The 56841-nt window shown below is 72.6% G+C and carries 55 protein-coding genes (1 of these 55 only partly in view); 28 read left to right on the plus strand and 27 right to left on the minus strand.

Features of this window, described 5'->3' with window-relative positions; genetic code table 11:
• The 6 genes from J4709_RS16470 to J4709_RS16495 all read left to right on the plus strand — a co-directional run.
• Nucleotides 1-888, plus strand: an 888-nt coding sequence (locus J4709_RS16470; RefSeq protein ID WP_208241620.1) for a nucleotide sugar dehydrogenase, incomplete at its 5' end; no start/stop codon positions are given.
• A 50-nt stretch (nt 889-938) separates the two neighbouring features.
• Nucleotides 939-1565 (plus strand): GntR family transcriptional regulator, encoded by a 627-nt coding sequence (locus J4709_RS16475; protein WP_208241623.1) that lies wholly within the window; start codon nt 939-941, stop codon nt 1563-1565.
• A 46-nt stretch (nt 1566-1611) separates the two neighbouring features.
• The gene (locus J4709_RS16480; protein WP_208241625.1) at nt 1612-2082 is read left to right on the plus strand and encodes an OsmC family protein; all 471 of its coding nucleotides are present in this window, start codon (nt 1612-1614) and stop codon (nt 2080-2082) included.
• Nucleotides 2083-2110: 28 nt separating this feature from the next.
• Entirely contained in the window at nt 2111-3013 is a 903-nt protein-coding gene (locus tag J4709_RS16485) for a LysR family transcriptional regulator (protein WP_208241627.1), read from the plus strand.
• A gap of 109 nt (nt 3014-3122) precedes the next feature.
• Nucleotides 3123-4286, plus strand: a complete 1164-nt coding sequence (locus J4709_RS16490) for an alpha/beta hydrolase (protein ID WP_208241629.1) — start codon at nt 3123-3125, stop codon at nt 4284-4286.
• A gap of 128 nt (nt 4287-4414) precedes the next feature.
• Nucleotides 4415-5440 carry a hypothetical protein gene (locus J4709_RS16495; RefSeq protein WP_208241631.1) on the plus strand — a complete coding sequence of 342 codons (1026 nt, stop codon included), beginning with the start codon at nt 4415-4417 and terminating at the stop codon, nt 5438-5440.
• A 10-nt stretch (nt 5441-5450) separates the two neighbouring features.
• On the opposite strand, the gene J4709_RS16500 is transcribed toward J4709_RS16495, so the two are convergent.
• From J4709_RS16500 to J4709_RS53355, 3 genes are all read right to left on the minus strand, one after another.
• Nucleotides 5451-6032, minus strand: a complete 582-nt coding sequence (locus tag J4709_RS16500) for a TetR/AcrR family transcriptional regulator (protein WP_208241633.1) — start codon at nt 6030-6032, stop codon at nt 5451-5453.
• Nucleotides 6033-6122: 90 nt separating this feature from the next.
• Nucleotides 6123-6872: a pirin family protein gene (locus J4709_RS16505; RefSeq protein ID WP_232383612.1), complete on the minus strand. Its 750-nt coding sequence runs from the start codon at nt 6870-6872 to the stop codon at nt 6123-6125.
• Between the two features lie 48 nt (nt 6873-6920).
• Nucleotides 6921-7088, minus strand: coding sequence for a hypothetical protein (locus J4709_RS53355; protein ID WP_232383613.1), 168 nt, complete (start codon nt 7086-7088; stop codon nt 6921-6923).
• A 136-nt stretch (nt 7089-7224) separates the two neighbouring features.
• On the opposite strand from J4709_RS53355, the gene lplAB reads away from it, so the two are divergent.
• The 3 genes from lplAB (at nt 7225) to J4709_RS16520 (ending at nt 10674) form a co-directional block, all read left to right on the plus strand.
• Nucleotides 7225-8274: a lipoate-protein ligase LplAB gene (lplAB, locus tag J4709_RS16510; protein ID WP_208241635.1), complete on the plus strand. Its 1050-nt coding sequence runs from the start codon at nt 7225-7227 to the stop codon at nt 8272-8274.
• Between the two features lie 107 nt (nt 8275-8381).
• Nucleotides 8382-9905, plus strand: coding sequence for a TerD family protein (locus J4709_RS16515; RefSeq protein WP_208241637.1), 1524 nt, complete (start codon nt 8382-8384; stop codon nt 9903-9905).
• A 106-nt stretch (nt 9906-10011) separates the two neighbouring features.
• Nucleotides 10012-10674 carry a nitroreductase family protein gene (locus J4709_RS16520; RefSeq protein ID WP_208241639.1) on the plus strand — a complete coding sequence of 221 codons (663 nt, stop codon included), beginning with the start codon at nt 10012-10014 and terminating at the stop codon, nt 10672-10674.
• Between the two features lie 41 nt (nt 10675-10715).
• Here J4709_RS16520 and J4709_RS16525 read toward each other — a convergent pair whose 3' ends face one another.
• The 6 genes from J4709_RS16525 to J4709_RS16550 all read right to left on the minus strand — a co-directional run bounded on the left by J4709_RS16525 (nt 10716) and on the right by J4709_RS16550 (nt 15860).
• Complete coding sequence (locus tag J4709_RS16525) at nt 10716-11348, minus strand: HhH-GDP family DNA glycosylase (protein ID WP_208241641.1); 633 nt, start codon at nt 11346-11348, stop codon at nt 10716-10718.
• 72 nt (nt 11349-11420) lie between these two features.
• Nucleotides 11421-12179: a ribonuclease HII gene (rnhB, locus tag J4709_RS16530; protein ID WP_208242227.1), complete on the minus strand. Its 759-nt coding sequence runs from the start codon at nt 12177-12179 to the stop codon at nt 11421-11423.
• 44 nt (nt 12180-12223) lie between these two features.
• Nucleotides 12224-12829: a response regulator transcription factor gene (locus tag J4709_RS16535; protein ID WP_208241643.1), complete on the minus strand. Its 606-nt coding sequence runs from the start codon at nt 12827-12829 to the stop codon at nt 12224-12226.
• Between the two features lie 93 nt (nt 12830-12922).
• On the minus strand, nt 12923-14119 hold the full coding sequence (locus J4709_RS55595) for a sensor histidine kinase (RefSeq protein WP_208241645.1): 1197 nt from the start codon (nt 14117-14119) through the stop codon (nt 12923-12925).
• Between the two features lie 47 nt (nt 14120-14166).
• Nucleotides 14167-14895, minus strand: a complete 729-nt coding sequence (locus J4709_RS16545; RefSeq protein WP_208241647.1) for an ABC transporter permease — start codon at nt 14893-14895, stop codon at nt 14167-14169.
• Nucleotides 14892-15860 carry an ABC transporter ATP-binding protein gene (locus J4709_RS16550; RefSeq protein WP_208241649.1) on the minus strand — a complete coding sequence of 323 codons (969 nt, stop codon included), beginning with the start codon at nt 15858-15860 and terminating at the stop codon, nt 14892-14894. The genes J4709_RS16545 and J4709_RS16550 overlap by 4 nt, the downstream gene beginning before the upstream one ends.
• Before the next feature lie 185 nt (nt 15861-16045).
• On the opposite strand from J4709_RS16550, the gene J4709_RS16555 reads away from it, so the two are divergent.
• The 3 genes from J4709_RS16555 to J4709_RS16565 all read left to right on the plus strand — a co-directional run bounded on the left by J4709_RS16555 (nt 16046) and on the right by J4709_RS16565 (nt 20545).
• Entirely contained in the window at nt 16046-18640 is a 2595-nt protein-coding gene (locus J4709_RS16555) for an AAA family ATPase (protein WP_208241651.1), read from the plus strand.
• Nucleotides 18641-18686: 46 nt separating this feature from the next.
• Nucleotides 18687-19772 (plus strand): winged helix DNA-binding domain-containing protein, encoded by a 1086-nt coding sequence (locus tag J4709_RS16560; protein WP_208241653.1) that lies wholly within the window; start codon nt 18687-18689, stop codon nt 19770-19772.
• A gap of 77 nt (nt 19773-19849) precedes the next feature.
• Nucleotides 19850-20545: a histidine phosphatase family protein gene (locus J4709_RS16565; RefSeq protein ID WP_208241654.1), complete on the plus strand. Its 696-nt coding sequence runs from the start codon at nt 19850-19852 to the stop codon at nt 20543-20545.
• A 33-nt stretch (nt 20546-20578) separates the two neighbouring features.
• On the opposite strand, the gene J4709_RS16570 is transcribed toward J4709_RS16565, so the two are convergent.
• The 10 genes from J4709_RS16570 to J4709_RS16615 all read right to left on the minus strand — a co-directional run bounded on the left by J4709_RS16570 (nt 20579) and on the right by J4709_RS16615 (nt 30873).
• The gene (locus J4709_RS16570) at nt 20579-21427 is read right to left on the minus strand and encodes a 5-oxoprolinase subunit C family protein (protein WP_208241656.1); all 849 of its coding nucleotides are present in this window, start codon (nt 21425-21427) and stop codon (nt 20579-20581) included.
• Nucleotides 21424-22038 (minus strand): 5-oxoprolinase subunit PxpB, encoded by a 615-nt coding sequence (gene pxpB / locus J4709_RS16575; RefSeq protein WP_208241666.1) that lies wholly within the window; start codon nt 22036-22038, stop codon nt 21424-21426. The genes J4709_RS16570 and pxpB overlap by 4 nt, the downstream gene beginning before the upstream one ends.
• On the minus strand, nt 22035-22787 hold the full coding sequence (locus J4709_RS16580) for a LamB/YcsF family protein (RefSeq protein ID WP_208241668.1): 753 nt from the start codon (nt 22785-22787) through the stop codon (nt 22035-22037). The genes pxpB and J4709_RS16580 overlap by 4 nt, the downstream gene beginning before the upstream one ends.
• A gap of 65 nt (nt 22788-22852) precedes the next feature.
• Nucleotides 22853-23221 carry a UCP033725 family protein gene (locus J4709_RS16585; protein ID WP_208241670.1) on the minus strand — a complete coding sequence of 123 codons (369 nt, stop codon included), beginning with the start codon at nt 23219-23221 and terminating at the stop codon, nt 22853-22855.
• Nucleotides 23218-25434 carry an SseB family protein gene (locus J4709_RS16590; RefSeq protein ID WP_208241672.1) on the minus strand — a complete coding sequence of 739 codons (2217 nt, stop codon included), beginning with the start codon at nt 25432-25434 and terminating at the stop codon, nt 23218-23220. Before J4709_RS16590 ends, J4709_RS16585 begins: the two co-directional genes overlap by 4 nt.
• Before the next feature lie 61 nt (nt 25435-25495).
• Nucleotides 25496-27232, minus strand: a complete 1737-nt coding sequence (locus J4709_RS16595; protein WP_208241674.1) for a TY-Chap domain-containing protein — start codon at nt 27230-27232, stop codon at nt 25496-25498.
• A gap of 100 nt (nt 27233-27332) precedes the next feature.
• A complete protein-coding gene (locus J4709_RS16600; protein WP_208242228.1) occupies nt 27333-28883 on the minus strand; it encodes a hypothetical protein in 1551 nt (516 codons plus the stop codon).
• Nucleotides 28884-29036: 153 nt separating this feature from the next.
• Nucleotides 29037-29285 (minus strand): hypothetical protein, encoded by a 249-nt coding sequence (locus tag J4709_RS16605; RefSeq protein ID WP_208241675.1) that lies wholly within the window; start codon nt 29283-29285, stop codon nt 29037-29039.
• A 138-nt stretch (nt 29286-29423) separates the two neighbouring features.
• Nucleotides 29424-30170, minus strand: a complete 747-nt coding sequence (locus J4709_RS16610; protein ID WP_208241677.1) for a cytochrome b/b6 domain-containing protein — start codon at nt 30168-30170, stop codon at nt 29424-29426.
• A gap of 1 nt (nt 30171) precedes the next feature.
• Nucleotides 30172-30873, minus strand: coding sequence for a molybdopterin-dependent oxidoreductase (locus J4709_RS16615; RefSeq protein WP_208241679.1), 702 nt, complete (start codon nt 30871-30873; stop codon nt 30172-30174).
• A 152-nt stretch (nt 30874-31025) separates the two neighbouring features.
• On the opposite strand from J4709_RS16615, the gene J4709_RS16620 reads away from it, so the two are divergent.
• The 3 genes from J4709_RS16620 to J4709_RS16630 all read left to right on the plus strand — a co-directional run bounded on the left by J4709_RS16620 (nt 31026) and on the right by J4709_RS16630 (nt 36069).
• Entirely contained in the window at nt 31026-31607 is a 582-nt protein-coding gene (locus J4709_RS16620; RefSeq protein WP_173095511.1) for an HhH-GPD-type base excision DNA repair protein, read from the plus strand.
• A gap of 460 nt (nt 31608-32067) precedes the next feature.
• Nucleotides 32068-34143, plus strand: coding sequence for a SpoIIE family protein phosphatase (locus tag J4709_RS16625; protein WP_372442094.1), 2076 nt, complete (start codon nt 32068-32070; stop codon nt 34141-34143).
• 264 nt (nt 34144-34407) lie between these two features.
• A complete protein-coding gene (locus J4709_RS16630) occupies nt 34408-36069 on the plus strand; it encodes an RNA polymerase sigma factor (protein WP_208241683.1) in 1662 nt (553 codons plus the stop codon).
• Nucleotides 36070-36152: 83 nt separating this feature from the next.
• On the opposite strand, the gene J4709_RS16635 is transcribed toward J4709_RS16630, so the two are convergent.
• Entirely contained in the window at nt 36153-36893 is a 741-nt protein-coding gene (locus tag J4709_RS16635; protein ID WP_208241684.1) for a YaaA family protein, read from the minus strand.
• A gap of 61 nt (nt 36894-36954) precedes the next feature.
• On the opposite strand from J4709_RS16635, the gene J4709_RS16640 reads away from it, so the two are divergent.
• A complete protein-coding gene (locus tag J4709_RS16640) occupies nt 36955-37698 on the plus strand; it encodes a GNAT family N-acetyltransferase (RefSeq protein ID WP_208241685.1) in 744 nt (247 codons plus the stop codon).
• 190 nt (nt 37699-37888) lie between these two features.
• Here the strand turns inward: J4709_RS16640 and J4709_RS53365 are convergent, their stop codons facing one another.
• The 3 genes from J4709_RS53365 to J4709_RS16650 form a co-directional block, all read right to left on the minus strand.
• Nucleotides 37889-38119, minus strand: coding sequence for a DUF7455 domain-containing protein (locus J4709_RS53365; RefSeq protein WP_151540381.1), 231 nt, complete (start codon nt 38117-38119; stop codon nt 37889-37891).
• Between the two features lie 140 nt (nt 38120-38259).
• The gene (locus J4709_RS16645) at nt 38260-39333 is read right to left on the minus strand and encodes an ABC transporter permease (protein WP_208241686.1); all 1074 of its coding nucleotides are present in this window, start codon (nt 39331-39333) and stop codon (nt 38260-38262) included.
• The gene (locus tag J4709_RS16650) at nt 39330-40232 is read right to left on the minus strand and encodes an ABC transporter ATP-binding protein (RefSeq protein WP_173095506.1); all 903 of its coding nucleotides are present in this window, start codon (nt 40230-40232) and stop codon (nt 39330-39332) included. The genes J4709_RS16645 and J4709_RS16650 overlap by 4 nt, the downstream gene beginning before the upstream one ends.
• Nucleotides 40233-40458: 226 nt before the next feature.
• Here J4709_RS16650 and J4709_RS16655 point away from each other — a divergent pair, with 226 nt between their 5' ends.
• Entirely contained in the window at nt 40459-42549 is a 2091-nt protein-coding gene (locus tag J4709_RS16655) for a DNA gyrase/topoisomerase IV subunit B (RefSeq protein ID WP_372442095.1), read from the plus strand.
• 63 nt (nt 42550-42612) lie between these two features.
• On the opposite strand, the gene J4709_RS16660 is transcribed toward J4709_RS16655, so the two are convergent.
• Entirely contained in the window at nt 42613-43485 is an 873-nt protein-coding gene (locus J4709_RS16660; RefSeq protein WP_208241687.1) for a hypothetical protein, read from the minus strand.
• Between the two features lie 255 nt (nt 43486-43740).
• Here J4709_RS16660 and J4709_RS16665 point away from each other — a divergent pair, with 255 nt between their 5' ends.
• From J4709_RS16665 to J4709_RS16680, 4 genes are all read left to right on the plus strand, one after another.
• Nucleotides 43741-44223, plus strand: coding sequence for a hypothetical protein (locus J4709_RS16665; RefSeq protein ID WP_208241688.1), 483 nt, complete (start codon nt 43741-43743; stop codon nt 44221-44223).
• Nucleotides 44220-45356: a sensor histidine kinase gene (locus tag J4709_RS16670; protein WP_208241689.1), complete on the plus strand. Its 1137-nt coding sequence runs from the start codon at nt 44220-44222 to the stop codon at nt 45354-45356. Before J4709_RS16665 ends, J4709_RS16670 begins: the two co-directional genes overlap by 4 nt.
• Nucleotides 45357-45372: 16 nt before the next feature.
• Nucleotides 45373-46035 carry a response regulator gene (locus tag J4709_RS16675; RefSeq protein ID WP_208241691.1) on the plus strand — a complete coding sequence of 221 codons (663 nt, stop codon included), beginning with the start codon at nt 45373-45375 and terminating at the stop codon, nt 46033-46035.
• 120 nt (nt 46036-46155) lie between these two features.
• Entirely contained in the window at nt 46156-46515 is a 360-nt protein-coding gene (locus J4709_RS16680) for a hypothetical protein (RefSeq protein WP_208241693.1), read from the plus strand.
• Here J4709_RS16680 and J4709_RS16685 read toward each other — a convergent pair.
• Complete coding sequence (locus J4709_RS16685) at nt 46512-47168, minus strand: TetR/AcrR family transcriptional regulator (protein ID WP_208241695.1); 657 nt, start codon at nt 47166-47168, stop codon at nt 46512-46514. The two genes, J4709_RS16680 and J4709_RS16685, sit on opposite strands and share 4 nt — an antisense overlap.
• A 156-nt stretch (nt 47169-47324) precedes the next feature.
• On the opposite strand from J4709_RS16685, the gene J4709_RS16690 reads away from it, so the two are divergent.
• Both J4709_RS16690 and J4709_RS16695 read left to right on the plus strand, forming a co-directional pair.
• Complete coding sequence (locus J4709_RS16690; RefSeq protein ID WP_208241697.1) at nt 47325-47687, plus strand: nuclear transport factor 2 family protein; 363 nt, start codon at nt 47325-47327, stop codon at nt 47685-47687.
• A gap of 91 nt (nt 47688-47778) precedes the next feature.
• Nucleotides 47779-48327: a flavoprotein gene (locus J4709_RS16695; protein WP_232383614.1), complete on the plus strand. Its 549-nt coding sequence runs from the start codon at nt 47779-47781 to the stop codon at nt 48325-48327.
• Between the two features lie 45 nt (nt 48328-48372).
• On the opposite strand, the gene J4709_RS16700 is transcribed toward J4709_RS16695, so the two are convergent.
• Nucleotides 48373-50856, minus strand: a complete 2484-nt coding sequence (locus J4709_RS16700; RefSeq protein WP_208241701.1) for a DNA gyrase/topoisomerase IV subunit A — start codon at nt 50854-50856, stop codon at nt 48373-48375.
• 175 nt (nt 50857-51031) lie between these two features.
• Here J4709_RS16700 and J4709_RS16705 point away from each other — a divergent pair, with 175 nt between their 5' ends.
• Nucleotides 51032-52198, plus strand: a complete 1167-nt coding sequence (locus J4709_RS16705; RefSeq protein ID WP_208241703.1) for a lactate 2-monooxygenase — start codon at nt 51032-51034, stop codon at nt 52196-52198.
• Here J4709_RS16705 and J4709_RS16710 read toward each other — a convergent pair.
• Entirely contained in the window at nt 52152-53612 is a 1461-nt protein-coding gene (locus tag J4709_RS16710; protein ID WP_208241705.1) for an FUSC family protein, read from the minus strand. The genes J4709_RS16705 and J4709_RS16710 overlap by 47 nt on opposite strands.
• A 38-nt stretch (nt 53613-53650) precedes the next feature.
• Between J4709_RS16710 and J4709_RS16715 the strand changes: the two genes are divergently transcribed.
• From J4709_RS16715 to J4709_RS16730, 4 genes are all read left to right on the plus strand, one after another.
• Nucleotides 53651-54085 carry a MarR family winged helix-turn-helix transcriptional regulator gene (locus J4709_RS16715; RefSeq protein WP_208241707.1) on the plus strand — a complete coding sequence of 145 codons (435 nt, stop codon included), beginning with the start codon at nt 53651-53653 and terminating at the stop codon, nt 54083-54085.
• 53 nt (nt 54086-54138) lie between these two features.
• Entirely contained in the window at nt 54139-55431 is a 1293-nt protein-coding gene (locus J4709_RS16720; protein ID WP_208241709.1) for an alpha-amylase family glycosyl hydrolase, read from the plus strand.
• Nucleotides 55432-55522: 91 nt separating this feature from the next.
• Nucleotides 55523-56203: an ATP-binding cassette domain-containing protein gene (locus tag J4709_RS16725; RefSeq protein ID WP_208241711.1), complete on the plus strand. Its 681-nt coding sequence runs from the start codon at nt 55523-55525 to the stop codon at nt 56201-56203.
• Between the two features lie 116 nt (nt 56204-56319).
• Nucleotides 56320-56841: the 5' end (the start) of a sensor histidine kinase gene (locus J4709_RS16730; protein ID WP_208241713.1), read on the plus strand. It continues 618 nt past the right edge of the window; 522 of the gene's 1140 nt are visible here — the first part of the coding sequence; it begins with the start codon at nt 56320-56322; the stop codon falls past the right edge of the window.

The raw sequence follows: 56841 nt of genomic DNA on the forward strand, positions 1-56841 counted from the left end.
GAGGTCGTGCGCCCCATCCTGGAGACCTCCGGGCTCGTCGCCGGCCAGGACTTCCACCTGGCCTTCTCACCCGAACGCATCGACCCCGGCAACCAGCTCTACGGCGTCCGCAACACCCCCAAGATCGTCGGCGGGCTCACCGCCGCCTGCGCCACCGCCGCCGCCGCCTTCTACGGCAAGTTCGTCGAACGCGTCGTCCAGGCCAAAGGCACCCGCGAGGCCGAGATGGCCAAACTCCTGGAGAACACCTACCGCCACGTCAACATCGCCCTGGTCAACGAGATGGCCGTGTTCTGCAACGAACTCGACATCGACCTGTGGGACGCCATCGACTGCGCCGCCACCAAACCCTTCGGCTTCCAAGCCTTCCGCCCCGGACCCGGCGTCGGCGGCCACTGCATCCCCATCGACCCCAACTACCTGTCCTACAAGGTCCGCTCCCTGGGCTACCCCTTCCGCTTCGTCGAACTCGCCCAAGAGATCAACGACCGCATGCCCCGCTACGTCGCCGAACGCGCCCAACAACTCCTCAACCGCGAAGGCCGCGCCCTCAAAGGCGCCAAAGTCCTCCTCCTCGGCGTCACCTACAAAGCCGACATCGCCGACCAACGCGAATCCCCGGCACGACCCGTCGCACGCCGCCTCGCACACCTCGGCGCCGATCTCACCTTCCATGATCCCTACGTCAACCACTGGCACGTCGACGGGACGGAGGTTCCCGCTGCCAGTGGCGACCTGACCACCGCGCTACAGGGCGCGGACCTGGCCATCGTCCTGACCGACCACGCCGTCTACGACCCCGCCATCTTGACCGCACATGCCCGGCTGCTGTTCGACACCCGCGGCCGCACCCGGGACATCCGGGATGAGAACGCCGAACTGCTCTGATCGGTCACGGTCAGTTTGCATGCACGGCATCCATTGTATACATTGCATGCGTGCAGGCTGATGTGGTGTACCGGCGGCTCCGCGACCTGATCGTCGAGGGGCGGTACATGCCGGGGGAGAGGCTCACCGAGCTGTCGGTGAGCGCCGCGCTGGAGGTGAGCCGGACGCCGGTCCGGGAGGCGCTCCGCCGGCTGGAGGGCGACGGGCTCGTCGAGGGCACGGGGCGGGGCGTGGTGGTGAACGCGCTGAGCCCGGAGCGGCTCGGCCATGCCTACGAGGTGCGCGCCGCGCTTGAGGCGCTCACCGCCGAGCTCGCCGCCGACCGGCAGCGGGCGGGCCGCGTTCCACCCGCGGACCTGGACGACCTGGAGCGGCTCGCGTCGCTGCTCGAGGAGGTCACAGCGGCCGGTGACCTCGACCGGGCGATCGGCCTCAACCGGGCGTTCCACCGCGGGATCGCCGAGATGGCCGGCAACCCGATCGCGCTGGAGACGCTCGACCGGCTGTGGGACCAGATCGTCATCTCGACCCGCGACTCGCTCGCCGCCCCGGACCGCCCGGACACGGTGGCCGGCGAGCACCGCCGCCTGCTGCGGGCGATCGTCCAGGGCGACCGGGCGCTCGCCGGCAGCATCGCCGGCGACCATGCCCGCGCCACCCGGACGACGCTCGCTTGAGAGACGCCAGGCCAACCGCTTTAGGACGACTGGAGGAGAACCTACGATGCCGAAGACCCATCACTACGAGGTGACGGTGACCTGGACGGGCGACACCGGATCCGGGACGAGCTCCTACCGCGCCTACGAGCGGGCCCACGATGTGGAGGGCGCCGGCAAGCCGCCGATCGCGGGCAGCTCGGATCCCTCGTTCCGCGGCGACCCGTCCCGCTGGAACCCGGAGGAGCTGCTCGTCGCGTCGCTCTCGCAGTGCCACATGCTGTCGTTCCTCGGGGTCTGCGCGGGCGAGGGGATCGTCGTCACGGGCTATGTCGACCGCCCGCACGGGACGATGATCGAGACGCCGGACGGCGGGGGCCGGTTCGAGGAGGTCGTGCTGCGCCCCGAGGTGACCTTCGCGGATCCGGCGCGGGCCGGTGAGGCCGCGCGGCTGCATGCGCGCGCCCACGAGGTGTGCTTCATCGCCGCCTCGGTGAACTTCCCGGTCCGCCACGAACTCGAGATGACGGAGGTCTGACACGGATGTGGGGTGAGATGCTGGCGCGATGATCGGATCTCGCCAGCTGGAGTACTTCCGGGCCGTCGCGCGGGAGCTGCACTTCACGCGTGCCGCGGAGGCGCTGCGGATAGCGCAGCCCGCGCTGTCCCAGCAGATCCGCAAGCTCGAACGGCAGCTCGGCGTCACCCTGTTCGACCGCGACAACCACCGGGTGGAGCTCACCCCGGCCGGGGCGGCGCTCCTTGAGCACGCGGAGCGGATCCTCGCCGACATCGCGGCGGTGGAGGAGGAGATGCACGGCTGGGCCGGCGGGACGCGCGGCCGCATCCGGCTGGGCGTCGCGCGCGGGCTGACGGCCAGGCTGGCCCGCCTGCTGGCCGCGTTCTCCGCCGAGTTCCCCGCGATCGACGTCGAGCTTCGGGAGAACAACACCGAGGAGATGATCGCCGGCCTGCACGGCGGGCGGCTCGACGCGGCGACCGTCGTCCGGCTGCCGCCGCAGGAGGAGGGGCGCCGGCTCGCGTCGCTGCCGCTCGGCGAGGAGCCGCTCGTCCTCATCACGGCGGAGTCGGCGCCGCTGGCCGGCCGCTACCGGGTGCCGGTGGCGGCGCTGGACGGCATCGACCTCGCCTGCTTCTCGCCGGGGTCGGCGATCCGGGAGATCGTCCTGTCGGCCCTCGCCGACGCGGGCGCGGCGGCGCGGATCCGGCTGGAGACCCGCGAGTACAGCACGGCGCGGGCCATCACGAGCGTGGGGCTCGCGGCGGCCGTGGTGCCCCGCTCGATCGCGGAGGAGCCGGGGCTCCCGGTCGCCGTCGTCCGGCTGGATCCGGAGCCGACCTGGGCGCCGTCGTTGGCGTGGCCGGCGGGCCGCAGGCCGGGCCCGGCGCTGTCGGCCTTCATCGCGTTCATGCGGGACCACCCGGAGCTCGCGTCCGTCGCTTCATAAGTTGCGGATCTGACCAGTAGCTCTTTCATGTCTTGGACATCTGACCCGCCGCCGCGTGACGATCAATGTGCCCCGCGAACGCGGGGGTTATCGAAACGGGAGCGGAACGATGAAGCGTGACGAGCGCGGACGCAGGGCGTACGAGGGCTTGATGGGCGTCCCGGCCGAGGAGGCCTTCGACGACGTGCGCCGGATTTCTCCGCAGATGTACGAGACCGTGCTGGACGGGGCGTTCGGCGGCCCGCTGGCCCGCGCCGAACTGACCCGCCGGGAGCGGGAGATCGCAAGCACGGCGATCGTGGCGGCGATCGGCGGCGCCGACCGCCGTCTGGCCAGCCATGTGCGCGGTGCGCTTCGCCAGGGCGTCGCGCCGCACGAACTGCTCGCCTTGGCCGAGCACGTCGCGGTCTACGCGGGCTTCCCGCGCGCGCTGAACGCACTGGACGTCGTCCACGAGGTGCTGCAGGGGGCGGGCGTCCCGGAGCAGCCGGCGCTGCACCGCGTCCAGTTGTCCGACCACGAGACCGTGGTCGCGCAGAAGGGCGACCACGGCCCCGCGGTGATCCTGTCGCATTCGCTCGGCGTCGACTGGCGGATGTGGGAGCCGGTGATGGAACGCCTGTCGCACGGCCGCCGCGTCTTCGCCTACGACTTCCGCGGCCACGGCGGCGCGGCCGGGGCGCCCCGCCCGTTCTCCATGGACGACCTGGCCCGCGACATGGGCGGCGTCCTCGACGCGTTCGGCGTGGAGCAGGCGCATGTGGTCGGGCTGTCCATGGGAGGCGGCATCGCGCAGACGTTCGCGGTGCACTCGCCCGAGCGGGTCGCGTCGCTGGCGCTGCTGGCGACCACGGACCACGCCTTCGACGCGTTCGAGGGACGCGCGCGCTCCGGCGAGGTGGACGGGATGGAGGCGCAGATCGTTCCGACCCTGACCCGCTGGTTCACCGCGCCCGCGCTCGCCACGAACGGGTGGGGCGTGCAGTACGCCCGGGAGCTCGTCCGCCGCTTCGACCCCGCCGACTGGGCGGCCGCCTGGCGCGCCTTCAAGGGCGTCGACGTGCAGGGCAAGCTGGCCGCGTTCCAAGCGCCGACCCTGGTGCTGGTGGGGGAGGAGGACTACTCGACCACGCCGGAGGTCATGTCGGGGGTCGCCGAGCGCATCCCCGGGTCGACCTACCAGGTGCTGCCTGGGACGCCGCACATGCAGACGCTCGAGAAGCCCGAGCTGGTCGCCGACGCCCTCGACCGCTTCCTGCCGGCCGACCGCTGACGCACCGCGGACGAGTGTGCCGCGCACATTCGCCCGCACGGGGGAGACGCATGGTTCCGGCGGGGGAGGCGCCCGCCGGACCCTCGTCGGGAGGCTCTCCCCATGAACACAGGCCCCATGAACACAGGTTGGACGCATCGGTGAGCGGCGCCGCCGCACCGCTCGACACGCACCGGGTGGGCGCAAGATGGACGGCCATGCGGGTGATGGCCGGCTACGGTGCCGCATCTTCGCTGTCGCTCTATCTCTTGGTGAAGGTCGTGTGGGTGGCGGCGTCGCTGCTCGGGCGCACGCCGTCCACCTTCACCGACGGCGACTGGATCGTGCTGAACACGGTCACCGTCGGGATGTCGGTCGTCGGTGTGGTCCTGGGGCTGGCCCTGGCGCAGCCCTGGGGCCGCCGCGTCCCGGCGCCGCCGCTGGTCTTCTTCGCCTGGGTGGGCGCCGGGTTCCTCGTCCCGATGATCCCGTACATGCTGGTCAGCGCCGTCCTCGGCGCGGACGCGGGAGGCGGCGGCTCCGGCGGCTCCAGCGGCGGCGACACCGTCCCGGCCTGGGAGATGGTCTTCATCAGCATCGGCTTCGCGGGCATGGCCCTGGGGCTGGCCGTCGCGCTGCCCATCTACCTGCGGGAACGATGGCCGATCGCATTCCTCGGCCGGGTGGGCGACCGCCTGCCCGCGCGCATCGGCCGGTCCCACATCCGAGCCTTGTACATCCTGATCGCGGCACTGGTCCTGCTCTGGACGTACTGGGTGGTGGGCGGAAAGCTCGGCCTGCAGCCCGCACACCGCCACATGATGGACGCCAACGGGCGACTGCTCGTCGGCAACTCGGCGCTCTGGGCCGTCATCGGCGCAGCCGCGATCCGCACGATCGCTACAGGACGTCCGAGGACGCCCCTGTGGATCCCCATGGCGCTGGCGTTCATCTCGTCGGGATCGCTGTTCGCGTGGGCGGCGTGGAGGCTGCCATGGGCGCTCATCCGGCCGGGCGGTTACACGGCCCCCGAATATCCGGCCGTCTCCGTCCTCCAATACGGGCTGAGCATCGCCGCCGGAATCGTGATGCTCGCCGCGCTCCTCAAGGTCGTGCGGTCGGGCGACCGCGAGTCCGGGACCTCGCTGCAACAGAGCACGGTCGCGCAGCGATGAACACCGGCTCTCAGCCGCCCGCCTCGATGATCGGTGTCAGGAGCAGATCGAGGCGGGCGTCGGCGTGGCCCGGCCTCAGCCGGTGTCCATGCACGAGGGTGGCGAGGCCGTGCAGCGACCCCCACGTCACCTCCGCGAGCGTCTCCACGTCCCGCTGGCCCGCGAGCGGCTCCAGCGCGGAGACGAACTCCCCGAACGCCTCTTGCAGCGGTTCGGTCCGCTCTCCGGTGCCGAGCGTCACGTCGACGTGCTGGACGAACATCGCGTCGTACAGTGCGGGCCGCTCCCGGGCGAAGTCCAGGTAGGCGCCGGCCACCGCGCGCAGGGCCTCCTCGGGTGCCGGTCTCGCCGTCCGCGCCTTCCGCAGGAGGCCGGCCAGCTCACCGAACCCGTCCTGCGCCACCGCCGCGACGATGGCGTCCTTGCCCTTGAAATGGCTGTAGAGGACGGGCTGGCTGTACTCGACCCGGTCGGCCAGCCGCCGGGTGGTGACCGACTCCCAGCCCTCCGCCTCGGCCATCTCCTGGGCCGCCCTGACGATCAGCCGGTGACGTTCTGCTCGTTCGCGCTCTCGGCGTTCCTGTACGGACACGGCCTGAATTCTAGCACCGCTAGCACATCGAGCACAGAATGTGCTAGCGTGAATCGGAACGCTAGCGTCGCTAGGAGACGGCGGGGACGGTCACCGCACGCGCCCCCGGGGCTTGAGGGGCACGTCCGGAAGGGCCGGCGCCGGGATCGGGGGACCGTGGTAGCCGTGCACGACGCCGAACCTCTCGCCGGACGTCCACTCCTCGCGCGCCCGGCGGATCTCCTCGCCCGACCGCGCGACGAAGTTCCACCACATGACGAGCTTCTCCTCGAACGGCTCGCCGCCGAGCAGCACCAGCCCGCTCGTCCCGTCGGCGCGCAACCGCAGTTCCCGGCGGCCGCACCCGAGGTAGACCATCGAGCCCGGCTCGGCCCGCACTCCGTCCACCTCTGTGACCCCGGACATCGTGAGCACCGCGTACTCGAAGTCCGGCTCGACCGGCAGGCGGACGTCCGCGCCGTCCGCCAGGGTGACGTCCGCGCCGACGATGGGGGAGAACACCGTCCCCGGCGAGACGGCGCCGTCGAGCCCGCCGAGGATCACGGTCCCGCTGAACCCGGGCCCGGTCACCACCGGCAGATCGCCGTGGTGCTCGAACGCCGGGTCCGTGCTGCGGTGCGCGTCCGGCAGCGCCACCCACAGCTGCGCCCCGTGCAGGATGCGCGCGTGCTCGCGCGGCGACTCCTCCGAGTGCGCGATGGCCCGCCCGGCCGTCATCAGCCCCAGCTCCCGCGGCCGGACGGTCTGCAGGCTCCCGAGGCTGTCGCGGTGCAGCACCTCGCCGTCGTGCAGCCAGCTCACCGTCTGCAGCCCGATGTGCGGATGGGGCGGCACCTGCATACCCGGCTGATCCGCGATGTCGTCCGGGCCGTAGTGGTCGACGAAGCATCAGGCGCCCACCATCCGCCGCCCCAGGCTCGGCAGCAGCCGCCGGACGACCGTGCTCTCGCCCAATGGCACCTGCCGCGGCGGCAGGACCTCGTGCACCGGCCCTCCGGGGACGTCCTCCCGGCCTCCGCACGCGACGGCGCTGGGCCGCACATCAAGATTGCTCACGGCACCGACTCCCTCCTGGGCAACACCGTACGGAACGCCGCCCGCACCCGCCTCCACCGGGCTCGCCGGCGGTCGCGCTCCCCGCCTGCCGGGGGCCAGGAATCGCCGGTGCGGCGCCGCGGTTTGAACGAATGTGATGCACGGTGAGTACAAGGTCCCCGGCGGCAAGCTCGTGGTCGCCGACGTCGAGGTGGTGGACGGCCGGCTGCGCCGTCCGAGGATCAGCGGCGACTTCTTCATGGAGCCGGACGAGGCGCTGGAGGCCATCAACGCCGCCCTGGACGGGCTGTCCGCGGGCCTGGAGGCCAGGGAGATCGGAGCCCGCGTCCAAGCGGGGCTGCCGCCCGGCACGGTGATGCTCGGCATCACCGCCGAGGCCGTGGGGATCGCGGTCCGGCGGGCGATCGCCCGCGCGTCGGACTGGCGCGACCACGAGTGGCGGCTGATCCACGAACCGCCGCAGGAGCCCGCGCTGCACATGGCGCTCGACCAGGTGCTCGCGGAGGAGGTCGGCGCGGGCCGCCGGCCGCCGACGCTGCGGGTGTGGGAATGGGCGTCCCCCTCGGTGATCATCGGCAGCTTCCAGTCGCTGCGCAACGAGGTCGACGCCGAGGCGGCCGAACGGTACGGCGTCGAGGTGGTGCGCCGCATCAGCGGCGGCGGGGCGATGTTCGTCGAGCCCGGCAACACGATCACGTACTCGCTGTACGCGCCGGAGTCGCTGGTCGCCGGCATGTCGTTCGCCGCGAGCTACGCCTTCCTCGACGACTGGGTGCTGGGCGCGCTCGCCGAGCTGGGCATCCGCGCCTGGTACCAGCCGCTCAACGACATCACCTCAGACGAGGGCAAGATCGCCGGCGCGGCGCAGAAGCGCCTTGCCGCGGGCGCCGTGCTGCACCACGTCACGATGTCCTACGACATCGACGCGGCGAAGATGCTGCGGGTGCTGCGGATCGGCCGGGAGAAGGTGTCCGACAAGGGCATCGCCAGCGCGGCCAAGCGCGTCGACCCGCTCCGCCGGCAGACCGGCCTGCCCCGCGAGGAGATCATCGACCGGATGATCGCCCATTTCCGGAGCCGGTACGGGCTGGTCGCGGACGGCCTCACCGACGACGAGCTCCGCCTCGCCGGCAAGTACGTCACCGACAAGTTCACCACCCCCGCCTGGACCGCCCGGGTCCCCTGACGGCACCCGGAACTCCCGGGCGGTGCCGTGCGTCCACCTCACATGCAGGTCGCAGTGCCGTGCGTCTGCCCGTAGGTTGTCGACGTCGGCTGATGACGAGGAGCGTTATGTCCATGCAGAAGGGCGCCAACACCGCGGTGCCGGTCTCCGCGGTGCGCGTCGAGGTCGGTTGGCAGGGCGGCCCGGGGGTGCCGGACGCCGACGCGTCGGCGCTGCTGCTGACCGAGTCCGGCCGGGTGCGCTCGGACGGCGACTTCGTCTTCTACAACCAGCCGGCGCACGCGTCCGGCGCGGTGCGGCACGACGGCAAGCAGCAGGGCCCCGTCGTCGTGGACGCACTCTCGGCGGACCTCGACCGGGTCGAGCCGGCCGTGGAGAAGATCGTGATCGCGGCGTCCGCGGACGGCGGCACGTTCGGCCGGTTCCAGGGGCTGTACGTCCGGGTCGTGGACGCGGCGGGCGGCACCGAGATCGCGCGCTTCGACAGCCAGGGCGCCACGAGCGAGACCGCGTTCGTGCTCGGTGAGCTGTACCGGCGGCAGGGCGCGTGGAAGTTCCGCGCGGTCGGGCAGGGCTACGACACCGGGCTCGCGGGTCTGGCCACCGACTTCGGTATCAGCGTCGACGACCCCGGTCAGGGGACGGCCCCGCCGCCTCCGCAGGCGGCGGCCCCTTCTGCGCCGCCCCAGCCGCAGGCGCCCCCGCCTCCGCCGGCGCCTCCGCAGGCGCCGCCGGAGCAGTACGCGCCGCCCGGCGGCCAGTACATGCCGCCCCCGCCCGGCCAGTACGCGCCGCCTCCTCCGGCGCCCGGCCAGTACCCGCCGCCTCCCGGGCCCGGCCAGTACGCTCCGCCGCCCGGTGAGTTCGCGCCGCCACCGCCGCCGCCCGGTGGCCAGTACATGCCGCCGGGGCAGTACGCGCCTCCGCCCGCGCCCGGATACGGACAGCCGCAGGGGCCGCCTCCCCAGGCGATGCCGCCGCAGGCGCCGGCGCCGGAGGGCGGGAAGATCTCCCTCACCAAGAACAAGCCGACGGTGTCGCTCACCAAGCACGGCGCCACGTCCGGCCACATGCGGGTCAACCTCAACTGGACGGCGCGCGAAGGCGTCGCCAAGGGACGGCTCGGCAAGCGCCGCCGCGGCGTCGACCTGGACCTCGACCTGTGCTGCCTCTGGGAGCTGCAGAGCGGCCGCAGGGGCATCATCCACGCGCTCGGCGACATGGGCGCGCTGGACCGCCCGCCGTTCATCAAGCTCGACGCCGACGACCGCACCGGCGCGATCGAGACCGGTGAGAACCTCACCATCAACCTCGACCACACCGCCGATTTCAAGCGGATCCTGGTGTTCGCGGAGATCTACGACGGCGCGGACGACTTCCGCGGCCTGGACGCGATCGCCACGCTGTTCCCGGTGAACGCGCCGCCGATCGAGATGCGCATGGACGACTGCGTCGACGGCTCCCGCGACGCCGTGCTCGCGCTTATCGAGAACGTGGGCGGGGAACTGGTCGTGCGGCGGGAGGGCCGGTTCGTGCTGCCGCCGCCCGGCCGCCCGCGTTGGGGCAAGATGTCGGTCGACGAGGCGTACGGCTGGAACCTGGAGTGGGTGGCCGCCCGCGGCAAGGACTGAGTTCCGCGCGGGGATGACCGGGCCTCGCACCTGCCGGGATAGGGCGGGTGATTCTGGCGTTTCTTGCCGGTTGTCCGGGGCGCGCGGCACGGGATAGGACGGTCGCATGAGCACTCAGCGGCGGTACCCGGTCGTGCCCGCGCCCCGTTTCGACGTGCCGGGCGACGAGGCGGTGAGCCGCGCCCGGGCGTTCGCCGACACGATGGCGCTGCGCCGGACGGTGCGCGACTTCACGTCCCGTCCGGTGCCGATGGAGGTCGTCGAGCACGCGATCCGGGCCGCCGCGACCGCGCCGAGCGGGGCGAACCTGCAGCCGTGGCGGTTCGTGGTGGTCACCGACCCGGACCGCAAGCGGCGGCTGCGGGAGGCCGCCGAGCGGGAGGAGCGCGAGTTCTACGAGCGGCGCGCCTCGGAGGAGTGGCTGGAAGCGCTGGCTCCCCTGGGCACGGACTGGCGCAAGCCGTTCCTGGAGGACGCGCCTGCGGTCATCGTCGTCTTCGAGGTGCACAAGGGCCCCGAGACGCCCCGTCCGTACTACGTGAAGGAGTCGGTGGGCATCGCGGTGGGCTTCCTGCTGGCGGCGTTGCATCAGGCGGGCCTGGCGACCCTCACGCACACGCCGAGCCCTATGCGCTTCCTGAACGAGGTCTGTGAAAGGCCGCAGGAGGAGCGCGCGTACGTCGTGATACCGGTCGGCTACCCGGCGGACGACGCGATGGTGCCCGACATCGATAAGAAGCCGGTCGACGAGGTCACCGTCCACCTCTGAGCGCGCCAAGCGCGCGCGAGACGGGCGTCCCGCGCGCGCTTCTAGGCGACCTTGACCGTGTCGGCGAGTTTCTTGTCGCGCGCCACCCGCACCAGTGCGGCGCTGAGCCGCGCCAGGTCCTTGTCCGGGACCTTGGAGGCGAGCTTGCCCGCGTCGGTCGGCAGCCCCAGCCGCTCCGCGCCCTTCTTGACCTGGGAGTCGACGTAGGGGCGCAGCCACGGCCACATCGCCTGCGCCTCCCGGCAGAAGATGTCGACGCCGGTGGGGCCGATGCCGGGGAACTCCCTGAGCAGCTCTGCGGCCTTCCGGGGATCGCGGTCGGCTTCGATGGCGAGCCGGCGCAGATCCCCCCTGTACTTGTCCTGCACTATCTCCGCCATGTTCCCGAGCCGCGTCGCGGTGCTCTCGTCATAGCGGACGTAGTGGCCGCGCCCCAGCGCGTCCACCCGTTCCTGCCAGGTCAGTTTGGCCATGCCCCGGGGCGTCCCGCCGCCCGCCTCGAACAGTTCCCGTGCGGCCGCCAGTGCGATGTCCGACGAGATCCGGGCGCTCAGCAGGTTCGCCATGACGAGCAGCTTGAAGAGCGCCGCGGGCTGGTCCTTCAGCGGGATGCCCGCCTCCTCGGCGAAAGTCTCACCGGACTCGCGCAGCAGCTTCCTGACGACAGCGTCCATGGCTTGCACCTCCCGTAGGGCGACGCGTACCCGGGCTGAGGGGGATGACTCATGCGCCCGCGCGAAGCGCCGTCACAGGAGGCTGAGTTGCCCCTCCCCGGCGAGCGGGTCGCGGTGCTTCTTCAGATGCCGCCAGCGCGGCAGATCGTCGAGGTAGGACCAGGAGAGCCGGTGGTGCGGAGTGGGCCCGGACTCCTCCAAGGCCCGCTGGTGCACGGGCGAGGGATAACCGGCGCTGTCGGCGAACCCGTAGCCGGGGCACTCGGCCTCCAGGTCCGCCATGAGGGCGTCGCGGTGGACCTTCGCGAGCACGGACGCCGCCGCGACCGTCACCGACCGCTGGTCGGCCTTGACCTCGCAGCGCACCCGCCAAGGGCGGCGCAGGAAGTCGTGCTTGCCGTCCAGGATCACTATGTCGGGCGGATGGGGGAGCGCCTGCAGCGCGCGGACCGCGGCGCGCCGCAGCGCCTCGGTCATGCCGACCTCGTCGATCTCCTCGGGGGCGGACGCGCCGATGGCGTGCCCGGCGAGCCAACCCGGCAGCACCTCGGCGAACGACGCGCGATGCGCGGCCGTGAGCAGCTTGGAGTCGGTCAGCGCGACGGTCCGGTCGCCGCGCCCGCGCAGCACCGGCGGCGCGCTGAGGTCGGTCACCGCCGCGCACACCACGACCGGGCCGGCCCAGGCGCCGCGGCCGACCTCGTCCACGCCCGCGATCCTGGCGGGGCGGTCGCCGTCGGCGAGCGCGTCCTGCAGCTCCCGTTCGATCTCGTAGCCGGCGGTGCGGGGGACGTTCCCGGGCGCCGCGGGAGCGGGAGCGAGGCCGGGCAGCGCGTCGGCGCTCCCGGTGGAAGGGCCGTCCTCAGGTTCGGTGGTCACAGCCAGCCATTGTGGCGGGCCGTCCCCACCGCCTCGATGCGATTGCGCGCGCCCGTCTTGCCGATCGCCGCGGACAGGTAGTTGCGGACGGTGCTCTCCGACAGGTGCAGGCGCCCGGCGATGTCGGCGATGGTCGCGCCGTCCGACGCGGCGGACAGCACGTCCCGCTCCCGCTCGGTCAGCGGGTTCGGGCCGACCGACAGCGCCGCGGTCGCCAGCGCGGGGTCGACGACCTGCTCCCCGGCCAGGACGCGCCGCAGCGCGGCGACCAGGTCCTCGATCGGGCCGTCCTTCACCAGGAAACCGCTCGCGCCCGCCTCCATCGCCCGGCGCAGGTAGCCGGGGCGGCCGAACGTGGTGACGATGAGGACCTTGCATCCGGGCAGGTCGCGGCGCAGGTCGGCCGCCACGTCCAGGCCGCTGCGGCCCGGCATCTCGATGTCGAGCACCGCGACGTCCGGACGCGTCCGCAGGGCCTCCTCGAGCACCTGCGCACCGTCGCCGACCTGCGCGACGACCTCGAGGTCCTCTTCGAGGCCCAGCAGCAGCGCGAGCGCGCCGCGCATCATCCCCTGGTCCTCGGCGAGCAGAACTTTGATCACGGGCTTCCTCCCGGCCCCATTGTCCACCGGCGTCGCGGGTGTCGCGCCCCGCCTCCGGGCGTGCACGCCCCGGTGTCGCGGGTGCGCCGTCGGTCAGATCGGCACGGTCGCGGTCAGCAGGAACCCGCCGCCGGGCGCCGGGCCGGTCCGGAGGGCGCCGCCGGCGGCCTCCATCCGCTCCGCCAGTCCCCGCAGGCCGTGCCCGCCGGGCCCCAGCGACAGCCCGGCCTCGGTCCGCGGCCGGTCGCCGCCGACCGGCCCGCTTCCGTCGTCGCTGATCTCCACGACCGCGGCGCCGCCGTCGTTGCGGACCGTGATCTCGCAGCGCCGGGCGCCGCTGTGCCGGATCACGTTGGTGACGCCCTCCCGCACCGCCCAGCCGAGCAGCGCGTCCGGTTCCGGCGGCAGCGGCGGCCCGGCCCGGCGGACGGCCGCGTCCACGCCGGAGTCGGACAGCGCCGTGACCGCCGCGTCCAGCTCGTCGGCGAGGCCCCGACCCCGGTACCCGTACACCGCCTGCCGCACCTCGCCGAGGGCCTGCCGCCCGACGCTCTCGATGTCGGCGGCCTGCTCGGCGGCCACCGCCGGATCGCGCTCGGCGACCCGCCGGACGGCCTGCGCCTTGACGACCATCAGCGACAGCGTGTGGCCGAGCAGGTCGTGCAGGTCGCGGGAGAAGCGGAGCCGCTCCTGCTCGACGGCCGCCTTCGCCAGCTCCTCGCGCGCCTCGCGCAGCATGCGGATGACGGTGAACAGGCGCAGCAGGACGGCCGTCACCAGCGCCGCCGTGACGACGCCGTACAGGCTGCTGAGGACCGTGGAGTCGTCCGCGCCGCCGACCCGGGTGACGACGACCGTCAGTAGCGAGACGCCGCCGATGCCTATGAGCATCGGCAGTTCCGGGCCTTTCGTCTGCCGCGGCATGTGCCCCACGACGACCCCTGTGGCCAGGCCCAGCAGCGGCCATAGCGTGAACCACCGGTGCTGGAAGGCGACGCTGGAGACGGACGTCAAGGCCCCCTCCAAGAGAAGCAGCCCCACCGGCACCTTGATGGGCACCCGCCCGTCGAACGCGGTGCGCGCGACGGCGATGTGCACCGCCGAGAACGCGAACAGGGCGAGCGAGGCCAGCCAGACCGGGTGCGACCGTCCGTGGACGATGTCGAGCAGCGGCCACACCAGGATGATCAGCCAGAACACGAACGCGCCGCCCTCGGGGCCGTTGCGGTCCAGCTTCTCCAGGTCCAGGTCGGGGGTCCGCCTGGGCGGGGCGTTCCTCCAGAGCTTCACCCATTGACCTCCTCGTTCACGCGGAAACGGTACGCGGGCGGGGACGCTCATGCCGAACGGGCCGAACGTCGGTAGCCGTACACGGCCACTGCGGCGAACAGGGCGGCCCATGCCGCGAGCACGAGCACCCCGGTGAGGGAGGGCGCATCGCCGTCGGTCACGCGCCAGGAGAGCTCCCCGTACCGGTTGATCGGCGTGGCGGTGGCGAGGTGTTCCAGCCAGCCGGGGAACTTCGAGATGGGGACCCATAGGCCGCCGAGTAGGGACAGGCCCATGTAGCAGACCAGGCCGGCCATCTGGGCCTGCTGGCCGGTGAGCAGGTAGCCGAGGCCGATGGCGAGCGCGGCTATCGGGGCGATGCCGACCCACAGCAGCGCGAGGACGGCGGCCCACTGGCCGATGCCCAGCGATACCCCGTTCACCAGGGCGCCGGCCAAGCACACCGAAAGGATCGGAGGCAGCGTGACGACCATCGCGCACAGCGCCCGGCCGACGACGACCTCCAGGGGCCGTAGCGGGAGCAGGCGGAGTTGCCGTATCCAGCCGATCGGCTTGTCCTCGGCTATGGCGACCCCGCTGCCCATCACCGCGCCGATGGCACCGAAGCCGGCCATGCCCACCATCGAGTACACCGCGCCGCCGTGCCCGGAGTCACCGGTCAGATCCAGCGAGTTGAACACCAGGTACATGGTCAGCGGTGAGATCAGGCTCATCACCAGGTAGCCGGGATCGCGCAGGAGCCGCACCATCTCCAGCCGGATGTAATGCACGATCATCGTGCGCCTCCTTCGGCCCGTATTTCGGCCCGCGCCGTGCCGGCGTGGGTCAGCGTGAGGAACGCCTCCTCCAGCCGGGCGCCTGCCACCTCAAGGTTGCGGATGCAGCCCGCCTCGGCGAGCGCCAGGACGGTCGCGTCGGAATCGGTGGTGTGGAGCCTGGCCCGGCCGCCGCCGACCTCGCTGCTGACGACGCCCGGCAAGACCTCCAGGGACGGCGCCGGCCCCGCCAGGTCGAAGCTGACCGTGCGGCCCGGCACCCGCCGCTTGATGTCGTCGCTCGTGCCGTCGGCGACGACCCGTCCGCGGTCGATGACGACGATGCGGTCCGCGTGGTCGTCGGCCTCCTCCAGGTAGTGCGTGGAGAACAGCACCGTGCCGCCCCGGTCCGCGTACCCGCGGACGACGGTCCATAGCTCCCGCCGTGCCTCGATGTCCAGCCCGGTGGTGGGCTCGTCCAGAACGACGAGGTCGGGTGCCCCTGCCATCGCGATGGCGAATCGGACCCGCTGTGCCTGGCCGCCCGACAACTGGTCGGCCTTACGCCCCGCCAGTTCCGTGATCCGTGCCGCCTCCATCAGCTCGCCGAGGGCGGGCACCGCGGCGGCGCGTCCGACCGCTTTGGTCTTCTTGGCGTAGGCGAGCCGGACGAAACCGAGCAATTCCCGTACGGTCACCCTGCCGATCAGCCTGCCGCTCTGCGGCATCGCCCCGACACGACCCGCCCGGACGGCCTGCTCAGGGGTCGTCCCCAGGAGCGTCACCGTGCCGGAGTCGGGCTGCAGGAGGCCGAGGAGCATGCCGATGGTGGTCGACTTGCCGGCGCCGTTCGGCCCGAGGAGCGCTACGGACGTCCCGCGCACGAGCCGCAGGTCGAGCCCGTCCACCGCCCGCACCGCCCCGTAGCTCTTGGTGACGCCGGCGAACTCGACCGCGCTCGCCGTCTCCGTCGTCTGGACTGTCATGCCGGTGACGCTACGGACCGGGCCCTGGTCGGCTGCAGAGCCGAACCTCTCGTTCTTCGCAGGACAAATGTCCTGGTCCCCCGGCGGGGTGGACAGGACTCCCGACCGAACGGCGCCCACCGGAGTCAATGAACGCGGCGCGGGGAGTCCCGTTCGGGCCTGTCCTGCGCTTTACTCGCTTATTGATGGCTTTGTTTGGCAGGTCCCGCTCCCGCCCGGCGAAGGACGCCGCGGCACGGGATCTCTTCGAGCGCCTGCGCTGGCGCTACTTCCAGGTCCCGGCGGGGCTGCGCTTCCTCGGCGGGGTCCTGCTGATCGTGCTGGTGCTGGCGGCGGTGGTCGTGGCCGACGGCCCGGTCCTCGGCGCGGCGGCGCTCGCGGTCGTGCTGCTCATCGTCGTCCACCTGACGCTGCGCTCGCCGACGGGGATGGCGGTCGTCGCGGTCGTCGCGTCGTGGCTGGCGCTGTCGGTGCCGCTGGGGCGGCTGTACCCGGACGACGGCCGGCCGCCCTATCTGCGCCCCGAACCGCTGCTCGCGCTGCTCGTCCTGCCGGTGGCGTTCATGGCGTTCCGCCTGCGCGGGTACGCGCCGTGGCGGACGGCGCTGCTCGCGCTCGGCGCCGCGGGCCTGGCGACCGCGGCGATCGCGCACCCGCTCCCGCAGGCGAGCGTCCTGCCGGGATGGGCCGCCGCCCTCGCGGTGCTCGCCTACCGCTGGGACCGGGCGCGGCGCGCGGTGCCCGCCGAGGCGTACGAGACCGGCTGGGTGCAGGAGCAGGCCACCCCGAAGGGGGACGTAGCGGTGGGATCTCGGCGGAACCCGTCCGGACCGGAGAAGCGCGACCGGCCGGACCGGCGCGATACCGGAGGGTCCGTGCGGCCTTCAGGCGGCGCCTCGCGCGACGACGCGGCCGGCCCGTCTTCGGGGGCGTCGGCGGCCGCGCAGGCGGCTCACCGGCCGCGTGCGGCCGCTCAGTCGGCCCCCGCGGCCGGCGTTCCGCAGGCGGCGGCGCCCGGGGACGTGCCGGGAGCGGACGAGCCGGGCATCTCGGTCGCGGAGGCGCTGGCCGAGCTCGAAGGCATGATCGGCTTGGAACCGGTCAAACGGCAGGTGCGCTCCATCGCCGCGTCCATCGAGGCCGCGCACATGCGCGCCGCGGCCGGCGTGCCTACGGAGAAGCCCATGCGGCACTTCGTGTTCGTGGGCCCGCCCGGCACGGGCAAGACCACGGTGGCGCGCGTCCTCGCGAAGATCTTCTATGCGTTCGGCCTGCTGCCCCAGCAGACGGTGGTGGAGGCCCACCGCGCCGACCTCGTCGGGGAGTTCCTGGGCGCCACCGCCATCAAGACCAACCGCCTCGTCGACTCCGCCCTCGGCGGCCTGCTGTTCATCGACGAGGCGTACGCGCTCGTCAACTCCGCCGAAGGCCAGCCCGACAGGTTCGGCGACGAGGCCGTGCAGGCCCTCCTCAAGCGCGCCGAGGACGACCGCGACAACCTCGTGGTAATCCTCGCCGGATACGACGCGCAGATGGAGGAGTTCCTCGGCTCCAACCCCGGGCTCGCGTCCCGCTTCGGTACCCGCGTCCACTTCCCGTCCTACCGGCCCGCAGAGCTGCTGCAGATCGCCGAGTACCACACGGGCCTCCGTGAGGACCGGCTCTCGCCCGACGCCCGCCGGCGGCTGTCCACCCGTTTCGAGGAGGTCGAACGCCGCGGCATCGTCGACGAACTGGGCAACGGCAGGTTCGTCCGCACGCTGACCGAGGCGGCGGCGCGCGCGCGGGACGTACGGGTCGTCGACGCCGTCGCCTCGTCCGGCGAACCCGCCACGCCCAGTGCGGACGACCTCGTCACCGTCCGCGAGGAGGACGTCGAGACGGCCTTCGCCGAGGTGACCGAGCGGTACCGCGGCTACGCCGAGACTCCGACGCTGGACGAGGCGCTCGGCTCGCTGGACGCGATGATCGGCTTGGAGCCGGTCAAGCGGCAGGTCCGCGAGATCGCCGCGCAGCTGCAGGTGGCGCGGATGCGCCGCGAGCAGGGCCTGGTCACCCGTCCGCCGACCCGGCATTTCGTGTTCACCGGCCCCCCGGGAACCGGCAAGACGACGGTCGCGCGCGTCCTCGGCCGGATCTTCGCCGCGTTCGGGCTGCTCGCCCGCCCCGAGGTGGTCGAGGCGCAGCGTGCGGACCTCGTGGGCGAGCACCTCGGCGCGACCGCCCTGAAGACGAACAAGGCGGTCGACTCGGCGCTCGGCGGGGTGCTGTTCATCGACGAGGCGTACGCGCTGACCAATCCCGGCTACTCGGGCGGAGACGCGTTCGGCGCCGAGGCGGTGCAGGTCCTGCTGAAGCGCGCCGAGGACGACAGGGACCGCCTCGTGGTCGTCCTCGCCGGATACGACACCGACATGGCCCGCTTCCTGGCGTCCAACCCCGGGCTCGCTTCCCGCTTCGACGTCCGCGTGGACTTCCCCTCCTACGGCCCCGACGAGCTGCTGCGCATAGCGCAGCTCATAGCCGAGCAGGGCGGCGACCAGTGGGAGGAACGCGCGCTCGACGACCTCGCACTGGTCTTCCAGCGCGTCTGCGGGACGGGCCGTATCGACGAGCTCGGCAACGGCCGCTTCGCCCGGTCGCTCTACGAGAAGGCGTGCGCGTGCCGGGCGCTGCGGGCGGCCGGGCTCGGATCCGCCGCGACCGCCGACGACCTGACAGTGCTCACCGCCGACGACGTGCGCGACGCCTTCGCCGAGCTCAGCCACCGCCTGGGCTGAGCCCCGCCCGGCCGATTCCGTCGGTGGGGCGGTGTGTAATCAGGGGATGATCCCGGTTACGTGGGCGCAGGCACTGGCCTGGCGGATGCGTCGGCAGTTCGTCGAACCGCCGGGCGGCGCATCTGCCGTCGACATCGCACGGCGGCTGGCGGGCGTGCAGGCGCAGGTGGCCTCCGCCGCCGAGCTGGCCGTGGCGGTCCGCCAGGAGACGCCCCGGCCGGACGAGGTGGCGAGCGCGATCCTGGATGAGAGAACCCTCGTCAAGACGTGGGCCATGCGCGGCACGCTGCATCTGCTTCCAGCGGACGAGGCCGCCGCCTACCTGGTGTTGTGCGCGGCCATCCGCAACTGGGAGAAGCCCAGCTGGCAGCGGACCTTCGGCGCGACCCCCGCCGATCTGGAGGCGATCGCCGAGGCGGCGACCGCGGCGCTTGCGGGCGGGGGCGCGCTCACGCGCGAAGAACTGACCACCGCCGTGGTGGAGGAGACGGGCTCGCGGCACCTCGCCGAGGTGCTCGGCTCCGGCTGGGGCGTCCTGCTCAAGCCGCTGGCCTGGTGGGGTGTTCTCTGCTACGGGCCGTCGCAGGGGACACGGGTCACCTTCACAGCGCCGGAGCATTGGCTGCCGGCGTGGAAGGGGCTGCCTCCCGTGGACGAGGCCGCCCGTACGGTCGTCCACGCCTACCTCGGTGCGCACGGCCCGGCCACGCCCGAGATGTTCGACAACTGGCTCATGCGCAAGGGCAACCGGAAGAAGGACGTCAAGAGCTGGTTCGACGCGGCTGCGGACGGGCTTGCCACGGTCGAGGTCGAAGGCGTGCCCATGTACATGCTGGAGGAGCACCGCGATGAACTGGCGGCGACCGCACCCGCCGCGTCGGTGCGGCTCCTGGGGGCGTTCGACCAGTACGTCCTAGGAGCGGGAACGGGCGCGTCGTACCTGGTCCCTGCGGAGCACCGTGCCGCGGTGAGCCGTACGGGCGGCTGGATATCGCCGGTCGTCGTCCACGAGGGGCGCGTCGCGGGAGTGTGGGAGGCGAAGGACGGCGACCTGGCCGTGACCCCGTTCGAGGACCTTCCCGCAGGCCCGCTCGAAGCCGAGACCGCCCGCATGCGGCTGCTCTTGGCCTGACCCATGGGTCGTCGCGTACCGAGCCCGGGACACCCCGGCGCGCAGCGCCGGCCGGTCGGCCGCATAGGGTGCCGTTCGTGGACGAGCGGGACGAGCCGGTCGAATACCGGCAGAAGCGTTATCAGCCGCCGGAAGGCGCGACCGAGCTGCTGCTGATCCGGCACGGCGCCTCCGCGCCGGCCCGTCCGGGCGCGCCGTTCCCGCTGGTGGACGGCCAGGGCGACCCCGAGCTGGCGCCCGAGGGCCGCGGGCAGGCCGACCGGGTCGCCGAGCGGCTGGCCTCGACCGCGCTGGACGCCCTCTACGTGACCCCGCTGCGGCGGACCGCGCAGACCGCCGCGCCGCTGGCGCGCAAGCTCGGCCTGGAGCCGCGCGTCGAGCCCGCCCTGCGCGAGGTGCATCTCGGCGAGTGGGAGGGCGGGCTGTTCCGCAAGAAGGTCGCCGACAACGACCCGGTCGCCCAGCGGATGGTGGCGGAGGAGCGCTGGGACGTCATCCCCGGCGCGGAGGGCGACGAGGCGTTCGCCGCCCGGGTCCGGGAGGGGCTCGGACGCGTCGCCGCGGCGCATCCCGGCGGGCGCGTGGCGGTGTTCACCCACGGCGGCGTCATCGGGCAGGCGCTCGCGGCCGCCACCGGGTCCAGGCCGTTCGCGTTCCTCACCCCCGACAACGGGTCGATCTCGGTGCTCGTGTGGATGAACGGCCTGTCGTCGATCCGCGGGTTCAACGACGTCTCGCATCTGGACTGGTCCGCTCCCGCGCCGCTGTCCTGACCGGTGTCCAGGCGTCGCGCTCTGGGACGGCCGTCAGGTCCGGAACCGGACGTGCTGGCCGGGCCGCAGTTGCGCCGCGTCCGGCACCGACACGGAGGCGAGGACCGCGACGACGGGGTAGCCGCCGGTCGTCGGATGGTCGGCCAGGAAGACGATCGGCAGGCCACTGGGCGGCACCTGGATCGAGCCGGTGACCATCCCCTCGCTGCCGAGTTCCCCATCACGCGACCTGGTCAGCGGCGGCCCGTCGAGCCGGACGCCCACCCGGTTGCTGTCGGGCGACACCTGGTAGGGCGCTGAGGTGAGCGTGGCCATCGCGTCCTCGGTGAACCAGTCGCTCCGCGGTCCGGCCAGGACGCGCAGTATCGGCGTCTCGTGCATGCGCGGGGCCGGAGCCACGTCCACGGTGATGGCGCCCAGTTCCGTTGACGCTCCGACCGGTAGCCGGACGCCCGCCGACAGTGGCGCGGGCCCGAGCCCTGACAGCAGATCGGTGGACCTGCTACCCAGCGCCCGGTCCGCCGTTATGCCGCCGCGCACGGCGAGGTAACTGCGCAGGCCACGTGCAGGCGTGCCGAGTTCCAATACGCCTCCGCGCCGCACATGGAACGGAGCGTTCGTCCCCTGCGCGCGCCCGTCGACGCACACAGGCAACGGCGCGCCCGTAACGGCCGCCCAAGCCGCCCTGTGAAAGCGCATAGAGCCGCCGCCGAAGGTGAACTCCACGCACGCCGCGTCCTCAGGATTGCCGACGAGCCGGTTGGCGAGCCGCAGGGCGCGCTCGTCGGCCGCACCAGAATGCGGCACGCCGAGATGGGCGAGGCCGGGCCTGCCGAGATCCTGGACGGTCGCCAGCGGCCCGGGCCGGACGACCTCGATCAAGAGGGCTCCTCAGGGACGAACCGGACGCGCGTCCCCGGCCGCAGCAGCGACGGCGGTTCGCGCGTCACGTCCCACAACGGCGCCCTGCTCCGGCCGAGGAGCCGCCAGCCGCCCGGCGACCGGGACGGGTAGACCGCCGCGTACGGCCCCGCGATCGCGACCGACCCCGCCGGGACCGCCGTGCGCGGCGACTCCCGGCGGGCCACGTGCAAGGCCGGGTCCAGCCCGGTCAGGTAGCCGAAGCCGGGGGAGAAGCCCAGGTAGGCGACCGTGTAGGCGGCGGACGCGTGCCGCCGGACGACCTCGTCGCGCGACAGGCCGGTGAGGCGCGCCACCTCGTCGAGGTCCTCGCCGTCGTAGAGCACCGGGATCTCGACCGGCTCCGCGCCGCCCTCCGCGTCCGCGGGCACCGGGAGGTCCGGCAGGCGGGCCGCGAGGCGGTCGAGGTCGGCGGCCGGGTCGGCCACCACCAGGACGGTCTGCTCACCGGGGACGACGTCCACGACGCCGGGCCAGGCCGCCTCGCGCAGCGCCGCGTTCAGCCGGTGGGCCGCCGCCAGGTCGCCGGTCTCCACGAGCAGGGCCGTGTCACCGGCCCGCAGGACTCTCACGCGAACGGCTCCAGCGTGACCCCCGCGCCGGACAGCGCGGACCGGACCGCCTGTGCGAGCGCCACCGCGCCCAGTGTGTCGCCGTGCACGCAGATGGAGCGCGCCCTGAGCGACACCTCCGTTCCGTCCGCCGCGACGACCGTTCCGTCCACCGCCATGCGCACGGCCCTCCGCACGACCTCGTCCGCATCGTGCACCACGGCGCCGGGCTCGCGGCGCGACACCAGCCCGCCGGACGGCGTGTAGGCGCGATCGGCGAAGCACTCGGCCACCACCGTCAGCCCTTCGGCGACCTCGTGCACGGCCGACCCGGGAAGCGTCAGCAGCGGCAGCGTCGCGTCATAGGCCCGCACCGCGTCCGCGACCGCCGCGGCCTGAACGCCGTCGCGGGATATGCGGTTGTACAGCGCGCCGTGGGGCTTCACATAGGCGACGCGGCCGCCCTCCGTGCGCGCGATGCCGTCCAGGGCGGCGAGCTGGTAGAGGACCTCGGCGGTGAGCTCCGGCGCGGCCACGTCCATCTCGCGGCGGCCGAACCCCGCCAGGTCCCGGTAGGAGACCTGCGCGCCGATCGTCACCCCGCGCTCCACCGCCGCCGCGCACACACGGCGCATGATGAGCGGGTCGCCGGCATGGAACCCGCACGCCACGTTCGCGCTCGTGATGACGTCGAGCAGCGCCAGGTCGTCGCCCAGCTCCCAGATGCCGAACCCCTCACCGAGGTCGGCGTTGATGTCGATGACCGCCATGCCCAAGACCTACCACCGATGGGCCCGCCGCAGACCGGGCGGCCCACCCGCTCGCGACGGCCGCCTCAGACCGATTCCTCGCGCACGTCCTCGACCTCGTGCTTGGACGCCCACGCCTGGTAGACGCCGCGGTCGAACAGCTCCAGCCCGAGGCCCTCGGCCACCGGCGCCTTCCCGCCGGTGTACTCCACGCGCAGCCACCCCTGGTGCTCGCCGAGCACCACGAACGGCTCGCCGCGCCACGTGCAGTACGTGCTGACGTACCGCACGTCCTCGGCCTCGGAGGCCGGGACCACCTGCACGAACCGGCCCGGCCCGATCTGCCGGAACCCGTCGGCGTGCTCGCCCACGTAGAGCCGCACATGGTCGCCGTCCGGGCTGGCCTCGTACTCGGTGCCGCGCCAGCGCGCGAAGAAGCCGTGCCGGATCCTCATCCCCGTCCTCCCGGCAGCCTGACGAGCCAGCGGCGCAGGTCGGCGTCGTAGGCCGCGACCAGCGACTCCCGCCCGCCCGCGTCGAGCCGGTACAGCTCCGCGCCGTGCGGCAGCCGCTGGCTCTCGATCTTGAACTCGGGGACGGCGGGGCCGTCGCCCGGCGCGTACCCGGAGCCGGGGAACGGCGCCTTCTCGATGACCCAGCCGCCCGGGATGATCCCCATGCTCCACTCGTCGATGCCCCCCAGCGGCCGCCGGAACAGCGACGGCTTCACCGCGGGCCACCGGACGACGAAGACCTCCTCGTCGGAGGGGGAGAACGGCGACCCCTCGTACACCAGGCCGAGGCCGCGGATCAGTGCGGCGGGCGTGTTCAGGTCAGCCACGTCCTGGAGCCGGTGCACGTATCCCGCGACGAGGTCGTAGCCGCCCTCCATGTAGTGCTGCACATGCTCACGGCGCAGCACCTTCTGCATCACCACGGTCTCGGTGGGCGCGTCCATGGGCGCGGCGTGCTTCGCCGCCGCGGCGCTCTGTGCGACGGTCTCGTGCGGCACGTCGCCTACTGGAGGCGGCGTGTCCCGCCGGGGCGCCGCAGTGGGACGCGTCGGCCCCGGTGGGTCGGCGGGCGTCCGGTTCGGTGCCGTCTCCGGCGGGGCCACGGGCTCGGCACGGTCGAAGGCCGGAGCCTGCGATGCGCCTCGGCCGAGGGGCTCCTCGCGCGTGCGCGCGGAGGGCGCGGGCGGCTGGAACCGGGACGCGGCCGGCGTCTCCCCAGGAGGAACGGCGGCACCGCCTGCTCCTGCGGTCGGTGGCCTGGGTATGTCCCGCGCGGTCTGCTGAGGGGCCGCGGCCGGCTGCGGGCCTGGGGCGGTTCCGGGCGCCATGGACGAGCCGTGCGCCTGCGCGCGCGGGGGAGCGCCCTGCGGGCCGAGGGGCGCGGCCTGTGGTGCGGCACGGCCGCCGGGCTGCGGGTCCCGGGGCGCGGCTGCCTGCTGCACGACGCCGTGCGGCGGCGGAACGGGGAGCCCCTGCGGGTCGGCCGGCGTCTCCCTCGCGGTCGCCGGCTCGGGACGCGTCGGCTCGGGACGCGTCGCGGGCGCCGGGCGGGCGTGCCGGCGGGGCAGCGCGCCCGGCTCGGCGCTCGGCTGTGAGGGCGCCTGTGCGGCCGCGGGAACGCCCTGGGGTGCAGCGGGCTCGCCCTGCGGCCGGGCGGGCGCCTGCGGCGACCTGGCGGCGGTCCGGGGCGCCTCCGCGTCCGGTCGGCGGCGCCGCCCCGCCGTCCGCGGCGTCCGGGCCGACCGTCCGGCCACCCGCACGTCGGACGGGTCCGGGGGCGCCGGAGGAGCGGGCGGCTCCTGCGCGATGGGCTCGAACAGGGCGTTCGCGTCCAGGTACGAGGCGCTGGGCAGCCCCGGGTCGACCGCGAGCTGCCAGTCCGGGTGCGGCCAGTGCCGGGACAGCTCCGACAGCGTCGCCTCGCGGTGGTGGGCGGCCTGCCCCTGCAGCGACCTGTCCATCGCCTCCGGCGAGGTGAACGCCAGCACGAACGTCCCGTCACCGAACTGCGCGGTGGCGAACCGGTGCTCGGCGGTGGGATCGCCGGACGCGGGCAGGTAGAGCGTGGCGCGCGCGAGCAGCCGCAGATACGCCTGCTGGTCGCCGCGCTCGCGCGCCTCGGCGAGCGCGATCTCCAGGGCGGTGCCGGACGGACGCTCCGCGCGGGGCGCGTCCTGCGCGGCGGGACGGCCCTCGGCCTCGGGCACGGCCAGCGGGATGCCGAGGCCGGGAAGGGCCAGCGGCCCGCCCTCTGGCCCCGTCTTGCTCGCCTGGTAGACGAGCTCGAGCGGGGAGTCGATCCGGTAGACGTCGCGGAACGCGCCGACCATCTGGGCCGCGAGCATCGCGGCGCACTCCAGCAGTTCCTGTGACGCGCGGTTGCCGCGCTCGCGCCAGGTGTAGCGGTTCCACCAGTTCCGCCGTTCCTCGCCGTCGGGCTGCTCCCAGCCGAGGGTGGTGAGGCGACGCTCCTGGCGGGGTGCGAGCGGCCGTGGCAGGAACGCGCTGCCGACCGCTTCGGCGTCCAGGCCGCCTTCGATCCGCATGGCCTGCACGTACGGAAGTCCGCTGGGCCCCTGCACGATGAGGAACGACTTGACGGGGAGCCGCGACAGCTCCAGGGTCAGCCGTTTGTCGAAGTCGTTCCAGTCCACTCGCGGTCCACTCTGCGTCCGGGTGCGGGATTGTGTTACTCGACGGTAGCCGAAGGCTCCGTCACTCGCCCCGGGGCGCCGGGACGGCGTCGGTGCGCGCCGGGCTCCAGATGCCGCCGATGGCGTCGTAGACCGCGACGGGGACCTCGTCGTCCTCGCCTGTGGCGCGCCACAGGCGGGTGCCATGAGGCGGCTGCATCGGAATGCCGGCGGGCGCCTGAACCGCGGGCTGCTGCCCAACGGACGGTTGTACGCCGCCACCAGGTGGCTCCTGCGGCGCGGCGGGCTGCGGTGCGGCGGGCTGCGGCGCTTGGGGCTGGGGCGCCGGGGGCTGCGGCGCGACCGGCTGCTCCGCGTCGGCCTGGGGCGGCTCGGTGTGAGGCGCGCCGGGCAGGTGCGTCTCGGCGGGCTCGCTGTCGGCGGGCGTTCCGTCCGTAGGGGCGCCCAAGGGACCGGCTATGGACGGCTCGGGCTCCGGGGTCTCCGGCTTGGCCCGGCCCAGGTCCGGAGTACCGGCCTCCAGCGCCGCCCTCAACTCCTCCGCCGTGTAGGGGTCGATGGCGGTACCGGAGTCGTCATAGGAGTCGTCGCCTTCCGGCAGTCCATTGACTCCATGGATCCCGTTAAGGGAGGGCATCCCGTTCGGCACGGGCGAGCCGTTGGCGGCGGACAAGCCGTTGAGGCCCTGGGATGGCCCGTGAACACCGGGGAGCCCGGGCATGTCGGAGCCGTTGACCGGGGGGAACGGACCGCCCGCGACGGGCCCGGGCCCGGACAGCGCGCCCGGATCGACGGTCCCGTAGGGATTGCCGGTCTCCGGTCCGGACGAGGACGTCTCGCGCTGTGCGGCCTCCAGGCGGCCGAGGGCGGAGGCGTCCAGCAGGACCTCGCTCGGCAGCCCGGGGTTGACGGCGAGCTGCCAGGACGGGTCCGGCCAGCTCGCCGCCAGGAGGGCGAACGACGTGCGCCGGTAGAGCGGATGCTGGTCGCCGGTACGGGCCAGTGCGCCGGGGGACGTGAACAGCGTGACGTAGGTTCCCGAGCCGATCGTGATGGTCGGCAGTTCGGCGCGGTCGGGGTTCTCCACCGCGTGCGCGGTGGCCGGGAGCACGAGGTCGGCGCCCGCGAGCAGGGCGAAGTAGGTGGCGTGGTCGCCGCGCTCCTTGGCCTCGGCCAGGCGCGGTTCGAGCAGGTCGGCGTCGCTGCCGGGGACCCCGGCGGGGGGCAGCGGCATGGGCGGCCCGGCGGGCGGCGGACCGGGCGCGGGGCGCGGGCTCTCGGGGGCGGGCTCCGGCGGGGCGATCGCGGCCGACGAGCGGCGCTTGCTCACGCGCGACGGGTCGGCGATCTCGATGCCGAAGTCGAGCAGCTCGATCAGCCCGCTGCCGTGCCGGTGGAACGACTCGTAGACCAGGTCGGAGGGGCGCCGCACGCCCTGGACGTCGCGCAGCGCGGTGACCATCACCTCGGCCAGCCGCGAGTAGTCGCCGCCGGTGACCGCGAGCATCCCGCCGGGGGTGCCGGCCTCGGGCAGCTCGGTCCACCAGTTGCGGGGCGCGGGGTCGGCGGGCGGGCGCCAGCCCGCGTCGCTCATGACCTCCTCGTCGGCCGGCGTGAGCAGCAGCGGGCCGTCGAGGAAGTTGTTGCTGACCGCCTCGGCATAGAGCCGGTCCGGCTCGCGCATCGCCTGGACGTAGTGCCGGCTCTCGTCGCGTTCGCGCACGATGAGGATGGTGTCCCGGTCGAGACCCGCCAGTTCACGGCCCAGCCGGCGGGCGAACTCGGACCACTCCAACAAGATCACTCCCTATCGCCGGGGGCTGCGGCCCCGGGCCCCCGCGAGACCATGCCCGGCACCCGATGATTGTCGCCGGGGACGCCGCGCGCAAACCGGGAGTTCACTCGGGCGGCGCTTCGTGACGCAGCACACGCAGCGCCTCCCGGAGGGCGTCCGCGTCGTCGCCGCAGCGATCGAGGACCTTGATGAGTTTGTGCAGGATCTCGTGCCGTTCGTAGCCGACGTCCAGCAGTGACTGGGCGGTCTCCCACAGCTGGGGCGGGTCGCCCCTCCACAGCCTGTCGGTGAGCCTCTCGTGCGCGTCGAGGTGCTCCTCGTCCGCGCCGGGATGCTCGAACTCCAGGATCACCCGCCGGTCGGCGGGGTCGGACGGGTCCAGCGCCGACAGGTCGACGGAGCCGTGCCGCCCGGAGCGCCGGTGGACGCCCGACAGGAACGGCAGCGCGAACGCCCGCCGGGGGAGCGCCTCCAGTTCCCCGTCGGGCAGGAGCCGGGCGACCAGGTCCCGGTCGAGGCCGAAAGCGGACGGGTCGCGGTACGCCTCGGCGAACTTCCCGGTGGCGTCCCACACCGCGTCCAGCGTCGCCCTGACGCCCTCTTCGGGGAGTCCCATGCGCTTGCCCGCCCACCGCACCCAGGCGGCCAGCACGTGCGGCACGGCCTCTTGCTCGGTGGGGGACAGCAGCACCTTGCGGGGCAGCCAGTCGAGCAGGAACATCTCGCATTTGATGGGGCTGACCCGCAGCGGCCGCCCGAAATCGTGGGCGCAGCCGTAGGCGATGATGCGGTCCACGCAGCGGCTGGCGGCGGACAGGTCGGAGAGTCCCTCCGCCTCGTCCGACGCGAGGAAACGCGCGGCGATCGTGGCGCGGCGGTCACGTCCGTACACCGGAGGCTGCGGCAGGCGCCCTCCCGGCGGAAGGACGCCTATCCGCGCGCGCACGAAGGCGTGGTACGACCCGAAGCCGTCGTTGACCGGCGGATCGGCCGTGTCGTTGGTGAGAGCGAGGGCGCTCTGCAGGAGCGCCTTGGTGTCGCGCGGGTCCAGCTGCTCGAACCGCATCAGGGCGTTGTCGCGGCCCTCGCGGCGGCAGTGGTCGAGGAGCCGGTCGACCTGGGACGACACCCACGCGTCGCGAACCATCCCGCATGCCGGGGGGCGCGCGGCGCGTAACGCCGGCGGCGCCGCCGAGGGGAACGGGGCGTCGGCGTACTGGACGGCCCCGGCCTTGTTCCGGTCCACCAGGATGACGAGGGCGTGCCGGTCGGCTCCACCGTAGGTGTAGGTGCAGACGATGGAGTCCTGGTCGCCGTACACGTCCCGGGAGACGAAGCATTCTTCGAGCGCCACCATGCCGACGCGGTCGGCCCATCCGGGACGGGCGACGCCCCGGTCCATCAGGTCGAGCGCCGCGCGCTCGGCCTTGGCGGCCTGCCGCGGAGTGCCCAGGTAGGCGATCCCGGTGAGCAGCGCCAGCGCCGCCGGCGTCGCGGCCCGTTCCGCGTGGCCGACCAGCGCCTCGCCGATGGTCACCTCGACGTCTCCGGCGGACACCCGGTGCCCCCACCACGACCCGAGGATCTCGCTGACGATCAGCTCGGCGTCCAGGGGGCTGCGCACGGCCAGCAGCTCGCGGGCGTGCCGCAGCATCCCGTCGAAGATCTCGGAGACCTCGCCGGGCGGGGCAGGGCCGTCCCGCGCCGGATCCCCGGACGAGGAGCGGCGGCTGCGAGGACTCACGGGCCCTAGCTTCTCAGATCCCGTGGCGGCGCGTACGCGTAAGGCGCGGGACCGGCGGAGGGATCAGCCGTCCACTCCGGCTCCCTGGGACCGCCCCGAGGGCGGCTCTGATTTCAGCATGCCGACGAGGTGCTCGCGTGCCATCCGTTCCACGCGCGCGGGCGTGGGTTCGAGCCCGAGATGGGCCATGCACGCCTGGACGTCGGCGACGCACTGGTGCACCGCGTCCGAGGGGAAGTCCGAGAACTCGTCGGTAAGCCGCCGCGTGAGCGCATCGCGGGTCTCGCTTCGGTGATCGGCCAGTGCAGGCATCTGCGTACACCTCCGCGCACGGGGTTCCGGCGGACGGGGACGCCGCCGGCCGAGACGGAGTGCGCGCGACCCCCGGCTTCGGAGGCTGCCGCCCGAACTTCGCCTCGATGTCTCATTCCAGCGTTTTCGTGGGGAGAGTCAAGACATACCGGGGCGTCGTTTCGCAAATTCTGAGCCACCTTCCAAGGGCCCGCCGGTGGCCGACTCCCCGGATCCCCTTCCAGGCGGGCCGTCCGGCGTCCGGGCGGCGATCCGTTGGACGGCGTCCACCCAGCCCCTGTGGTGTCTCGCGGCCCAGTCGTGATCGACGCGGCCGGTGAGCATCCCGCGAAGGGCGCCCGGGTCCCGGAAGGCCTCCCAGAGATGGCCCGCGACGGCGATGACAATGATCACGAAGAGCCAGTCGTGCACGAACGTGGCGCCCGTGCGCCAGCGGTCCGGCCACGGGCCGGGGAACGTCAGGACCTCCCCGGTGCCGAGCATGACGAGGATCGCACCCGCCGTGAACGCCGCGTTCAGCTTCTGGCCCGCGTTGAACTTGCCCACGGGCAAGACGCCCCTGCCCTGCCGCACGGCTCTGCGGTCCCCGCGCTTCAGCCACTCCCAGTCGTGCGGCGCGAACCTGTTGAGGTGCCGTACGTCCGTCCTGAACGCCCTGGAGACGAGGCCGAGAACGATGGGGATCGGCAACGCGAACCCGCACCACACGTGGACGGTCTTGACCAGCTCCCTATGCCCCACCAGCGTAGACAGCATGGGCAGGTAGAGCATGCCCGCCGTGGCAAGGCAGACCAGCATCAGCAGCCCGGTCGCATGGTGGATCGACCGTTCCGCCCGGGTGAACCGCAACAGCCTCGACGACCGCGACGGTGCGGGAAGGTCCACGTCATGTGGGTGCATCGTCACGTCCGTTCGACCGGCCGACCCAGGCGTCCACGTCGTAGCCGAGGTCCTCCCAGTAGCCCTGCTCGACCTTGTCGGTGAGTTCGATGCCGCCGAGCCACTTGAGGGACTTGTAGCCGTACATAGGGGCCACGTAGAGCCGGGTGGGGCCGCCGTGGTCGTGGGTGACCGGCTTCCCGTTCATCTGGGTCGCGACCATGACGTCGCGGCGGCGCGCCTGGTCAAGCGTGAGCGACTCGGTGTACACCCCGTCGAACGACTTGAAACGGACGGCCTTCGCGCGCGGCGACACCCCTACGGCGTCCAGGAGGTCGGGGAGGGCGACGCCGGTCCACCGGACGTTCGGCACCCGCCATCCGGTCACGCATTGGAAGTCCTTGTCGAGCATCGTCTGGGGCAGCCGCGCCAGGTCGGCCATGGTGAACGCCCGTGGTTTGTCCACCAGCCCGCCCACGGTCACCCGGTGTGTGGCGGCGCTGTGCCGCTTCACGCCTCCGGTGACGGAGTAGTAGCGGAAACCCCCGGCGGCAGGGAGAACGTCCTGGATTCCGCCTACGGGCGCCAGTGCGCGGTTCACCTTCTGTTGTAGGGATGCGCCTACGGCGACTCCTGCGGCACCGAGGCCGAGCATCCCGAGCACGACCCGCCGCCCTATGGGGGTGCCCTCTACCGGATCCTCGTTCACGGCTCCATTCGAGCACTGTGCCCCGCGGGCCGCCAGGCTGCCGGAGCGCTCGTAAGACTTCCGACAGATTCGCGGCCCGGGCCTAGAGCGTCGCCTGAGGGGTTTCCGTGCGCGCCGGTCCTCGTCCCTAGGAGCGGTCCTAAGCTGAGCCCATGGCCACGAAAGTTCAACTAGCGCAGCGCCCCGAGGCGGACGAACTGCTGGGCCGCAGCCCGCTCGCCGCACTGGTGGGGATGCTCCTCGACCAGCAGATCCCGATGGAATGGGCCTTCTCGGGCCCGTACACGATCGCGCAGCGGCTCGGGGCGGACGACCTCGACGCCCACGAGATCGCAGCCTGCGACCCGGAGCGGTTCGCGGCGCTGCTGTCGGAGAAGCCGGCCGTGCACCGCTACCCCGGCTCGATGGCCAAGAGGGTGCAGCAGCTGTGCCAGTACCTCGTCGAGCACTACGACGGGGACGCGGAGAAGGTGTGGAAGGACGCGGGCAGCGGCAAGGAGCTGTTCAAGCGCCTGAACGGGCTGCCCGGCTTCGGCAAGCAGAAGGCGCAGATCTTCCTGGCGCTGCTGGGCAAGCAGTACGGGGTCCGGCCGGAGGGCTGGCGTGAGGCGGCGGGCGCGTACGGCGAGGAGGGCTCCCACCGGTCGGTCGCCGACATCACCGGTCCGGAGTCGCTGGCCAAGGTCCGCGCCTTCAAGCAGGAGATGAAGGCCGCCGCCAAGGCCGGAAAGTAGGGCGCGCGAGTAAGGGCACACCGGTCACTAAAAGACCCTTTACGGGAATTTTAGGGTCTAAATCGGGCTGGGGTCCGCCGACCCGCCGCGAGCCGGAACTCGCCGAACCGCCGGGGTTGGCCGCCCGCCGGGCTCCAGGCGCCGTAACATCGCCTACTCGTCCTCTTGATGGGCCGCCACCAGCGGCGCATAGGGAAGGCGTGCGCATCCCGCGTCATCGCGCGGAAGCACGGAGACAACGATGTCCATCAGGGCTTCCGTACGCGGCGAACCATCGGGATGATGAATACCTGACTCCGACCGGTGTTGTGATGGAGGCGGGAGCGCTAGCCTGCTCCCATTCACTCATAGTGATGAAAACTTGCCGCGCGGTACGGGACCCTCTGGGGCGGAGGTGTTGTCCATGAGCACCGAGACGTCCGTTCCCCAACCCCGCGTCTCAGGGGTGGAGGGGCAGCCCATGGATGCGTCCGACTCCGCGCTGTACGCGACCCTGCTGAAGGAAGCCCCGGGAGGGCTGGCGTTCTTCGACGGCGACCTGTGTTGCCGCAAGGCCAACGACGCCCTCGCGACGCTGCTCCGCGTACCCGTCCGCGACCTGCAGCAGCGCCGCCCCGCCGAGGTGCTGCCCAAGGCGCTGGCGACCGCGTTCGAGACGGCGCTGCGCACGGTGCTCGCCGAGGACCGCCCGCTGAGCGACCCCGACCTCGTCGTCCCCGCAGCGCCGGCAGAGCGCGCGGGTGAGGCCCAGGCGGTCGCCACCGCGACCGAGGAGCGGATCCTGGCCTGCACATGGCTGCCCGCGCGCGGGCCCGGCGGAGAGCGTCTCGGCGCCGTGCTGACCGCCCTGGACGTGACCGAGCGGCGCCGCGCCGAGGAGGTCATCCGGCGCAAGGAGCAGCGCTACCGCTCGCTCGTGGAGGCCAGCGCCCAGGTGGTGTGGGTGGCCGCCCCCGACGGCGGCGTGATCGACGACGCCCCGGAGTGGCGCGCCATCACCGGCCAGGCGCGCGACGACTACGACGCCGGCGGCTGGATGGCGGTCGTCCACCCGGAGGACCGCCCCCGCATCGAGGCGGCGTGGCGCGAGTGCGTCGCCGAGAACCAGGTCTTCGAGACCAACTACCGGATCCGCACCAAGAGCGGAACGTACCGGCACTTCGACGTGCGGGCCGTGCCGATCCGGCAGGGCGACGAGGTCATCGAGTGGGTCGGCGCCAACACCGACGTCACCGGGCAGCGCGAGGCCGAGGAGATGCGCGGCCGGCTGACCGAGCAGCTGTCGGCGGCGGCGCTGCGCACCGCGCGCCTCCAGCAGGCGACCTCCATGCTCGCCGAGGCGCTGACCGTCTCCCAGGTCGTGCAGGTCATCACCGAGGTCGGACGGTCCGCCATCGGCGCCGACTACTCGGCCGTGGCGCTGCTGGACGACGACAAGCTGCGGCTGAGCATCGTCACGCCGTCCCAGCCCGGCACCGAGGCCGAGGCACGGCCGCCGGCCCGCGACGACATCAAGGTCGCCGACCAGACCGTCATGTCGGTGGCGGTGCGCGAGAGCCGGCCGTTCCTGGCCGAGCATCCCGACAGCCTGCGCATCCAGCTCGGCCGCGACGAGAAGGAGCTGTTCGCCCAGCACCCCGAGGAGCGCGCCTGGGTCGGCCTGCCCCTCCTGGCGGCGGGCGCCCCGATAGGCGCGCTGCGTTTCTCCTTCACTCGCCCTAGGGAGATCACCGAGGAGGAGCGCGTCTTCCTGGAGGCCCTCGCCGGGCAGTGCGCCCTGGCGGTGGAGCGCGCGCTGCTGTTCGAGCGCGAGCACAGGACCGCCGAGGAGCTCCAGCGCAGCCTGCTGCCCAGCGACCTTCCCCAGCTTCCCGGGATGGTGCTGGCCGCACGGTACAACCCCGCCACCCGCCATGTGCAGGTCGGCGGCGACTGGTACGACGTGTTCCGCCTCCCCGACGACCGGCTCGCGGTCGCGGTGGGCGACGTCATGGGCAAGGGCGTGCTCGCGGCGGCCGGAATGGGACGCGTCCGCAACGCGCTGCGCGCGCTCGCGCTGAACGACCCGCGGCCCGCCGCGGTGCTCGCCGGCCTGGACCGGCTGTTCAGCGCCACCGAGGACGAGGAGCAGTTCACCACCGTCGCGTACGCGGTCATCGACCCCGAGACCGGGCGCGGCGCCTTCAGCAACGCCGGGCACCCGCCACCCCTGCTGATCTCCCCGGACGCCCCCGCGCGCGTGAGCACGCGGGAGCCCGGCACGCCGCTCGGCTGGCCGAGCCAGCGGCAGCAGACAAGTTTTTCCATCGAGACCGGCAACACTGTGGTCTTCTATTCCGATGGACTTGTGGAGAACCGTAGGCGTGGGGTGGACGCCGGGCTGGAGGAACTCGTGGCGACGGCCGCGGACGCCCCACCTGAAGTGGTAGGAGATCCAGAAAGACTCGTCGACTTCCTGGTCGATCGGATGCTTGCCGGGTACGAGCAGGTAGACGATGTGACCGTGCTTGCCCTGCACGTCCCGCCCAAGCCCTAGTGAAACCCGAGTGAAACCCGCCGGAGACGGTGAGGAGGCGGTCCCGTCCGTACGAAGGACCGTCCCGCGCCCTCTAAGGTGGAGAGTTACCGGGTAGGACATCAGGGCGGAATGCGCAGCAGTGCCAGAATGCTTGACCCAGTCAGAGCGGGTACGCTGCGGTCCCGCACCGGAGGTCCGCCGTGTGTGGTCCCACCCAGTGTGAGGCCGGGCCCGTCAGGGCACTTGGGTCAACCAAGCCACACGTTCGTTCGAGAGGTATTTGTGTCGCCTGCTAGCTCGACCTCGAAAGCGTCAGATCTGCACGATCACGTCATCGCGCAACTGATCGAGCGTGGACGGTCCCAGGGTTACCTCGAAGCCGACGACGTACGCCGTACGTTCGAGGAGGCCGACATCCCCGTGTCGAAGGCCTCCAGCATTCTGCGGAGCCTCAGCAAGGAGGGTGTGACCGTCGTGGTGAGCGCTGCCGATTCCGCGGCGCCCAAGCGTTCGCGCAAGCGCGCGGCGCCGCCGGCGCGCAGGCCCAGGACCGCTGCTGCCGCGAAGGAGCAGCCCGACACGGTGACCGCGGTCGTCGGCGACGACGCGGCCGCCGAGGAGACCGCCCCGCGCCCGGAGGCCGCCCGGCCCGCGGCGCCCAAGCCCGCCCCGCCCAAGTCCGCCAAGGCCAAGCCGAAGAAGGCCGCGGCCGCCAAGAAGGGCGCGGCGCAGCCCGCCGCCAAGGCGGCCGCCCCGGCCAAGAAGGCCGGCGACGACCCCGAGCTCGAGGACGACGTGGACGTCGACCTCGACGAGGACCTGAACGACCTGGAGGCCGACCTCGAGGACGAGGCGGCCGAGGTCGAGGAGACGCCCGAGGCCGACGAGGAGGAGGCGGCCCCGGCCGCCGCCGCGCCCGGCAAGGCCCCGGCAGGCAAGAAGACCGGCGACACGCCCGCCGCCGAGGAGGAGGGCTTCACCCTCGGCGACGACGACGAGGACGCCCCGGCCCAGCAGATCGCCGCGGCCGGCGCCACCGCCGACCCGGTCAAGGACTACCTCAAGCAGATCGGCAAGGTCCCGCTGCTCAACGCCGAGCAGGAGGTCGAGCTCGCCAAGCGGATCGAGGCCGGCCTGTTCGCCGAGGAGCGGCTCGCCGCCGACGGCCCCGCGCTCGGCGAGGAGGACCTCGAGGACTTCGAGTGGATCGCCGAGGACGGCCGCCGCGCCAAGAACCACCTGCTGGAGGCCAACCTCCGGCTGGTGGTCTCGCTGGCCAAGCGCTACACCGGCCGCGGCATGCTGTTCCTGGACCTGATCCAGGAGGGCAACCTGGGCCTGATCCGCGCGGTCGAGAAGTTCGACTACACCAAGGGCTACAAGTTCTCCACGTACGCCACCTGGTGGATCCGGCAGGCGATCACCCGCGCGATGGCCGACCAGGCCCGCACCATCCGCATCCCGGTGCACATGGTCGAGGTCATCAACAAGCTGGCCCGCGTGCAGCGCCAGATGCTCCAGGACCTGGGCCGCGAGCCCACCCCGGAGGAGCTGGCCAAGGAGCTCGACATGACCCCGGAGAAGGTCGTCGAGGTGCAGAAGTACGGCCGCGAGCCGATCTCGCTGCACACCCCGCTCGGTGAGGACGGCGACAGCGAGTTCGGCGACCTCATCGAGGACTCCGAGGCGATCGTCCCGGCGGACGCGGTCAGCTTCACGCTGCTGCAGGAGCAGCTCCACTCGGTGCTGGACACGCTCAGCGAGCGCGAGGCGGGCGTGGTGTCGATGCGGTTCGGCCTCACCGACGGCCAGCCGAAGACGCTGGACGAGATCGGCAAGGTGTACGGGGTGACCCGGGAGCGCATCCGGCAGATCGAGTCCAAGACCATGTCGAAGCTGCGCCACCCGTCCCGCTCGCAGGTGCTGCGGGACTATCTCGACTGACACAGTTCGCTTACCGTGCGGCCCCCGTCCAGCAGGACGGGGGCCTGCGCGTGCGCGGCCGGAACCGGCCGCGCACGCGGGCGTCAGCCGGGCAGGATCACGTCGAGGTTGGTGCCGTTCAGCTCGACGGTGTGGCCGAGGCCGGCGACGGCCTTGAGGAGCTCCTCGGGCGTGGCCGGGTCGGCGCCGGCCTTGAGCAGGTCGTGGGCGATCGCGCCGCGGGTCGCCTTGGCCATGTGGCTGACGACCGTGCGCTTCGCGACGCCGCCGGTGATCGTCTCGCGGAAGACGCGGACCGCCACGGCGGGCTGAGGGGCCTTCCAGGCAGCCGCGTACGGCCCGGACCGCATGTCGACGATCAGCCCGGACGGCCGGAGCGCCTTCGTCATCGCGGGCTTCCAGAACGTCCCCAGACGGCCGAGGGGCGGCAATGACACCGACATGGACAACCGGTACGGCGGGACGCGGTCGGTGAGCCGCAGCACGCCCCACAGGCCCGAGAAGACGATGACGCGCTCCGCGGCGGCGTCCGCGTCGAGGCTCGGCAGGTCGAGGTTGTCGTAGAGGACGCCGGTGTAGAGCCGCGCCGCGGGCAGCGCGGGCGCCTCCAGCAGCGCCCGGTCCCGCGCCAGGGCCTCGTCGGCCTGCCCCGCCGGGAGCTCGAGGATCTGCGCCGCATCCTTGCGCTTGCACGCCCTGGTCAGGGCGGTGATGACGCGCTTACGCGCCGCGGTGAGCTCCGGGAGGCTCAGCGAGGCCAGGTCGAGGGGCGGCCCGTCGCCCTCGGTAGCCTTCTTCTCCGACGGCGGCAGCAGGATGTGCACGATCCCCCCGAAAGCGGTGTTCCCTTGATGACACGGTGTTCACGATGACCCGGTTTACGCGATGACGCGGTGCCCCACGATCCCGGGACCGCGGGACCTCGACGGACTCGTGGCCGCGGCGTGGCCGGCGCGGTCCGTCCAGGATATTGGCGGGTGGCTGCTGCGCCAGGCCGACGGCGTCACCAAACGCGCCAATTCCGTCCTGCCCCAGAGCGCTCCCCAGGATCTGGACGCCGCGCTAGCGCGCGCGGAGCGCTTCTACACCGACCTCGGGCTGCCGACGGTGTTCTCGTTGAGCGACAACGCACGGCCAGAGGGCCTTGACGGGGTCCTGGAGGCGCGGGGTTACGAGGTCGTCGACCCTACGCTCGGCATGGTGGCGGACATCGCCGGCCCCTATGGGCGGGACGGCGTGGTGGTGGCCGACGAGCCGTCTCCCGAGTGGCTGGACGTGTGGTGGTCGGTGGACGGCCGCTACGACCACCAGCTGCCGGTGGCCACGGAGATCCTCACCGGTGTGCCGGCGGGATACGCCTCCCTGGACGGCGTCGCCGTCGGACGGGGCGTGCCCCAGGGCGAGTGGCTCGGGATCTATGCGATGGCGGTGGCGCCGGAGGCCCGCAGGCGCGGGCTGGGCCGGCGCGTCCTGCGCGCCCTGCTCGGCTGGGGCCGCGAGCAGGGCTGCGAGCGGGCGTACCTGGTGGTCGTCGAGCGGAACGCCCCCGCGCGGGCGATGTACGCGGCCGAGGGGTTCACCGAATCCGGCGGATACCACTATCGCGTGAAGACGGTCACCGCCGGGTGAGAAAAGCGGCGAACGCGTGGTCCGCGTCACCGGAGCGACGAATATCCGATACTCAGAGTGACGAGATAATCACTCTCTGAATCCATTTCGCAATGCCCCGTGTTGGGGCCCGATGGGGGCGGCGACTGAAATGCCGAACGGCGGCCACCGTCTCCGGTGGCCGCCGCCGCGGGGTGTGCTATTTCGATCCCTACCGCTCGTCTTCCGAAGCGGTAGCCGGGGTTTCGTTGAGCCTGTCGGTCTCATCCTGAATGTCGGCCCCGTTGGCGCGCAGGGCCTCCGCGTACTTACGCCCGTGGTGGGCGCAGAACAGAAGGTCGCCGCCGCCTACAAGGACTGCACGGACGTAGGCCTGGGCGCCGCAGCGGTCGCACCGGTCGGCGACGGTCAGCGGCTTGGTCGGGGCAAGGGCTCCAGTCACGGCACCTTCCTCATGCTCGGGGTCGGTACTTAGGACAACATCTAACCCGACGTGGACGTTCCCAACCTGTTTCTTCGTACGCCCACAGCAGAATGGCTCGATTAGTGACCGAGGTCACACCGTTGCGCCACGGTCGTTTCTCACGCGCTGTCCCAGCGGAAGAGGCGCATGGCGACGAGCCCGCCCACCACCGCGAAACCGAGCAGGATTCCCATCTGCGGCAGTGCGGACATCGGCCCGAGGCCGCGGCCCATCACGTTCAGCATCCCGGTGTTCAGATACCGCAGCGGGAAGACGTAGGCGATCGTCCGCATCCACGTGGGCGAGGCGTCCAGCGGGAAGAACGAGCCGCCCAGGAAGGCCATCGGCAGCACCACCAGCTGCGTCACCGCCTGCGCCGTCTCCTGTGTCTTCGCCCAGGCGCCGATCACCATCCCGATCGCCAGGAACGCCAGCACCCCTGACAGGACCATCGGGATCGCCATCCACCAGTAGTGGCCGAGCTTCAGGCCGAAGAACGGCAGCTGCGCCACCGCCACGAACAGGGCGAACTGCACCAGCGCCACGGCCAGGCTCACCGCGACGCGCGCCGCGAACACCGTGGGGATCGGCGCCGGGGACAGCTGGAGTCGGCGCAGGATGCCCTTCGTCCGCCACGTCACGAGCGTCTGCGACGCGCCGAACACGCCCGCGGACGCCAGCGCCCAGCCCAGCAGGCTCGGCGTGAAGAACTGGATCGCCTTCAGCGAGTCGTCCTCCACCTGCTGCGCCGCCACGTGGTAGGCGGGCGGCTTGCCGGTCGCCGCCTGGTTCGCGCCCTGCACGATCGAGTTCATCAGGCCCTGCACGGTCCCGGACTTGACCTGGTCGGCCGCCGAGTAGTGCACGACCAGCTGGTTCCCCACCTGCTCCACGGCCGCGTCCGCGTCGCCCTTGGTGACCTTGTGCAGCGCGCCGTGCTTGTCCGAGGCCTTGGACAGCTTCATGGTCTTGCCGAGCTCGCCGGAGCCGTGCGCCATCGCCTGGTCCAGGATCGGCACGTTGCCGATCTCCAGCACCTTGACCTTCGAGGTGCTCTGGTGGCCGAACACGCCGCCGAAGATCACCAGGAACATCAGCGGGAACAGCACGGTGAAGAACAGCGCGCCCCGGTCCCGCCGGAAGCCCAGGAACATCGCCCGGGACAGGCTCTTGAAACTCTCGAGTGTGCTCACGCCCTGTACTCCCGTCCGGTGAGCTCCAGAAAGACGTCCTCGAGGGTCGCGCCGCGGATCTGCACCCCGTCCAGCGCGTCCTTCGCGGCCATGGCCGCCACCACCGCCGAGGGGTCCCGGGTGGAGATGGTCAGCGAGACGCCGTCGTCGTCGGCCTCGTCGGCTCCGGGCAGCTGGCGGGCGTCGGCCGCGTCCAGCACGCCGCTGGCGATGCTGATCCGGGCCGGCGCGTCCAGGCCGCGCACCAGCACCGCGGGCGGGCCGAGCTTCAGGATCCGGCCCGCGTCCATGATGGCGACGCGGTCGCACAGCGACTCGGCCTCGTCCATGTAGTGCGTGGTGAGGACGATGGTGCGGCCCTCGGTGTTGATGGTGCGCAGCACGTCCCACAGGTTGCGCCGGGCCTGCGGGTCCAGCGCGGCGGTCGGCTCGTCGAGGAAGACCAGCTCCGGGTCGTGCACGAGCGCGCACGCGATGGACAGCCGCTGCGCCTGCCCGCCCGACAGCTTCTCCACCCGCACGTCCGCCTTGTCGGCGAGCCCCACGGCCTCCAGCATCGCGTCGGCCTTCTTCGCCGGGACGCCGTACAGCGACCCGAACGTCTGGAGCTGCTCGCGCGCGGTGAGCCGCTCGAAGAACGAGGACGCCTGCAGTTGCACGCCGATCCGGGGGAGTAGCCGCGGGTTGCGCGGCCACGGGGGGAGGCCGAGGACGGAGACCGTGCCCTCGTCCGCCTGGCGGAGGCCTTCGACGATCTCCAGGGTCGTCGTCTTGCCGGCCCCGTTGGGCCCCAGGATCCCGAAGAACTCGCCCTCGTCGACCGAGAACGTCACCCCGTCGACGGCGTTGACGTCCCCGTAGCGCTTACGGAGCCCGTTGACCCCGATCGTTTCTGCCATGACCAGGACATTAGGGAATCCACGCGGAGCCGTGCACCCACCTATAGGTGGACGTTGCGGCACTCCACCCCTGGTTGGGCGAGAATCGCCCGGACGGGTGCCGGACGCCCGCAAGATCACCGCCGGGAAGGGGCCCGGACGGCCCGGGCGGCGAGCCTTTCGAACGTTTGTCGGTGCCCGGGGGTACCCTCGTGCCGAATGTCCTACCCCCGAGGAGCACAAGCAGTTGACCGCCGCGACCGCCGAAGCGATGACCGATGACCCGCACGGCTACTCCGCCCGGCACCTCTCGGTGCTCGAGGGGCTGGAGGCCGTGCGGAAGCGACCCGGAATGTACATCGGGTCGACCGACAGCCGTGGCCTGGCGCACTGCCTGTGGGAGATCGTCGACAACTGCGTCGACGAGGCCCTGGCCGGGTACTGCACGCACATCAGCGTGACGCTGCACGCCGACGGATCGTTCGAGGTGGGCGACAACGGTCGCGGCATCCCGGTCGACCTGGAGCCCAAGACGGGCCTGCCCGGGGTGGAGCTGGTGATGACCCGGCTGCACGCGGGCGGCAAGTTCGGCGGGGTGTCCTACACCGCCTCCGGCGGCCTGCACGGCGTCGGCGCGTCCGTGGTGAACGCGCTGTCGGCCCGGCTGGACGTGGAGGTCGACCGCGAGGGCCACACCCACGCGATCAGCTTCCGGCGCGGCCTGCCCGGCGAGTTCGCCGACGACGGCCGCCCGAACGCCCGGTTCAAGAAGAGGTCGGGCCTGCGGCAGATCCGCAAGGTCGCCAGGAAGGTCACCGGCACCCGCACCCGGTTCTGGCCGGACATGCAGATCTTCCTCGCCGACGCCACGGTCGAGCAGGCCCTCGTCCTGGACCGGATGCGCCAGACGGCGTTCCTGATCCCCGGCCTGACCATCGACGTCCGCGACGAGCGCGGCGAGGAGACCGTCGAGGAGACCTTCCGGTTCGACGGCGGCATCAGCGAGTACTGCACCTACCTCGCCAAGGACGCCGCCCTGGTCGACGTGCTGCGGCTGCAGGGCCGCGGGCACTTCACCGAGACCGTCCCGGTGCTGGACGACCAGGGCCACCTCACCCCCACCGACGTCGAGCGCGACCTGGAGGTCGACGTCGCGCTGCGCTGGGGCACCGGCTACGACACGCTCACCCGGTCGTTCGTGAACGTGATCGCCACCCCGAAGGGCGGCACCCACCTGCGCGGGTTCGACCGGGCCGTGCTCAAGGTGATCAACGAGCAGCTGCGCGCGACCAAGCTGCTGAAGAACGGCGACGAGGACGTCATCAAGGAGGACGTCCTGGAGGGCCTGACCGCCGTGGTGACGGTCCGGCTGCCCGAGCCGCAGTTCGAGGGGCAGACCAAGGAGATCCTCGGCACCTCGGCGGCGACCCGGATCGTCTCGCAGGTGGTGACGCGGGAGCTCAAGGCGGTGTTCGAGAACCCGCCGCGCGGCCAGAAGCAGCCGCTGCGCGCCGTGCTGGAGAAGGTCGTGGGGGCGGCCAAGACCCGGATCGCGGCCCGCACCCAGCGCGACAACCAGCGCCGCAAGAACGCGCTGGAGAACTCCGCGCTGCCGGCCAAGCTGGTCGACTGCCGCAACGCCGACGACCGCAGCGAGCTGTTCATCGTCGAGGGCGACTCGGCGCTCGGCACCGCCAAGCTGGCCCGCAACTCCGAGTTCCAGGCGCTGCTGCCGATCCGCGGCAAGATCCTCAACGTGCAGAAGGCGTCCGTCGCGGACATGCTGAAGAACGCCGAATGCGCGGCGATCATCCAGGTGATCGGGGCGGGCTCGGGCCGCACGTTCGACATCGACGCCGCCCGCTACGGCCGGATCATCCTGATGGCGGACGCCGACGTCGACGGCTCGCACATCCGCACGCTGCTGCTGACGCTGCTGTTCCGCTACATGCGGCCGATGCTGGAGGCGGGGCGGGTGTTCACCGCGGTGCCGCCGCTGCACCGGATCGAGCTGGTCAAGCCCCGGAAGGGCCAGGAGAAGTACGTCTACTGCTACAGCGACGGCGAGCTGACCCGCAAGCTGGTGGAGTTCGAGCGCAAGGGGCAGCGCTGGAAGGAGCCGATCCAGCGCTACAAGGGCCTCGGTGAGATGGACGCCGACCAGCTCGCGGAGACCACGATGGACCCGCGCCACCGCATCCTGCGGCGGATCCGGGTGGAGGACGCCGACCAGGCCGCGAAGATCTTCGATCTGCTGATGGGCAGCGACGTCGCGCCGCGCCGGGAGTTCATCACCGCCGGCGCGGCCGAGCTGGACACCGAGCGCATCGACATGTAGCCGCGCCCTCGCGGATCCGCTGGTCCGGGGGTGGTGCGGGTGCCACCCCCGGCGAGTGGTGCGTCAGCCCTTGATGCGCAGGTTGCGCAGCTGCTGGATCGGGTCCTGCTTCGCCTTGCGCTGCGCGGCGGCCGACGGCCACGGGGCATACGGCGCGAGCGCGAGGTAGGTGTCGAACGACGCGGCGTTGTTGCCGGTCGCCGACGGCAGCCCGGCCTTCCAGTCGATCACCGGCCCGAACAGCCCGCAGCCGTCGGTCTTCGGCACGGCGAAGGCGTTGTCGGCGGCGGGGGTGTGCAGGATCGGCGGGTGGTTGAACGAGTCGGCGGGGTCGCCCTCGTCCACCACGCTGATCTGGCCGAGGTCGACGCCGAGATCGAGCTTGACCGGGTCCTTCTTGGAACCGATCGAGCAGCCCTTCCCGACCGCGTCGTTGATGATCTTGATCTTCATCTCCAGGCCCGCGTTCGGGAGGTTGAAGGTGAAGCCGCCGGTGTACTTCGGCTGCACCTGCACCTTGTTGAACGGCAGGCCGTCGAGGCCGGGGACGTTCAGGCCGAGCAGGCCGAGCACGCCGCCGGGGATGGTCATCGGCTTGCCGGTCAGCGTGACGCTGGTGAACTCCGAGTCCGACGAGGCGTCGCGCTGGACCGACTGGACGGTGATCCGCATCGGCTCGGTGATGTTCTGGCTGAGCCCGCCGAGCTTCATGGAGCCGCCGGTCACGACCATCTGCATGCACAGGCCGAGGGTCGGGTCGATGCCGGCGGGCAGCGGCGGGCAGTCCTTGGCGAAGTCGAACGCCGGGACGCCGGGGGCCGGCGCCTCGGTGGTCGTGGCCGGGGCCTGCGGGGACGCCTGGGCCGGTGCGGCGACCGCACCGAGGGCCAGGGTGAGGGGCGCCGCCACGGCGGCGGCGCGGAGGAGGGATTTCACGGGTTCTGGACGCGCCTTTCGCTGGTGCTGCGCGGACGCCTTTGGAGCGATCCACGCACGGGTGGTACCCGATTTAAAAACGCGAACGTTTCTCGAATCAAGATCGCATATCCGGCCGGATTCGGCCAGTTCCCACTGGCACCTTCCGGCTGGTGAGCCGCCGCTCACGCAGGGTTCTCCACCCGCCGGTGGAGACCCCGAAGTCCAGCCGCGCGCCGATCCCCGCGGCGCCCGCCCCGATCTACCGTCGAGGCCATGAACACCGCCGCCAACGTGCTCATCGGCCTCGCCGTCCTCGCGCTCGTGGTCTACCGCCAGCTGCGCGCCCGGCCGGTCGGCGAGCGCAGGCTCTACACCGTCCCCGCAGTCCTGGCCGTGATCGGCGTGGCGCAGGGCGGCCTGCTCGACGACGCGCACCCGGCGCTCAGCGTCGCGCTCCTCGCCGGCGAGACCGCCGCCGCGGTCGCGTTCGGCGCCCTGCGCGCGGCGACCGTCCGGCTGTGGCGCGGGAACGACGGCGCGCTGTGGCGCCGCGGCACCGGCTGGACCCTCGCGGCCTGGCTCGTGTCGATCCTGAGCCGCGTCGGGTTCCTCGCCGCCGGGCACGCGCTCGGCCTCAAGGTGAGCCCCAGCCTCTTCCTGGTCTTCCTCGCCCTGACGCTGATCGTCCAGAACCTGCTGGTGGCCTGGCGCGGACGGCGGCTCACCGGGACCGCAGCGGCTAGCGTCGCATCGTGAAGATCGGATCCTTCACCCTCGAGGAGCGGCTCGTCCGGACGATCGCGATCACGGTCGCGCTGATCTGGGGAGCCGTGGCCTACTTCCGCGGGCTGCTGCACTCCACGCCCGCCCCGGCCCTGCACGGCGAGGGACTCGCGGTGGTCCTGCTCAACGCCGCGACGTTCGCGCTCCTCGGCGCGGGACTGTGGGTGGGGCGGCCGAAGGGCTCCCGCTGGTGCCGGATCGGGAACGCCCTGCTCCTCGGCGCGATGGGGACGTCCCTCTCGCTGTACGCGGTCGCCCCGCACGGCGGCGGCGGGTACTTCTTCTCGATGGTCGCCATGTGGGTGCTGCTGATGCGGATGCCGGCGCGCTGGGGAGTGGCCCTCGGCGGCGCCACCGTGATCGCCGTCGGCGCGCTGGGGGAGGCCTACGGCCACGGTCCCGACTACGGGCTGCTCGCCGCGTTCGTCGGCCTGACCCTCGGCGCCCTCGCCAGCCGGCAGAGCGCCCAGGCGCAGGAGGCCGCCCGCCGGGCCGAGGCGTCCAACGCGGTGCTCGCCGAGCGGTCGCACATCGCCCGCGAGATCCACGACATCCTCGCCCACTCGCTGTCGGCGCAGATCGTCCACCTGGAGGGCGCGCGGCTGCTGCTGTCGCGGGACGGCGACCGGGTGCAGGCCCTGGACCGGGTCGAGCGCGCGCGCAACCTCGCCAAGTCCGGCCTGGACGAGACCAGGCGCGCGCTGGCGACGCTGCGCGGCGAGGTCCCCGAGCCGAAGGAGGTCATCGCGGAGCTGGCGGAGGAGTTCTACGCCAGCACGGGCCGCCCCTGCGACGTCCAGGTGACCGGCGTCCCCCGCGAGCTGCCGCCGCAGGCCGGGCTCGCGGTCGTCCGGACCGCCCAGGAGGCGCTCACCAACGTCCGCAAGCACGCGCCCGGCGCCCGCACGCGCATCGCGCTGCGCTACCTCGGCGACGCCGTCGAGCTCGAGGTGTCCGACACCGGCGGGACCGAGCCGGTGCTGGAGCTGGAGGGCGGCGGCTACGGGCTGGTCGGCATGCGGGAGCGGGCGGAACTGATCGGTGGGACCCTGGAGACCGGGCCGGAGGGCAAGGGCTTCCGCGTCGCCCTCCGGGTGCCGGCGTGACACGGGACGGGGCACGGTGAGCGACGAGACGAGGATCCTGGTCGTCGACGACCAGACGGTGGTGCGGGAGGGCCTGGTCCTGCTGCTGGAGCTGCTGCCCGGCATCGAGGTGGCCGGGTCGGCGGGCGACGGCGAGCAGGCCCTCGCCATGGTCGGCGAGCTGCGGCCCGACGTGGTGCTCATGGACCTGCGGATGCCGCGGGTCGACGGGGTGGAGGCGACCCGGCGGATCAAGCAGGCGCATCCGGAGGTCGAGGTCGTCGTGCTGACCACCTACGCCGACGACGAGTCGATCTTCGCGGCGCTGCGCGCCGGTGCCCGCGGGTACCTCACCAAGGACGCGGGCGCCGACGAGATCGCCCGCGCGGTCGCCGCGGTGCGCGGCGGCGCGGCGCAGCTCGACCCGGCGATCCAGCGCCGGCTGGTCGAGGCGGTCGCCGCCGACCAGCGGCCGGTCCGCGCCGCCCGCGGCGAGCTGCCCGACGGGCTGACCCGCCGCGAGGCCGAGGTGCTCGCGCTGATCGCGCAGGGCCGCTCGAACACCGAGATCGCCGGCGACCTGTTCATCAGCGAGGCGACGGTGAAGACCCACATCAACAACCTGTTCGCCAAGGCCGGGCTGCGGGACCGCGCGCAGGCCGTCACGTACGCCTTCCGGCACGGCCTGGCCGGGTCCTAGGCACCCGCGCGGGGCCGGGACGATCAATCGGTCAGCCGGCGGCAAGACCTCGGTCAAGGCGCCCGCCCGCCGGCGTTCCGGTCCGCAGCATGGGAGGTCCGGAACCCGGAAGGACCTCGCGTGCACAGAACCGTGATGATCGCGGAGTACCTGCGCCCGTACGCGCAGTGGCGGATCGCCCGCCCCGACCCCGCCGACGACTGCCGCAACGCCCGCGCCGCGATCGGCCTGATCGACGCGGCCGCCTACGTCGCGCAGCTGGACGACTGCGACCGCGTGATCGTCCGGATGGCCGTCGCCGGCTGCTTCGCCAAGGGCCGCTTCGACCCGGGGCCCGAGGGCGAGACCCTCGTCCGCCACTGGCACTACGACGAGGCCGTGGGCGGCGCGGCCGACCTGCTGGACGGCCTGGCCGCGTGCGCCGAGCGCGCCGCGTCCGACGAGCACGCCGGGCGTGCGGCCGCCTTCAGCCTGCACTAGGGCGACCGCGGTTCTCCGGCGGCCTCCTCGTGTTCGAGCGCGCGGACGAGCGCCGCGAACCCGGCGTCGACCCCGGCGGTGTCGCCGCTGATCAGCCGCTCCAGCAGGAAACCGCGCAGGGTCGCCAGGATCATCTCGCTGACCTGCAGCTTGCGCGCCTCGGACCAGCCGGGCGGGCAGAAGGACCGCAGGATCGGGATGTACTGCCGGGACGCCCCGCGGCCGAGTTCGCCGTGCCGTTCGGTGTCGTACATGGCCAGGCCCATGGCCTGGTCCAGGACGCGCCGCAGTCCCCGCTCCTCGTTCATCAGGGTCGGCCAGATGGCGCGCACCCGCTCCGCCAGCGTCCCGCCGCCCCGCTCTTCGGCGGCGACGGCGAGCGCGTTGCCGATGCGCCGGTCGCGCAGCCTGGCGACCGCCTGCCGGAGCAGGTCGTCGGCGCCCTCGAAGTGGTAGAGCAGGACCTTGTGCGTGGTGCCGGCCGCGCGGGCGGCGCGCCGCAGCGAGAAGTCGACGAGCCCGTTGACCGCCAGGTCGTCGGTGACGCGTTCGAGCAGCTCGCGCCGCCTGGCCTCGCCGCGCGGCGATCCCGCCGACCGCCGGTAGGCCGCCTTCTTCGGCGGCCCCCCGGTGGTCCGTGCGGCGTCCGTCATCGCCCCTCCGTTCCCGGCTTGCGTTCCACACCGAAGCCTAGGGTCGGCGAGCCCGGCTCGGGGACGGCGCATCGCCGCAGCCTGCACATACGCGGGCGCTATGACCAACTTTGCCGGGAATTGGTGGCCAAGCGGGCGCTTGGTAGCCTCTGTCGCATGCCGACCCAGGAACAGATGAAAAGCACGCTTCAGGCCTATGTCGACGGCTTCAACTCCGGCGACCCCGCGGCCGTCACCGGCCTGTTCGCCGACGACGCCGTCGTGGTCGACCCGGTCGGCAACCCGCCGATGGAGGGCCGCGCCGCGATCGACGAGTTCTACGGCAACGCCGTGGCCGCCGGCGCGAAGCTGTCGCTCGACGCCCCCATCCGCGGCTCCCACGGCGACCGCGCCGCGATGGCCTTCAGCGTGAACATGCCGGGCATGCGCATCCGCGTCATCGACGTCATGACGTTCAACGACGACGGGAAGATCGTCCGGATGGAGGCGCACTGGGGGCTCGACGACATCGAGCAGTGATCACGCCGCGCGGGCGGCGGCCGCGGCCCCGTCGTGGCGGCTCCCCGCGCGCATGGCAGGGTGGGGAACCCACGACGAAACGGGGGACGCCTTGCCCGCGGGACCGGTGCTGTACGTGATCGCCTGCGGCGGGCGGCCCGCCGCGGAGCTGCCGGCCTTCGTCGAGCGGCTGCTCGGCGACGGCTGGACGGTCTGCGTCGTCGCGACGCCGTCAGGCACGAAGTTCGTCGACGCCGCGCGGCTGTCCGGGCTGACGGGCTTCCCCGTCCGCTCGGACTACAAGCGGCCCGAAGAGCCCGACGTGCTGCCGCCCGCCGACGCGTTCGCCGTCGTCCCGGCCACCTTCAACACCGTCAACAAGTGGGCGCACGGCATCAGCGACACGCTCGCCCTCGGCCTGCTCAACGAGGCCGTCGGCCTCGGCCGCCCGATCGTCGCCGCGCCGTGGCCCAACGCGGCGCTCGCCCGCCATCCGGTCTTCCCGCGCAGCATCGCCGAGCTCCGCGCGTGGGGCGTCACCGTCGTGCTGGACCCGGAGGGATTCCCGTCGCCCGACTCCGAGAAGCCGAGCGGCGCGGCGTTCCCCTGGGCGGAGCTCCACGACCGGCTCGCGGCCCTGCACGCCCGGCTCACCGGCTGACGGCCGCCGCCCCGGGCCCGCACGAGGCGGGCCCGGGACCCGCCGCTACTCCTCGCCGCCGTCCGGCGGGACCGGGCCGATCGGCCCGCTGATCGACACGATCCGGGTCGTCAGCCGCTCGCCGGACCCGTCGCGGCGGCCGAGCTCCACGTTCAGCGTGGCGGGCTTGCCGTTCGCGCCCCCGGCGCGCAGCGGCGTCGGCGCCGCCCACGCCTGGAGCAGGACGTCCTCCCCCTTCAGGAAGCGGTGCGCGCGGACGCCGCCGGTCGCGCGGCCCTTGGCCGGGAAGTCGGCGAAGTCGGCCAGCTTGATCGCGCCGGTCTGGGTGCCGGGCAGCGCCGACGACGAACCGGACACCGTGATCACCCGGGCCTCGCGGTCGGGGTCGAGCGCGCCGAACCACAGCACCTGGGCGTCCGGGCCGAGCTTGATGCCGGCCATCCCGCCGGCGGCCCGGCCCTGCGGCCGGACGTTGGACGCGGCGAAGTGCAGCAGCTGCGCGTCGGTCGTGATGAACACCAGGTGCTGGTCCTCGGCCAGCAGCTGGACGGCGCCGACGACGCGGTCGCCGTCCTTGAGGCCGATGACCTCGAACTCGTCGCGGTTCGCGGGGAAGTCCGGGACGACCCGCTTGATCACGCCCTGCGCCGTGCCGAGGGCGAGCCCGCCGCCCTCCTCCGACAGCGACCCGATCCCGACGACGGTCTCGTCCGGTTCCAGGTCGACGTACTCGGTCACCGGCGCGCCGCCCGCCAGGGACGGCGGCGTCGCCGACGGGGGCAGCGTCGGCAGGTCCAGGACGTCGATGCGGATCATCCGCCCGAGCGAGGTCACCGCGCCGACCTGCCCGCGGGCCGTCGCCGGGACGACCGAGACCAGCACGTCGTGCGGCGCGCGAGGGCCGCTGTCGGGCAGCGGGCCGGCGCCGTGCGTGCGGGCCAGCAGCCCGGTGGACGACAGCAGCACCGTGCACGGGTCGTCCGCCACCTCGAGCGGCACGGCGGCCGCGGCGGTGTGGCCGGAGGACTCCAGCAGGATCGTCCGGCGCGGGGTCGAGTACTCGGAGGCGACCTCGCCGAGCTCCTTGGACACCAGGGCGCGCAGCTTGCGCTCCGACTCCAGGATCGCGGTCAGCTTCGCGATCTCCTTGGCGAGCTGCTCCTTCTCCTTCTCCAGCTCGAGCCGGTCGTAGCGGGTGAGGCGGCGCAGCGGGGTGTCCAGGATGTACTGCGCCTGGATCTCCGACAGCTCGAAGATCTGCATCAGCCGCTGCTTGGCCTGCCCGGCGTCGTCGCTCTGCCGGATGACCTGGATGACCTCGTCGATGTTGAGCAGCGCGACCAGCAGGCCGTCGACGAGGTGCAGCCGGTCCTCGCGCTTCTTGCGGCGGAACATCGACCGGCGCCGCACGACCTCGATGCGGTGGTCGACGTACACCTGCAGCAGCTCGCGCAGGCCGAGCGTGCGCGGCCGGCCGTCGACGAGCGCGACGTTGTTGATGCCGAAGGTCTCCTCCATCGGCGTCAGCCGGTAGAGGTCCTGCAGGACGGCCTCGGGGTTGAAGCCGTTCTTGATCTCGATGACCAGGCGCAGGCCGACGTTGCGGTCGGTGAGGTCCTTCAGGTCGGCGATGCCCTGGATCTTCTTGGCGTTGACCAGTTCCTTGATCTTGGCCTTGACGCGCTCCGGGCCGACCGCGTACGGCAGCTCGCTGACCACGATGCCCTTGCGGCGCGGCGTGACGTTCTCGATGGTCGTGGTGGCGCGGGTGCGGAACGTCCCGCGGCCCCTCTCGTAGGCGTCCCGGATGCCGTCCAGCCCGACGATCCTGCCGCCGGTGGGCAGGTCGGGGCCGGGCACGAAGCGCATCAGGTCCTCGAGCGTGGCGTCCGGGTGGTCGATCAGGTGCCGGGCCGCCGCGACCACCTCGCCGAGGTTGTGCGGGGCCATGTTGGTGGCCATCCCGACCGCGATCCCGGACGCGCCGTTCACCAGCAGGTTCGGGAACGCGGCGGGCAGCACCTCCGGCTCCTGCTCCTGGCCGTCGTAGTTCGGCCGGAACTCGACGGTGTCCTCGTCGATGGAGGCGACCATCATCAGCGCCTCGCGGGACATCCGGGCCTCGGTGTACCGCATGGCGGCGGGCATGTCGTCGCCGCCGAGCGAGCCGAAGTTGCCGTGCCCGTCGACCAGCGGCATCCGCATCGCCCACGGCTGGGCCATCCGCACCATCGCGTCGTAGATCGCGCTGTCGCCGTGCGGGTGCAGCTTGCCCATGACCTCGCCGACGACGCGCGCGCACTTGACGTGCCCGCGGTCGGGGCGCAGCCCCATCTCGTTCATCGAGTACAGGATCCGCCGCTGGACGGGCTTCAGCCCGTCGCGGGCGTCGGGAAGCGCCCGCTGGTAGATCACCGAGTAGGCGTACTCGAGGTAGCTGCCGCGCATCTCCTCGGAGACGTCGACGTCGACGATGTTCTCCTCGAAGTCCGGCGGCGGGGGAGGGGCTTGGGATCCGCGTCGTGCCATGCCCCACATTGTGGCCGGTCCCGCCGACATCTTTCGCCCGCCCCACCGGATGTGCCGCGGATCGGTTCCCGGCCCGGCGCCCGGGTCCGATCCGGTCAGCGGTCGTGGCAGATTGGTCCCGGACGGTTCTCGCACGCGGCCGCGCCCCGGCCGCGTCCCCGGGCGGAGGTATCCGATGAGCGCGCTGGCCGACTTCCAGAACTCGATCTACCTGCAGGGACTCGGCGACGTGCGGCCCTCGCTGCCGACCGATCCGACGAAGCTGGAGGCCCTCGCCGAGGGCGTGCTGTCGGCGCAGGCGTTCGGATACGTGGCGGGATCGGCGGGCAGCGAGGCGACCGCGCGGGCCAACCGGGACGCGTTCGACCGGTGGCGGATCGTCCCGAGGTTCCTGCGGGACGTGGCGCACCGCGACCTGTCGGTGGAGGTCCTCGGCACCGCGATGCCCTCGCCGGTCCTGCTCGCGCCGATCGGCGTGCAGTCGATCTTCCACCCGGACGGAGAGCTCGCCACCGCACGCGCGGCGGGCGCCGAGGGGCTCACCATGGTGCTGAGCACTGCGGCTTCTCACTCCATCGAGGAGGTCGCGGAGGCCAACGGCGACGGCGCCCCCCGCTGGTACCAGCTCTACTGGCCGAAGGACCGGGACCTCGCCGTCAGCTTCCTGGAGCGGGCCAAGGCGGCGGGGTACACGGCGCTCGTCGTCACGCTCGACACGTTCACGCTGGCGTGGCGGCCCCGCGACCTGGACCAGGCGTACCTGCCGTTCCTGCGCGGCATCGGGGTCGCGAACTACTTCAGCGACCCCGTCTTCCAGAAGGCGGTCGGCGGGCCCGTCACCGACGCCAACCGCGACACCGCGCTCCTGCACTGGGTCGCCAACTTCGGCAACCCCTCGCTCACCTGGGACGACCTGGTCTTCCTGCGGGAGCACTGGAACGGGCCGATCGCGTTGAAGGGCGTCCAGCACCCCGACGACGCGCGCCGCGCGGTGGACGCCGGGATGGACGGCGTGATCGTGTCCAACCACGGCGGACGCCAGGTCGACGGCGCCATCGCCTCGCTGGACGCGCTGCCCGGCGTGGTCGACGCCGTCCGCGACCAGGCCACGGTCCTGTTCGACAGCGGGATCCGCACCGGCTCGGACGTCGTGAAGGCGCTCGCGCTCGGCGCGAAGGCGGTGCTGCTCGCGCGTCCGTACGCCTACGGGCTGGCGCTCGGCGGGCAGGCCGGCGTCCAGCACGTCCTGCGTTGCGTCCAGGCCGAACTGGAGCTGACCATGGCGCTGTCCGGTGTCACCCGGCCGGACGAGCTGTCTCCGGAGATTCTGGTTCGCGCTTAGGTTCCTCTGGAGGCGGCGCGTAGACCGCATGTATACGGGCCAGTGCCGCGTCTATGGCGTGTGCGGTGGCGCCTTCTTCCGGCGCTAGCGGCTCGTAGGGCGCGCCGTCGTGGCGTCCGGCCACCGCGCGCCGTACGGCGGCCACGTTGGCGCGCAGTCCTTTGACGCCGGGGCCTATGACGCGGACGTGGGGCACGGTCTCGCGTAGGACGTCGATGACGTCGGCGTGGTGCGGCCGCGCGCGCGTGACGAACCGGTGGAGGCGCAGCGGACCGTAGACGGGGTCCATCTCGGCGACGGAATCCTCGAAGCGGGCGCGAGCATGCGGCTCGTCCTTCAGGACGTCGGTGAGCGCTGCCAAGGACACCGACGTGCGGCGGCGCAGAACGTCCCTGGTGCGGAAGGGCAGGACGGTCCACGCCGCCGCGGTGCCGATGGCGGCGCCGACGAGGATCGCTTCGAGACGCGTCTGGAGGAGGGGGACGGCGGACTGGCCGAAGTATCCGTAGAGCAGCGACAGCGCGGCCGTGACGCCGCCCGCCCAGTACGCGTAGCTCCGCTGGCGCAGCCATGCGGCCACGCTCAGCACGACGAAGATGAGCGCGACCGCGTCAGGGTCCCGTGGCGCGAACAGCCCCGACACCACGGCGGCCAAGACCGTCCCTCCGGCCGCGCCGAGCGCGCGCAGCAGGCCCTTGTGGAGGGCGTCACCGCGTCCCCGCGCTCCATTGCAGACGATGAACGCCGTCAAAACGACCCACGACCAGTGATGCGGGAACAGCCAGTGTCCAATGGCGAAGGCGACGCAGAGGGCGACTCCCATCTGTGTCGCCATGCGAGTGCTCGCCGGCATCCGCTTGCTCGGGGCAGGGGCGGGTTCTTCCGCGCGGGTGGAGCGCCAAGGGCGTTCCACAGCGACCTGTACGGCCGTCACCCAGAAGTAGGCGATGAACGCCACCACGGGAGCCCACAGGAGGTGCGTCGACGGCGCGCCGGGCGCGGCGTGGGGGATGACGAGCAGCGCGATCGCTGGGAGCATCATCAGCGTGCCGGCCTTGGAGAACCGGGGCCCGAAGCGGCGGATCCAGACCCCGGCCGTGACGAGGGCGGTGAACGCGGCGTCGCCCGCGAACGCGTCGTCGCGCATGAGGAGGCCGAGGCCGACCGACGCGAGGGCGACGGCGGGCAGGACGGCGAACCCGATCAGGCGGTCGGACGGACGGGCGCCGCGGTGCGCCCTGGAGAGGGTGACGGACAGGACGACGGCCTGCATGACGGAGTCCACGCGCAGGTGCGCGGCCCGCTCCAGCAGCAGCGCCGACCCGAAGGACGCCAGCACGGCGGCCATGGTGGTGCCCGCGACGACGGCCGGCGCCTTCAGCGCGCCGACGGCCCGGACCGTGCCCGCAGCCATCTCCACCTCCGGTGAATAGTAAGGGATAGCGTAACATTATGGCGACGGATCGGCCCGACGTGCCGGCGGAAGCGGTGGTGGAGATCCGCCGCGGGGTGATGCGGATGGCGCGCCGGATGCGCTCCTCGCGCTCCCCGGACGCGCTGAGCAGCAACAAGCTGGTCGTGCTCGGCCACCTGGGCCGCAACGGCCCCAGTTCGGCGGGCGAGGTGGCGGCGGCCGAAGGGCAGCGCCCGCAGTCCCTGACCAGGGTCTTCGCCGAGCTGGAGGAGAGCGGGCTGATCGCCCGATCGCGCGACGAGCGGGATCGCCGGCAGGTCGTGCTGACCCTCACCCCGGCCGGGGCGGCGGCGCTCAGGCACGACCTCGCCGAGCGCGACGCCTGGCTCGCCGGGGCGCTCGGCGAGCTGGGCGAGACCGAGCGCGAGGTGCTGCGGCTCGCCGCTCGGCTGATGGAGCGGCTCGCAGAATAGTTCGTATTTGCTTACTATTTTGGAAGCGGTGTTTCCCGGGTAAGGACACGCGCATGCGCTGGCCCGATCACGCCATCTGGTGGCACGTCTACCCCCTCGGCTTCACCGGTGCCGAAGCGGCCGCCCTCCCGCCCGGTGCCCCGCCCGAACACCGGCTGCGGCGGATCGCGGAATGGCTCGACCACCTCGTGGCGCTCGGCTGCAACGGGCTCGCCCTCGGCCCGGTGTTCGCGTCCGAGACGCACGGCTACGACACCGTCGACCACTTCCGCGTCGACCCGCGCCTCGGCGACGAGCACGACCTGCTGCGGCTCATCGAGGCCGCGTCGTCGCGCGGCGTCCGCGTCCTGCTCGACGGGGTCTTCAACCACGTCGGACGCGGCTTCCCGCAGTTCGCCGACGTCGAGGCGCGAGGCGCCGCGTCACCGTTTGCTGGATGGTTCGTCCCCGACGGGAACGGCGACTTCCGCACGTTCGAGGGCCACCACAAGCTCGTCGTCCTCAACCACGAGGAGCCGGCGGTCGCCGACCACACCGTCCAGGTCATGAGCCACTGGCTGGAGCGCGGCGTCGACGGATGGCGGCTCGACGCCGCGTACGCCGCCCCGCAGGAGTTCTGGCGGACGGTGACGGACCGCGTCCGCGCGCGCTTCCCCGACGCATGGCTCGTAGGAGAGGTCATCCACGGCGACTATGCGGGCATCGTGGAGAGCACCGGATTCGACTCCGTCACCCAGTACGAACTATGGAAGGCCATCTGGAGCTCGCTGAACGACCGCAACTTCTTCGAACTGGCCCATGCGCTCACCCGCCACGACGGGATGCTCCAGACGTTCGTCCCGCAGACCTTCCTCGGCAACCACGACGTGACGCGCATCGCCAGCCGCCTCGACGACGAACGCCACCTCACCCACGCACTCGTCATCCTCCTCACCAACGCCGGCGTCCCGTCCATCTATGCGGGCGACGAGTTCGCCTTCCACGGCATCAAGGAGGAACGCGAAGGCGGCGACGACGCCATACGGCCCGCCTTCCCAGGACACCCCGACGAGACCCCCGGCCACGGCGCCCCCTACCACCGCCTCCACCAGGACCTCATCGGCGTCAGACGCCGCCACCCATGGCTCGTCCGCGCGCACACGAAGGTCGCCACCTTGACCAACACGGCCCTGTCCTACACAGTGGGGCAGGGCGATGAGCGCCTGGCAGTCGTCCTCAATGTGGCAGATGAGCCCGCCAAGGCCGACCTCCCCGCCGCCGGATGGACCCGCATCGCAGGGGACGCCGACTTCCACGGTGAAGGCGCCCTCGTACCTCCCCAAGGCTGGGCCATAGCGCACCCATGACAGATGTCATGGCCGACCCCTGCGAACCTCATGGCCGACACCTGACGTCCATGACTGCACGCCCGGAACGTACGTCGGCAGCATGGAGGCCATGAGGGCACACGTGATCGAGGTACGCGACCTGCAGCTGAACGAGGCCGTGCGAGACGTCTCGTTCACCGTGGCGAAGGGCGAGGTGTACGCGCTGCTCGGCCGGTACGGCTCCGGCAAGACCACCCTCCTGGAGATGCTCGCCGGCCTGCGCCGCCCCACCGGCGGCACGGTCCGCGTCCGCGGCGCCGACCCCTACACCGACCGCGACGCCGCCCGCTCCGGGACCGTCTGGCGCGACGGCGGCCTGTTCCCCGGGCTCACCGTCGCCGAGATCATCGACACCTGGCGGCGCTGGACCCTCGACCCGATCACCCGCGACGAGGCGCTGCGCCTCGCCCGCCTCACCGGCCACGCCGACGTCCCGTTCGAGCGGCTCGACGCCGGCCGCCGGCGCCTGCTCGACCTCGCGCTCGCCCTCATCGGCCGCTCCGACGTGCTGTTCCTCGACGAGCCCACCGCCGGGCTCGACGAGGCCGCCGCCCGCGAGGTCTGGTCCGTCCTGCTCCTGCTGGCCGCGCACGGCAGCACCGTCGTGATCACCACCCGCGACACCGGCGAGGCGGCCCGCGCCGACCGGGTCGGCGTGCTCGACGAGGGCCGCCTGGTCACCGGACGCGCGTCCGCCCGCCTCGGCGCCGCCGCCCCGACCGCGGCCCGCACCGCCCCGCACGCCGCCTGACCGGCGGCGCACGGGTGGACGGCGACGGCCGGACCCTGATCCTGCGCGTCCTGGACGGGGTCCCCCACCCCCGCCGAACGCGCTCCAATCCCCTGGTACCCGCATACTCTGGGCGCGTGCAGCCGAGGATCCCGCGCCCCACCGTCATCGCCGCGATCATCGTGGGCATGACGGCGCTCACCCTGGCCGGGTTCCTGCTGCCCGCGCTCTGGTACGAGGTGTTCGGCCGCCACGACCCCGCCCGCGTCGCGTTCTCCCTGGCCGGCGTCGCCACCGCGTTCGCGCTCTACGCCCGCCTGCTGTGGCTCAACCTGATGCGCCGCACCACGCCCGGCCACCGCTTCGGGCTGGCCGCGATCACCGCGATCTGCTGGACGCTGCCGCTGCTCGGCGTGGACCACGGGTGGGGCAACGCCCTGCTCGTCCCCGCCGGGCTGATCGCCGTCGTCCTGCCGCTCCGGCAGGCCGTCCCGGCCGCGGCCGCCGCGGCCGTCCTGACCCCCGTCTACGGAGTCGTCCTCGGCCTGCCCGCGCTGAGCGTCCTCTACGAGATGATCGGCGTGCCGCTCGCCGCCTTCTCCGGATACGTACAGGTATGGCTGTTCCACGTCATCCAGGAACTCCGCGAGGCGCGCGCC

It is taken from the genome of Actinomadura violacea, from assembly GCF_017573465.1.
Lineage (GTDB): Bacteria > Actinomycetota > Actinomycetes > Streptosporangiales > Streptosporangiaceae > Spirillospora > Spirillospora violacea.

What these genes read in the sequence shown, in the direction of transcription:
- J4709_RS16560 (WP_208241653.1), top strand. Translation starts at nt 18,687, where the DNA reads ATGATCCCGGTTACGTGGGCGCAGGCACTGGCCTGGCGGATGCGTCGG.
- J4709_RS16665 (WP_208241688.1), top strand. Translation starts at nt 43,741, where the DNA reads ATGAACACCGCCGCCAACGTGCTCATCGGCCTCGCCGTCCTCGCGCTC.
- J4709_RS16505 (WP_232383612.1), bottom strand. Translation starts at nt 6,872, where the DNA reads ATGCAGGTGCCGCCCCATCCGCACATCGGGCTGCAGACGGTGAGCTGG.
- J4709_RS16600 (WP_208242228.1), bottom strand. Translation starts at nt 28,883, where the DNA reads ATGCTGCGGCACGCCCGCGAGCTGCTGGCCGTGCGCAGCCCCCTGGAC.
- J4709_RS16720 (WP_208241709.1), top strand. Translation starts at nt 54,139, where the DNA reads ATGCGCTGGCCCGATCACGCCATCTGGTGGCACGTCTACCCCCTCGGC.
- J4709_RS16700 (WP_208241701.1), bottom strand. Translation starts at nt 50,856, where the DNA reads ATGGCACGACGCGGATCCCAAGCCCCTCCCCCGCCGCCGGACTTCGAG.
- J4709_RS16480 (WP_208241625.1), top strand. Translation starts at nt 1,612, where the DNA reads ATGCCGAAGACCCATCACTACGAGGTGACGGTGACCTGGACGGGCGAC.
- J4709_RS16605 (WP_208241675.1), bottom strand. Translation starts at nt 29,285, where the DNA reads ATGCCTGCACTGGCCGATCACCGAAGCGAGACCCGCGATGCGCTCACG.
- lplAB (WP_208241635.1), top strand. Translation starts at nt 7,225, where the DNA reads ATGCACGGTGAGTACAAGGTCCCCGGCGGCAAGCTCGTGGTCGCCGAC.
- J4709_RS16625 (WP_372442094.1), top strand. Translation starts at nt 32,068, where the DNA reads ATGGATGCGTCCGACTCCGCGCTGTACGCGACCCTGCTGAAGGAAGCC.
- J4709_RS16525 (WP_208241641.1), bottom strand. Translation starts at nt 11,348, where the DNA reads ATGGACGCTGTCGTCAGGAAGCTGCTGCGCGAGTCCGGTGAGACTTTC.
- J4709_RS16585 (WP_208241670.1), bottom strand. Translation starts at nt 23,221, where the DNA reads ATGAGGATCCGGCACGGCTTCTTCGCGCGCTGGCGCGGCACCGAGTAC.
- J4709_RS16705 (WP_208241703.1), top strand. Translation starts at nt 51,032, where the DNA reads ATGAGCGCGCTGGCCGACTTCCAGAACTCGATCTACCTGCAGGGACTC.
- J4709_RS16545 (WP_208241647.1), bottom strand. Translation starts at nt 14,895, where the DNA reads ATGATCGTGCATTACATCCGGCTGGAGATGGTGCGGCTCCTGCGCGAT.
- J4709_RS16550 (WP_208241649.1), bottom strand. Translation starts at nt 15,860, where the DNA reads ATGACAGTCCAGACGACGGAGACGGCGAGCGCGGTCGAGTTCGCCGGC.
- J4709_RS16515 (WP_208241637.1), top strand. Translation starts at nt 8,382, where the DNA reads ATGTCCATGCAGAAGGGCGCCAACACCGCGGTGCCGGTCTCCGCGGTG.
- J4709_RS16640 (WP_208241685.1), top strand. Translation starts at nt 36,955, where the DNA reads ATGACGCGGTGCCCCACGATCCCGGGACCGCGGGACCTCGACGGACTC.
- J4709_RS16520 (WP_208241639.1), top strand. Translation starts at nt 10,012, where the DNA reads ATGAGCACTCAGCGGCGGTACCCGGTCGTGCCCGCGCCCCGTTTCGAC.
- J4709_RS16715 (WP_208241707.1), top strand. Translation starts at nt 53,651, where the DNA reads ATGGCGACGGATCGGCCCGACGTGCCGGCGGAAGCGGTGGTGGAGATC.
- J4709_RS16580 (WP_208241668.1), bottom strand. Translation starts at nt 22,787, where the DNA reads ATGGCGGTCATCGACATCAACGCCGACCTCGGTGAGGGGTTCGGCATC.
- J4709_RS16650 (WP_173095506.1), bottom strand. Translation starts at nt 40,232, where the DNA reads ATGGCAGAAACGATCGGGGTCAACGGGCTCCGTAAGCGCTACGGGGAC.
- J4709_RS16690 (WP_208241697.1), top strand. Translation starts at nt 47,325, where the DNA reads ATGCCGACCCAGGAACAGATGAAAAGCACGCTTCAGGCCTATGTCGAC.
- J4709_RS16620 (WP_173095511.1), top strand. Translation starts at nt 31,026, where the DNA reads ATGGCCACGAAAGTTCAACTAGCGCAGCGCCCCGAGGCGGACGAACTG.
- J4709_RS16685 (WP_208241695.1), bottom strand. Translation starts at nt 47,168, where the DNA reads ATGACGGACGCCGCACGGACCACCGGGGGGCCGCCGAAGAAGGCGGCC.
- J4709_RS16490 (WP_208241629.1), top strand. Translation starts at nt 3,123, where the DNA reads ATGAAGCGTGACGAGCGCGGACGCAGGGCGTACGAGGGCTTGATGGGC.
- J4709_RS16725 (WP_208241711.1), top strand. Translation starts at nt 55,523, where the DNA reads ATGAGGGCACACGTGATCGAGGTACGCGACCTGCAGCTGAACGAGGCC.
- J4709_RS16485 (WP_208241627.1), top strand. Translation starts at nt 2,111, where the DNA reads ATGATCGGATCTCGCCAGCTGGAGTACTTCCGGGCCGTCGCGCGGGAG.
- J4709_RS16555 (WP_208241651.1), top strand. Translation starts at nt 16,046, where the DNA reads ATGGCTTTGTTTGGCAGGTCCCGCTCCCGCCCGGCGAAGGACGCCGCG.
- J4709_RS16710 (WP_208241705.1), bottom strand. Translation starts at nt 53,612, where the DNA reads ATGGCTGCGGGCACGGTCCGGGCCGTCGGCGCGCTGAAGGCGCCGGCC.